The following is a 57,478-nucleotide window of genomic DNA, read 5'->3' as shown; positions in this document are numbered from 1 at the left end:
AGTTTCGGGTTGTGTTCGAGCAGGGTCTGCGGCGCAAGTCCCATGCTCTCGAGGGTGCCGGGGCGGAAGCTCTCGACGAATACCGCGGCCGTGGGCACCAGGCGCAGCAGCAGTTCCCGGGCCTCGGGCTTGCGCAGTTCCAGCCCCAGGCTTTTCTTGTTGCGCGCGTAAAGCTTCCAGTTGGTCGGCACGCCCTGGGTCTGCCAGGCGCGCAGCGTATCGCCTGCCGGCGGCTCGATCTTGATCACCTCGGCGCCGAAATCGCCCAGGATCTGGCCGCAGAACGGACCGGCGATCAGGGTGCCCATCTCGACGACCTTCAGGTCCTTCAGGGGGCCGTTGTTGGCGGGGTCGGTCATGGGGTCCTCGGCGAAAGCTCGCGCCCGTTGGACCCGGCGGACGCTTCGTCTGTCAATGGCGGCCTTCACAGAGTTCCGCGCTGGGCGTATGGCGCAGGCATGACCGACTACGTCCTGGCGCCGCCGCCCACGCCCGCTGTCCCCGTCGAAGGGCAGGCGGCCGCCTTCCCGGTTCGCCGGGTCCTCTGTGTCGGGCGCAACTACGCCGCCCACCGCCGCGAGATGGGCGGCGACGACCGCGATCCGCCGTTCTTCTTCGCCAAGCCGGCCGACGCCGTGGTCCCGCCGGGTGCGTCCGTGCCCTACCCGCCGCGTACGGCCAACCTGCACCACGAAATCGAGCTGGTGGTGGCGCTGAAGGCAGGCGGCAAGGACATTCCGGTCGAGGCGGCCCTGGGCTGCGTCTACGGCTACGCGGTCGGCGTCGATCTCACTCGCCGCGACCTGCAGAACGCCGCCAAGGACAAGGGCCAGCCCTGGGACGCGTCGAAGGGGTTCGACGCCTCGGCCCCGATCTCGGCCATCCGGCCCTGGAAGGGCCCGGCGCCGCAGGGCCGCATCTCGCTCAGCGTCAATGGCGAGGTCCGCCAGGACGCCACGGTGGCCGACATGATCTGGAACCTGGCCGAGATCATCTCCGAGGCTTCCAAGCTCTGGACCCTGGCCCCCGGCGACCTGATCTTCACCGGCACGCCCGAGGGCGTCGGCCCGGTGGCGGTGGGCGACCTCGTCACGGGCGAAGTCGAGGGTGTCGGCCAACTCCAGTTCACGGTGACCGCATGAGCCTGACCCTGCATTCCTACTGGCGGGCCACCGCCCCCTATCGCGTGCGCATCGGCCTGCAGCTCAAGGGCCTGGACTACGGCTATGTCCCAGTGAACCTGCTGGAGGGGAACCAGCACCAGGCCGCCTATCGCGCGGTCAACCCGCAGCGCCTGATCCCGGCGCTCGACATCGGCGACGGCGAAATCCTAACCCAGAGCCTGGCCATCCTCGAATGGCTGGACGAGACCCATCCGGAGCCGGCCCTGTTGCCCAAAGCCGCGCTCGACCGAGCCCGGGTGCGCGCCCTGGCCGACATCGTCGCCTGCGACATCCATCCGCTGAACAACATGCGGGTGAATCGGGCGCTGGAGGCCATGGAGGTCAGCGCACCGCGACGCGCCAAGTGGGTGGAGCGCTGGATCCTCGACGGCTTCCAGACCCTGGAGCCGATGGTCGCCAAATACGGCCAGGGCTTCGCCTTCGGGGATACGCCCACCATCGCCGACTGCTGCCTGATCCCGCAGGTCTATTCGGCCCAGCGCTACAAGGTCGACCTGGAGCCGTTCCCGGCGATCCGCGCCGTGGCCGAGCATGCCGCCCAGCACCACGCCTTCATCGCCGCCCACCCGGACAACCAGCCCGACGCCAAACCGGCCTAAGCTCGACACAGTTCCTCCCCCAGCGCGCAGCGCGGTTAGGGGGAGCAACCGTAGTTATGGATGTTCAGGACGCCAGGCTGTGTTGTCGCGGATCATGGCGTTGAGCGTGACGAGCAGTCGTCTCATGCAGGCGACGAGGGCGAGCTTTGGCGGCTTACCGGCGCTGATCAGGCGTTGGAAGATCGGGCGTGGGCCTTGCTTTGCACGGAGCGAGGCGACGGCGGCCATATAGAGGGCCTGTCGTGGCCTGGCGCGACCGCCGCTGCAGACGGCCCGACCGGTCCAGGCGCCGCTTTTCCGGAAGAAGGGGGCTAGGCCCGCCAGCTTGGCGATGGCCTTACCGGAGACCTGTCCGAGCTCGGGCATGTGGGCCACCAGTTCGGCCGCCACCAGCGGACCTATGCCGGGCGCGGTCTGCAGGCGCGCCCAGGTGTCCCTGAGCGCCCGGGTCTCTTGCAGTCGGGCCAGGGCCTCCCGGGTCAGCCGCCGGGCCTCGAGCGCCGCAGCGACGGCCAGATCCTCCAAGGCCAGGCGGGCGGGGGCGTGATCCAGCCCCTGGGCCTGAGCCTTCAGCTGCCGGGCGACCTGCCCCGCAGCCTGACGCGCCGCCAGCAGATCCTTCAACTGCTGACGAGCCTCGTCCCGCTCGATCGGACGGCCGCGGGCCTGGGCCACGAAGAGGGCGATCATCGCTGCGTCGATGGCGTCGGTCTTGGCCGGCGCGCCAAGCGCCTTGGCCAGGGCCCGCACGCGCGCCGGATCGGTCCAGCGCACCTCCACCTGCGCCTCGATCAGCGCCCGCACCAAGCCCCGCTCGTAGCCGCCCGAAGGCTCAACCCCAACCACCACCGGCCGCTCCAGGGCCTTCAACCGCGCCAGCAGGCTTCGCCAGCCCGTCGCGTCGTTGCCGACCCGCCAGACCTTAGGCCCGCCAAGCACGCAGACATCCAGCGCGGCCTTGGACACATCAACGCCCACATAGGCGATCTCTTGTGGCATCATCTTCCCGCCCATCCTCGCAAGGTTCGGGCTTTGGGCCCTGACAACCGTTCGGGTTCAGAAGACGCTCCGTCGGACCCAAGCTCCCCCACGGGCTGCTAACCTCGGTGGCGACGGCCTCGACGGCCTCGACGGCGCGGCGGCCGGCCGCTGGCGTGATAAGCGCTTCGGCCGGCCGCTCATCCAAGCTAGCCCATTCCAATTACACGAGGTGGATCGTCGCCCTTTTCGGCGACGCGACGGAGGGGGATGAAGCCCATAAGAGTCAAAGTCCCCCTCAGTCAGCTTCGCTGACAGCTCCCCCAGGAGGGGAGCAACTTCGTGTCTTGCCCGCCGGCGTCAGCCGCCCTTGACCCGCACCCGGGCCGAGGCCTTGCGGCCCTGTGCGTCGACCACGGTCAGCCGGTAGAAGCCCGGGCCTTGCGGGCGCCAGACCGTACGGCCGGAGACCGGGTCCGTGGCGAGGCGCGCGCCTTCAACATACCAGGCCAGGTCCTCCCCCCCGGCGGCGAGGACCAGTCCCCGCGAGGCCTGCCCGAAGGCCTCCACCTGCACGGTCGAGCCGTTCGGCGGGAAGATCAGGCGCGGGCCCTGGTCGGTCTGTTCCAGTTTCTCCAGCGCCCGGGGCGCGGCGCGCGGCGCGACGGGCCGCGGGGCCGAGGCGGGGGCGTCGAGCTGGTCGGCCACGTCGAACAGCAGGGGCAGGGCGGCGTCGCGCCCCGTCAGCCCGCCGCGCGCTCCACCGTCGGCCCGTCCGGTCCAGACCACGATGACGTAGCGGCCGACAATCCCGGCCGCCACGGCGTCGCGGAAGCCGTAGGAGGTGCCGGTCTTGAAGGCCATGAGCGGGCGGCCCCGGGTCAGCGCCACCGGGGTCGAGCCGGCCGGCGGCGGGGTCTCGCGCAGGATGTCCAGTACCTGGGCGGCGGCCTCGGCGCGCATCAGCCGCTCGCCGCCCAGGCCCTCACGCCGCGCGGCCTCGACCTGCGTCCAGGCGAGCGGTTTGGCCACCCCGCCGTCGCCCAGAGCCGCATAGAGCACCGCCAGGTCGCGCAAGGTGATCCCCACCCCGCCGAGCGCCATCGCCAGACCCGCCGCACGGGTCTCGGCCCGCGGCCGGACCAGGTTCACGCCGGCCGCGTCGACCCGTGCCTCGAAGGCCGCGGGGCCCAGCTTGTCCAACAGCTCAACCGCCGGGACGTTCAGGGAATTGGCCAGGGCCTCGCGGGCGGTGACCTTGCCGCGGAACACCCGGTCGAAGTTCTCCGGCTGGTAGTCGCCGAACCGCCGCGCGGCGTCTTCGATCTGGGTGTCGGGCGCGGCGATCCCGTCGTCGAAGGCGAAGCCGTAGATGAAGGGCTTGAGCGCCGAGCCGGGCGAGCGGACGGCGCGGGTCATGTCGATCCAGCCGCCCGGCCGCTGCAGCCCGCCCGAGCCCACGGCGGCGCGGACGGCGCGGCCCTCGATCTCCACCACCAGGATGGCGGCGGTGGCCTCGGGGCCCTGGGCGCGGGCGACCTGGGCGGCCAGGGGCTCGAGCTTGGACTGCAAGCGGGCGTCGATCGTCGAGACCACCGTGGCCTGGTCGACTGGTGCGGCTCGGGCCAGCTCGCCGGCGGCGTGCCAGGCCATGGCCGGGAACGAGGCGCGGCCGGGCAGCGGCTCGGTCTCCGCCTCGTGCGCCTCGGCCTCGGTGATCACTCGGGCGCGGACCATCTTGTCCAGCACCTGGCGGCGGGCGGCGCGGGCGGCCTCCGGGCGACGGTCGGGTCGGCGGGCTTCCGGCGATTGAGGCAGGGCGATCAGCAGGGCCTGTTGGCCAAGGGTCAGGGTCTCGGGCTCCTGGCCGAAATAGGAGAGACTGGCGGCGCGGACGCCCTCCAGATTGCCGCCATAGGGGGTGAGGGTCAGGTAGAGCGCCAAGATCTCGCGCTTGGAGAGCCGCGCCTCGATCTGCAGGCTGCGGACCATCTCGATCAGCTTGGAGCCGAGATTGCGCGGCCGTGGCTCCAGCAGCCGCGCCGTCTGCATGGTGAGCGTCGAGGCGCCGGAGGTGACCGCGCCGCTGGCGATGGCGTCGCCGCCCGCTCGGACCACAGCCAGGGGGTCGACCCCGCGATGCAGCCAGAAGCGCTCGTCCTCCACGGCCACCAGCCGGCGCAGGAAGCTGGGATCGGTGCGGCTGAGGTCCGTCCGGATCCGCCAGCGACCGTTCTCCACCGGCAGGGCCCGCAGCCACACTCCGCGCCGATCCAGGGCCACTGGCGACGACCGCTCGCCTCGCGACAGGTTCGGCGGCAGCAGGGCGTCGAGCGCGAAGATGGCGGCCTCGACGGCGAGGAGAGCGATCAGGGCGAGGGTGAGACGGCGGACGTGTCCCTTCTCCCCTTGCGGGAGAAGGTGGCCCTGCGGAGCAGGGTCGGATGCGGGGGCGCGCCGGACTCGCCGCGCGACAGCCATGCCGAACCTCTGAAAGGCGCCGATAGGCTGGGGGGACCCCTCATCCGACCCCCTGCGGGGGCCACCTTCTCCCGCAAGGGGAGAAGGATCGCCTCTGCCATTCATTGCCCCGGCGCGATCACCGTGCGGCCGGCCGCCGTCCGGGCGTTGAGGCCCGGACGGTACATGTCGCGGGCTTCCGCCCCCGGCAGCAGGAACTCGCCCGCCGTCACGGCGCGGGCCACATAGGCGAAGGCGAAGTTGGTGTGGCCTTCCAGGTCGAGGGCGGCGATGTAGCGATCGTCGCGCGATTCCTGGACGTCGGCGCCGGTCAGGGTTCCGAGGAACTTGAACGGCCCCCTCTGGGCGTCGTCGGGGCCGAGCACCGTCTCGATCTCGAAGCCGGCCGGGAGGGGATCGTCCACCACCAAGGCCATGGAGCGGGCCTGGCCCGAGCGGCCGGAGACCAGCACGATCACCCGGTCCCCCTGGCGCAGGGCGGCGGGATCGACCGTCCCCCCGGTGAAGCCGACCAGCCGCTTCGACAACGTGATGCCATTCTGCTCGGGGGCCGGCGGGGCGACCGGCGCGCCAGTCACCGTCACCGTCCGCCAAAGCGCGCCGGAGCCAGCGTTGACGAATTTCGCCTCGGCCAGCCGGCCCACCGCCCAGCGCGGCGCGCCGCCGGTGGCCTTGAGCGGGATGGCGCCCGTGGCGTCGATCTTCATCGTCCCGGCGGCCTTCAGCATCCAGTGGGCGGCCTGCAGCAGGCGCGCCTGTTCCTGGGTGTTGAGCGCGTCGGGGTCCCTCACCGCATTCTCCAGCCGGCCTTGTAGGCTTCTTGCGAGGTCGGTCTCGCCGGCCTCGTAGGCCAGCGCGATGACCCCGGCGATGTCGCGCAGCGGGCTCTGGTACCAGTCGCTCTCCTCGCGATAGCCCAGCGAGCGGACCGCCTGGCGGAAGGCCGAACGGGCGCGGGCCCGGTCGCCCATGAGGGCCAGGCCGGCGCCGACCTGGGCCTTGGCCAGCGGCGAGGCCTCGGTCTTCATCTGCACGTCGTGCCACCAGCGCAGGCGGGCGAGGTCGCCCTTGCCGCCCTTGGCCAGGACATAGAGGGCGTAGGCCGAGGCGCGGCTGCGCATGATCGTCGTGGCCTTCTTGGAGGCCTCCGGCGAGCCTGCCCACCAGGTCGGATATTCCAGCCGGTAGGAGACCGAGGCCCAGCCTTCGGGCCGCGAGATCTGGCGCATGGCGACCAGCGCCCGGTCCAGCGCCTGTTGCGGCACCGGGGCGCCGGCCTTCTGCGCCTCGATCAGGAAGTCGGTGGCGTAGGCGCCCAGCCAGGCGTCGGCCTCGCCGTCACCCACCCGCCAGAGGCCGAAGGCGCCGTCCAGGGTCTGGCGGTCCAGCAGCTTGCCGACCGCCTGGTTCAGGGCCGCCGAGGTCCGCTTCAGCTTCGGATCGGTGGAGACTTCCTGGGCGTAGAGCAGGGGATAGGCGCCCGACACGGTCTGCTCGGTGCAGCCATAGGGGTAGCGCGACAGGGCCTGGGCGATCGGCCCGGGGTCGAAGCCGCGGAACGGCGAATAGCTCACCTGCAGGGTGGCGTCCCCCGCCGCCAGGCCGGCCAGCAGTCCGGGAACTGGCGTGTAGGACGCGCCGGCCCGCTGCAGTTCGATGGTGGTCCGGGTGATCGGGCTCCAACCCAGCCGGGTCTGGATCGGATAGTCGCGGGCGGTGGTGAAGCCGGGTCCGGAGACCTTGAAGCCGACTTTGCCGATCCCGGCCCGGCTCGGGGCGTTGAACGGGATCCGCTCGGCGATCCTCTGGCCGAGCGCCAGCTGGAAGGCCTTGCGGAAGGGCGCGATCACACCGCCCTGGGCGGTAAGTTCCGCCACATAGGCCCCGACCTTGCCTTCCAGATTGTGCAGTTCGAGGGTGGCGAAGGCCTTGTCGCCGGGCGCGAGGAAGCGGGGCAGGGAGAGCTCCGTCACCACCGGCTCGCGCACGGTGAGCGGCTTGGACGCCGAGCCCACCGCGGTGTCGGTCCAGGCCACCGCCATCAACCGCAGCTCGCCGTTGAAGTCGGGCGCCGGCAGCTTGATCACCGCCTTGCCGTCCAGGCCGGTCTCCACCACCCCCGACCACAGGGCCACGGTCTTGATCGGGGTGACCGTCAGGCCCTCGCCGCCGATGCCGTCGGCGCCGAAGCTGACATTGGCCGGGGCGCCCAGGTTGGGGTCCAGCAGTCGGCCATAGTCGTCGCGATAGTTGAGGGTCAGCGCCCGCTTGCCGAAGTACCACTTCACTGGGTCGGGGCTCTCGAAGCGGGTCAGGCGCAGGATGCCCTCATCCACCGCCGCCAGGGTCACCCGCGCGCGGCCGCCGAAACCGGCGCCCTTGATGGTGATCGGCACCTCCAGCACGGACTTGGAGTCAACCTTGGTTGGTGTGTCGATCTCCACCGCCAGCTTGCGGCTCTTGGGATCGAGCGGGACATAGACCAGGCCGAGCGCCCGGCGCGGCTTGGGCGAGGCCACCGGATCGCGCGGCTGGATGACGCTCACCAGCACATAGGCCCCGCCGCCCCAGGCGCCGTTGGTCTTGAGCCGCACCGTCGTCCCGTTCTTGCCGACGGTGACGGTCTTGAAGTCGATCAGCCGGTCGGTGGCGACCGCGATCTGGGCCTCGCCCGCATAGGGCGGCTTCAAGGTGATCTCGACCGTGTCACCCTGGCCGTAGGCCTTGGGTCCGGCGGTGACGCGCACGAAGTCGGGCGCCTCCACGTCCTTGGCCGGGGCGCCCCAGCCGGAGGCGAAGCGGATCACGCTGGCCACGCCGCCGGGCCCGGTCAGCTCCAGCCTATAGTCCCCCCAGCCTAGGCGGCGCGAGATGCGTGCGGGCCTGGCGGCGTCGACATTGATCGTCCCGCGCGCCACCACCACGTCGCGGCTGGTCCGCCGCCACTGCCAGCGGCCGTCCTGCTGGAACCAATCATAGTCCCAGTTCTCGGCCACCAGGCTGTAGGCCGCGCCCTTGGCCGCGATCCGCCGCCCCGCCGCGTCGGCGGCGATGACGTCCAGCAGCATGGTCGGGTCGCCCCGGGCGTCGGTGTCGCCTTGCTCGATCTTGACCCCCAGATAGAGCGGCTTGGTGCGGACCTTCAGGTCCAGGCCTTCGCGCACCGGCCGCCCGCCAGGCTCGAACACGCTGGTGGTGAAGGTGGCCGACAGTGGCTGGGGCGTGTCGCCGGCCTCGGTTGAGGAGATGGCCAGCACGGCGCGGCCGTCGCCGTCGGTGACGGTCTGGCCGATTTCCAGGAACTTCTCCTCAAAGGGCGTGCGCTGGTCGCCCCACTGATAGCCCTCGAACTGCGGGAACGGGTTGGGGTCGACCCGCAGCCGGGCCTCGCCCTGGGTCTGCAGCCCGGCGCCCGCCGCGCCGTAGAGGAAGCGGGCGGTGACGTCGATATTGCGCGTCTCGCCGGCCTTCATCGGCACGGTTTCCTGGCCGACCACGGTGACGGCCAGCCGCTGGGGCGCGAAGTCCTCCACCGAGAACGACAACTCGCCGGCCGGCCTGTCCAGGCCCTCGATCTCCAGCTTGGCGGTCCAGCGACCGCGCGGCGCGCTCTTGGGCACGGCGATGTCGGTGGTCACCGCGCCGTTCGGGCTGCCGTCGAAGGGATAGCGCCGGAACTCCACGCCCGAGGGTCGCCGCACCACGATGGCGCCCTTGCGATCCTTGACCGCCTTGGCCTCGCGGTCGCGCAGCAGGGCGTTGAGATGCACCGTCTCGCCCGGCCGATAAATGCCGCGGTCGGCATAGAGATAGCCGTCGATGGCCGAGACGATGGAGCGGCCTGAGGTTCCTCCGCCCTCCTCGGTTCGCCCGCCGATCCCCTGTTTGGAGAGGTCGACCGGGGCGCGGTCGAGGTCGAGCACCGCCAGGTCGCCCTGCGGCCCATAGGCCATGACCATCTTGGCGTCGTCCGCGCCCTTGCCCTCGAGTAACGGGCGGTCGAAGCGCACGTGGCCCTGGGCGTCGGTCCGGGCCTCGGCCAGGTCCTCGCCGTTGCGCGCCACCAGGGCCACGCGGATTCCGGCCAAGGTTTTGGCGGTCTTCAGCGAGCGCACCACCACGTCCAGCGCCTCGGAACCGTCATAGCCGGCCAAGGCCATGTCGGTGAACACCACCCAGCGCCGCGCTTGGGCCGGCGGATTGGGATCGTAGCCGTCCTCGTCATCCTCGCCGGTCTTCAGGCCGCGTCCGCCCGAGGCGTCGCGGGCCTTCACCACATAGGCGCCGGCCTTCATCTCCTTGAGCACCGCGCCCAGGGGGAAGACGGTGGTCACCCGCTCGCCGGTCCCCTGGGTCTGGACGGCGACCTCGCCCTTCCAGACCACCCGGCCCTCGTCATTCGGACTGTCGGACCCGTAGTCATCGGAGTACTGCCCGTCGCCCGTAGGGTCGGGGGCGCTGATCGACTTGCGCACCAGGTTGCGGTCGACCACCCGCCAGACCTCGATCTGCAGGCGGCTGACATTGACCGTCTCGATGCCGATCCCGTCGGCGTCCTCGCGCGGCAGGATCACGCCCTCGCCGGCGAAGCCCACATAGGGCGGCTTCTCCCCGAAGGTGAAGTCGACATCGACGTTGGCGGCCAGGGTCTCGCCGCCCTTGGCCGGCAGGCCCTTCAACAGGGTCACGCGGCGGTCGGTGAAGCCCAGGCCGGCGACGCAGATCTCCGAGCCCTTGACCTGGACGGCCGGGCTGCGGCCCAGGTCCGGCGAGACCAGCACAAAGTCGGCATAGGGCTTGGAAGGGTCCAGCGGCCGGGTCAGCTCGACACAGGCCAGGGGCTCGGACTTCGAGGTGTCGATCCGGTTGCGCCAGACCGCGAAGCCCTCGGGCTTGGGAATGCCCCGGCGGGCCGCGCCCGCGCCCCGCGGCTTGCCGAACAGCGACCAGCCCTGGGCGCCGGGGGCGGTCGCCGCTGGCTTGGCCTCCGTGAGGGCCTCGATCCCCTTGGCCGCCAGGAAGCCGCCGCCGAAGGCCGCCGCCAGCAGGCCGGCGGCCACGGCGCCGGGGATGCGGCTGGCGCGGACCTTCTGCGCCCAGGCGCGCAGGCGAGGCGTCGGCGCGCTCGGCGTCTCGTCGCTCGCCATTGGGCCCCTCCCGCCTGACAGAATGTCGCAGGGCCGATGGGACGCGAAAGCCCGGGCGCCGTCAATCGACGACGGCTACCGCAGGGCGAGCGTCAGCGACTTCACCTGCAGATAGTCGTCGATCCCGTAGACCGAGCCCTCGCGGCCATAACCCGACTGCTTGATCCCGCCGAACGGGTTGGCGGCGTTGGAGATCAGGCCGGTATTGACCCCGATCAGCCCTGCCTCGATCCCGCGCCCCACCCGCATCGCGCGGTTGAGGTCGTCGGTGAACAGGAAGGCGGCCAGGCCGAACTCCGAGGCGTTGGCGCGGGCGAGCGCTTCCTCTTCGGTGTCGAACGAGAACACCGGAACCACCGGGCCGAAGGTCTCCTCGTGGCAGAAGAGCGCGTCGTCGCCGCCGACCATCACCGTGGGCTGGAAGAAGCGACCCTCCAGCCGCTGGCCCCCTGTCAGCAGCCTGCCGCCGGCCGCCAGGGTGCGGGCGATGTGATCCTCCACCTTGGCCACCCCCTTCGCGTCGATCAGCGGGCCGATCTCGACGCCGGCCGCGAAGGGATCGCCGACCTTCAGGGCCGCCACCCGGGCGGTGAGTTTCTCCAGATAGGCGCCCTTCACCCCTGCCTGAACATAGACCCGGTTGGGACAGACGCAGGTCTGGCCGCCGGCGCGGAACTTGCCGGCCACCGCGCCCTCGACGGCCACCTCCAGGTCCGCGTCGTCGAACACCAGTAGGGGCGCGGCCCCGCCCAGCTCCATGGAGAGCCGCTTGAGGGTCGGCGCGCACTGGGCGGCGAGCTTGCGGCCGACCTCGGTGGAGCCGGTGAAGGAGAGCTTGCGGATCAAAGGCGACCCGGTCAGCCGGCCGCCGACCACGTCCTGAGCGCCGGTCACCACCGAGAGGCAGCCTTCGGGCAGGCCGGCCTCCAGGGCGAGGGCCGCTAGGGCGAGCGCAGTGAACGGCGTCGCCGAGGCGGGCTTCAGCACCACCGGGCAGCCGGCGCAGAAAGCGGCGGCCAGCTTGCGGGTGACCATGGCGGCTGGGAAATTCCAGGGTGTGATCGCCGCCACCGGGCCCACGGGCTCGCGGAAGGCCAGAATCAGGTCGCCGCCGTTGGCGCTCTCGATGGCCTTGCCGTCCAGCCGCTCGGCCATGCCGGAAAACCAGCTGATGAACGAGTTGGCGTAGCGGACCTCGCCCAGGGCCTCCTTCCACGGCTTGCCGTTCTCGAGGCTGATCAGGGCGGCCAGGTCATCCTCGTTCGCCGTCACCAGCTCGGCCCAGCGAGCCAGGAATTCGCCGCGCGCCTTGCCCTTGGTTGCGGCCCAGGGGCGGAAGGCGGCCGCGGCCGCGGCGATGGCCCGGTCGACCTCGTCGCCGCCGAGTTTGGGCACGCGCCCCAGCACCCGCTCGTCGGCGGGGTTGTCGACCGCGATGGCGTCGCCGCCGGCCGGGATCCAGGTCCCGGCCACCAGGGCGGCCTCGTGGATCAGGGCGGCGCCCTTGGCGCGCAGGTCGGGCGGCGGTGCGTGGTCGTTCATGGCGGGTCCTCCGTACGCAACCTATAATCCCGCAAGGTCCCCAGGGCTCCGGCGACCGGTTCCAGGCCCGCGGTCAACATTATCGTGTTGCGGCGCGGTCTCCGGCAACGCTTGACTCATACAAGCGTTGGAGTTGCTATTGTCGGTATATGCCGCACTGCAGCATGAGTTTGGAGGCGCTTGTGACGGAAAAGCCGTTCGCCTATTCCCTGTCCCACGCCGAGGCCGGTTGGGCCTGGCGCATCTTCGACGAAGAGGGCGAGACCGTCGCCCAGGGGACGGACCTGAGCCAGTCCGGCGCCCAGGCGGCCGTGGAATCGGCGATCGCGCGCGCGGCCTCGGAGCTTCGCGCCTAGGGTTCGCCGTTCGCCCTCCCTTGACGATCCCAACGCCCGGCGGTCCAGTCCTGGTCAGAAGCGTGCTTCGCGCCCGCCCCATCCAGGAACGTCCGTCAACATGAAATCGAAGCTGCTCGCCGCCACGGCGGTCGCCCTGCTGGCCTTCGCGCCCGCCGTCGCGCAAGACGCCAAACCGACCCCCGCCGAGGCCAAGGCCTTCGTCGAGAAAGCCGAGGCCGAGCTGGCGGCGTTCAACGAATATGTCGCCAAGTCCTCCTGGGTGCGCGCCACCTACATCACCGAGGACACCCAGTGGCTGGAGGCCAAGGCCACCGGCGAGCAGAACGAGCTGGTCACCCGCTACGCCAAACAGGCGGCCAGGTATGACGGCGTCGCGGTCGATCCGGTCACCGCACGCAAGCTGAAGCTGCTGAAGCTCTATCTGGTGTCGCCGGCGCCCGACCGGCCGGGCGCGGCGGCCGAGCTCGCCACCCTCTCGACCAAGCTGGACTCCACCTATTCCAGCGGCAAGTTCCAGCATGCCGGCAAGACGCTGACGCTGAACGACGCCGAGGACATCCTGGCGGCCAGCCGCGACCCGGCCGAGCTGAAGGCGGTGTGGGAGGGCTGGCACTCTATTTCGCCGGTGATGCGTCCGGACTACGCCAAGCTGGCGGCGCTCTCCAACGAGGGCGCGCAAGGCCTGGGCTTCAAGGACACCGGCGCGCTGTGGCGCTCCAACTACGACATGGACCCCGACGCCTTCGGCGCCGAGACCGACCGGCTGTGGAAGCAGGTGGAGCCCTTCTACAAGAACCTGCACTGCTATGTGCGCGCCCGGCTGAACGACAAGTACGGCGACGCGGTCCAAAAGCGCAGCGGCCCGATCCGCGCCGATCTGTTGGGAAACATGTGGGCCCAGCAGTGGGGCAACATCTATGACGTGGTCCAGCCGAAGACCGCGACCTCCAGCTACAACCTCGACAAGCTCTTGGAGTCCCGGGGCTACGACCCGGTGAAGATGGTCAAGACCGGGGAGGGCTTCTACACCTCCATGGGCCTCGCGCCCCTGCCGGAGAGCTTCTGGAAGCGCTCGATGATCATCCGGCCGCAGGACCGCGAGGTGGTTTGCCACGCTTCGGCCTGGGACCTGGACGACCGCGAGGACATCCGCATCAAGATGTGCGCCAAGGTGAATGCCGAGGACTTCTACACCGTCCACCACGAGCTGGGTCACAACTACTACCAGCGCGCCTACAAGGATCAGCCGTTCCTGTTCAAGAACGGGGCGAACGACGGCTTCCACGAGGCGATCGGAGACTTCGTCGGCCTCTCGGCCCTGACCCCGACCTACCTCAACCAGATCGGCTTGCTGGATAAGGCGCCGGGGGTCGAGGAGGACATCCCGTTCCTGCTCAAGATGGCGCTCGACAAGATCGCCTTCCTGCCCTTCGGCCTGATGGTCGACCGCTGGCGCTGGCAGGTGTTCTCCGGCCAGACCACGCCGGAGCGCTACAACGACGACTGGCTGAAGCTGCGGCTGCAGTATCAGGGCCTGGTTCCGCCCGGACCGCGTCCTGCCGACGCTTTCGATCCCGGCGCGAAATACCACGTGCCCGGCAATGTGCCCTACACCCGCTACTTCCTGGCCCATATCTACCAGTTCCAGTTCCAGCGCGCGGCCTGCCGCCAGATGGGCTGGAAGGGCCCGCTGCACCGGTGCTCGGTCTACGGACAGAAGGAGGTGGGCGCGAAATTCAACGCCATGATGGAGATGGGCGCCTCCAAGCCCTGGCCGGAAGAACTGGCGGCCTTCACCGGCGAGACCAAGACCGACGCCAGCGCCGTGGCTGACTATTTCAAGCCGTTGAACATCTGGCTGACCGCCCAGAATAAGGGCGAGAGGTGCGGTTGGTGAGGGCTTAGCCCAGGGTCCGTTTCGCCTTCAGGGTGCTGGGCAATAGTTTTTGATTCACCTTGTCCGGCGCCCGTTTGTTTACGCTGACCTGTCAAATTCGCTCGAATCGACCAGCGGGGGTCCGGGCGTGGACACGAATTCGAAGCAGATCCGCGGGCGCTTGGCCCGCTTCGGCGGGGCCATGATCGGCTTCGCCCGGCGCCTGACGCGCGACGAAGGCGGCGCTTCGGCGGTGTTCTTCGCCGTGGCCCTGCTGATGCTCACGCCCATGACGCTCGGCCTGGTCGACGTCTACATCAGCACCACCCAGCGCGGTCAGCTGCAGGACGCCCTCGACACCGCCACCCTCTATGCGGCCCGGTCCTCGGCGACCACCACGGCCGAGATCGACTCGATCGGCGACGCGGCCCTGATCGCCAACCTGGTCCTGCCCGAGGGCGAGAGCATCGTCGAATCCAACTTCGTGCTGGACGGCGTCAAGGTGGTCAGCTCCGCGGCCGTCACCCCGCCCGGCATCTCGCCGCAGATCTGGAACCAGCAGAATCTGCGCGCCAACTCCGAGGTGGTCCGCAACTCGAACCACGTCGAGGTCGCCCTGGTGCTCGACACCACCGGCTCGATGAGCGGCCAGAAGCTGACGGACATGAAGACCGCGGCCAACGACCTGGTCGACATCGTCGTCCAGGACATCCAGACGCCCTACTATTCCAAGATGGCCATCGTCCCCTATTCGATGGCGGTCAATGTCAGCAGCACATACGCCAACTCCGTGCGCGGCACGCCCAAATCGGGCACCAATCCGACCCGTGGCACCAACACCGCGCCGCCGTACAGCAAGTTCTGGTTCCGGAACAACAATAGCCAAGACAAGACCTGGACCATCAACACCTGCGTCACCGAGCGCACCGGAACCAACGCCTATACGGACGTCGCGCCGACCACCAACGCCAACCTGATCGGGCCGAACTATCAAGCGTCGACCAGTGCTTGCACGGCCGTGTCGACGATCCAGCCGCTCAGCACGAGCAAGACGACACTTAAGAACAAGATCGCCAGCTTCACCGCCAGCGGCACGACGGCCGGTCATATCGGCCTGGCCTGGGGCTGGTACATGGTCTCCCCGGAATTCGGATATCTCTGGCCGGCCGCCAGCAAGCCCGCGGCCTACGGAACGGATGACCTCCTGAAGGTCGTGATCCTGATGACCGACGGCGAATTCAACACCGCCTACTGCAAGGGCGTTGTGTCGAATAACTATAGCGGCACGTCCAACGACAACGAGATCAATTGCAACGCCACGAACGGCAGCCCCTTCACCCAAGCCAAGACGCTCTGCACCAATATGAAGGAAAAAGGGGTGATCGTTTACACCGTCGGGTTCGCCCTGGGCGGCAATGCGAGCGCCGTCGATGTCATGAACTCCTGCGCCACCGACGCGAAGCACGTCTACCTGCCCGGCAGCGGCGCGGCCCTGAAGGACGCCTTCAAGGCCATCGGCCAGGACATCAACTCCCTGCGCCTCGCGAAATAACGGACAGACCCTCCAGTCTGAACTTCGGGGCCTCGCTCACGGAACGTGGGCGGGGCCTTCGCCTTCCCTGGCCGCCGTCGCGGCCAGACGGCTCAGGGTCTCGGCGTGGCCCGCGCGGGTGATGCGGTAGAGCGAGACGCAGGTGATCGCCGCGCCGTAGAGCGCCGCCAGGACGATCAGATAGACCACCCCCAGCTCGCGGATTACGTCGATCGACACCTGACCGGGCTTGGCGCCCTGCGGGAAGCCGACGAACACCAGGATCATACTGGAGGCGAAGATCCCGACGCCGGAGACCGCCTTGGCCACGAAGGCCGCGGCCGAGAAGAACAGGCCCTCCGACCGCCGCCCGGTGCGCAGCTCGGAGTCCTCCACCACGTCGGCGATCATCGACGAGATCAGGATCGAGGCGATGATCGAGAAGGCCGTCGAGAGAATGGTCTGCAGGAACAGGATCGGGATCACCGCCGGCGCGCCGTTGGCCGGGAAGACGTCCAGCAGCCGCAGACTGATCGGAATGAACGAGATCACGAAGGCCAGCACCTTGGTGAGCTGGGCGGCGGGCTTCTTGCCCATCCATTTGGAGAGGGGCGCGGCCAGGGCGAAGGCGAGCGCCGCCGAGACAAAGTTTCCGGCGGCCAGGAACGCGACCTGACCCGCCGACAGCTCCCAGAAATAGGTGTTGAAATAGAGGTTGAGCGACAGGACCAGGCCCTGGGCCATGGCGTTGAACAGCCCCGCTCCCATGAGCACCAGGAACGACCGGTGGGTGAGGGTGCTGAACATCTCCACGGCCAGCTTGCCGATCGTGATCTTCCGGACCGGGGGCGTCTTGAACCGGGCGATGTGTTTGTGGGTGCCCATGGCCGAGATCATGATCGCGCCGAACATGATCGCCGAGGCGACCAGGGCGTAGACCTGATAGCCCGCAGGATTGAGCTGGCCGACCGGGTGGGTGGCGTCCGGTTTGAGGAAGACCTGCAGGGCCAGGACCGTCATGGTCAGCCCGCCGAACCAGCCGAAGAAATAGCGGTAGGAGAGGACCTTGGTGCGCTCGTCGTAGTCGGTGGTCAGTTCTGGCGCGAGGGCCGCGGACGGGATCTCGTACATGGTGATGAAGCTGCGGATCACGATGGCGACCACGATCAGATAGAAGAACAGCGCCTCGTGCGACCAGTTGGGCGGGTTCCAGAGCAGCAGGTAGGAGACCGCCACCGGGATGGCGGCGGCGTACATGAAGGGATGGCGGCGGCCCCACTTGGAGCGCCAATTGTCCGACACCTGGCCCATGATCGGGTCGAGCAGCGAGTCGAACAGCAGGGCGACCATGATCGCCAGGCCCACCGTCGCCGACGGCAGCCCGACCACCTGGTTGTAGAAGATCAGCAGCAGATACGAGAACCCCTGGTCCTTCACCCCGAAGGCCACCGAGCCGAAGCCGTAGAAGAGCTTGGTGGGGATGCTGAGCTTGCCGGACGCGGTCGGGGCGGGTGGGGGCAAGGCGATCTCCTCAGAGGTCAGGCGGCCGGCTTCGACGGGTCCACGCCATTCGCGCAACTATGTTGTACGATGTAAATCATAGCAAGCGCGGCTAGGCGCGCGGCGGGATCAGGTCCGGGGCGATTTCGGACGCCTTTTCCAGATCCGCAGCGGCTTCCTTGAGGGTGGCGAGGTTCTGCTCATGGGTGCCCTGGTCGATGCCGTAGAAGACCAGCACCAGGACCGACAGCCCGTTCATGACGGCGATGACCGGCAGGTAGATCGAGACCAGCCGCAGCATGATCGCCGGGTCCACCGCGCCCTGGGCGGCGTTGGTCGGGAAGGCCACCAGGGTCAGCAACAGGCCGGCCACGAACACCCCGATGCCGGCGGTGAACTTGGGCAGCAGGCCGTTGGCGGCGAACAGCAGGCCCTCGGAGCGCACACCGGTCTTGACCGCGGCGTCCTCCACCACGTCGGCGACCATCGAGGAGATGATGATCAGGCCGGCGATCACCAGGGTGGTGTAGACAAAGCCGTCCGCCAGCAGGAACAGGAAGACGGCGGGCGAACTGTTGGGCGGCATGACCCCGGCGAGCTTGAGGGTCAGTGGCAGCAGCGATGTCGCCCAATAGGCGGAAAACAGCACCAGCATCGCCTTCTTCTTGCCGAGCGCCTTCGAGGCGGGTCCGGCGATCAGGATGGCGCTGATCGAGGCCAGGGCGCCGGCGACGGACAGGTAGGAGATCTGCGCGGCGGTGAGGCCCCAGAGTTCCAGATAGAAGTACTGGCTGAGCGCATAGCTCATGCCCGTGCCGATGCCGGAGCAGAGGCCCGAGAGCATGACGACCACCAACGAGCGGTTGCTCAGGGTGTCGAACACCTCCTTCATCGCCGCCGGGAAGCTGATCTGGCGCACCGCCGGCCTGCTCAGGCGGGGGATCTGGTTGTGGGTGCCGAGCGCCGAGACCAGGATCGAGATCCCCATCACCGTGGCGGCCAGCAGGCCGTACTGGGCGTAGGCGCCGCGGTTCAGGACCCCGCCCGCCGCGGGGCTCAGGAAGACCTGGTAGAGCACCACGTTCATGCCCAGGCCGCCGACCACGGCGAAGAAGAACCGATAGCTGAATAGGCTGGTGCGCTGGTGGTAGTCGGTGGTCAGTTCTGGGCCGAGGGCGGCGCTCGGCACCTCATAGAAGCTGACGCTGAGCCGCAGGAGCAGCAGCATGCCGATCAGATAGATTCCGGTCGCCTCCAGCGGCCAGTCGGCCGGCGAGTTCCAGAACCCGATACAGGCCATCGCCACCAGCGGGGCCGCGGCGTACATCAGCGGATGGCGCCGGCCCCAGGGGGTGCGCAGCTTGTCGGACCAGCGGCCGATGGCGGGGTCGATCACCGCGTCCAGCATCAGCGACAGCATGATCGCCGTCCCGACCCAAAGCGCCGGCAGGCCGATGACCCGGTTGAGATAGGGCTGCAGCAGGGAGGATGAGAGCCCGAGGCCCGCCACGCCGAAGGCCACCGAGCCGAAGCCGTAGAGCACCTTGGTGGGGACCCCCAACTTGGCCGGGGCGGGGACGAGATCCGTGGCGCCTGCCGCGATGTCTGTCATGGGGTTTTCCGCTTCCCTATGGCTACGGTTCACGCCGCTCGCCGTTCGAATTTTCGGTACGACATTCGCGGCAAAACGCCGGTTCGCAAAGGGAAAAATTGTGAACGCGGCGAAACCGCGCGCCGGGCTCCGGCGCGGTTCAGGGGCGTGGGGCCACGGGTGACAGGTCGCCGGCGGGGCCAGTCGCGGCTGGCGCTCCGGTCTCGATCTGGGCGTCGGTGGTGGGGGCCTCCAGCGCGCCCTGCGCCAGCTTGCGCAGGTTCTCCTCGTGGACCGATTTGTCGATCTTGTAGAGGAACAGGCAGCTGATCGCGACGGCGTAGAAGCCGCCGATGGTCGGCAGGTAGATGAGCGCCAGGTTGCGCAGCAGCTCCGGATCGACCTCGTTCGGCTTGGCGCCCTGCGGGAAGGCCACGAAGGTCAGCAACACCCCCGAGACGAAGACCCCAACGCCCGAGACGATCTTCTTGAACAGGTTGTCGGCCGAGAACAGCAGGCCCTCCGACCGGCGGCCGGTCTTGACCTCGCTGTCCTCCACCACGTCAGCGATCATCGACTGCAGCATCACCCCGGTCATGATCGCCATGATGCCGTTGGCCATGAAGTCGACGATCAGGATGCCGAACAGCAGCGGCGTGCCGTTCGGCGGCATGACCCCGAGAATGCGCAGGCCGATAGGCAGCAGCAGGGCGACCACCGCCCCGAAGAACATGGTGATGGCCGCGTAGCGCTTGCCGATCTTGCCGGCGATTATCGGCGCCAGCGTGACGCCCGCGATGCTGGCCACGACCCCGGTGACGGTCATCATCGCCAACTGGCCTTGGGTCAGGCCCCAGAAATAGAGGTTGAAATAGAGCTCCAGCGCCGTCTTCAGGCCCAGCGAGACGTTCATGAACATGCCGGAGATGGTCAGCACCACGAAGGAGCGGTTGTTCAGGGTGGCGCCCACCTCGCGCAGCATGGCGGGGATGGTGATCTTCCGGGTCGGTGGCTTGCGCAGATAGGGAATCTGGTGGTGCGTGCCGGCGCTGGAGATCAGGATGATGGTGAAGATCGTGATCGCCGCGACGATGGAATACAGCTGCCAGCCGTCGCGCTCGAGCAGGCCGCCGGTGCCGTCGGCGTTCTTCTTGAGGAAGACCTGGTAGACCAGGAGCTGCATGATCAGCCCGCCGGCCACGCCGCAAAACGAGCGGATGGCGATAATGCTGGTCCGCTCGTCATAGTCGGCGGTCAGTTCCGCCAGCAGGGCCGAGGACGGCAGCTCGAAGAAGGTGTCGAACAGCCGGATGGTCAGCAGGCAGACCAGCATGTAGCCGAACAGCGCCTCGTTCTCCCAGCCGATCGGCGGATTCCAGATCAGGTAGAAGGCGATCGAGACCGGTAAGGCCGCGGCGTACATGAACGGGTGGCGCCGGCCCCAGCGGGACCGGGTGTTGTCCGAAATCTGGCCGATGGTCGGGTCGACGAAGGCGTCGAAGATCAGGGCGATCATGATCGCCGTCGACACCATGGCGGGCGGCAGGCCCACCACTTGGTTGTAGAACAGCAGCAGGAAGGTGGTGATCCCGCGCTGCTTGATGATGTTGGCCGCGGCCCCGAGGCCGTAGAGGACCTTGGTGCGCAGGCCGATGGGCGGACGCGGCGGCAGGCCGGCGACAGTGTCGGTCATGATCGTGGCTCCGGACCTAAGCCTTGGAGCCCAGCGGCGCTATGCCGCCCGCGATGCTGGTCGACGAGGCGGCCTCCTCGACCACGCCTGCCTGTTCGGCCGTCTCGCGCAGGCGGCGCAGATTGTCCTCGTGCTTGGCCCGGTCGATGTTGAAGGCGAACAGGCAGAGGATTCCCAGGCCGTAGAGCAGGCCGACCGTCGGGATGTAGATCATGCCGAGGTTGTGGATGATGTCGGGGTCGACCGCCCCGCGCTTGGCGTTTTCCGGGAAGTTGATGAAGGTCAGGATCGCGCCGGAAATGAACACGCCGACGCCCGAGACGATCTTCTTGAACAGGTTGTCGGCCGACAGCAGCAGCCCCTCTGATCGCCTGCCGGTCTTGACCTCGGCGTCCTCAATGACGTCGGCCACCAGGGACACCAGGATCACGCCGGTTCCGGCGGCCAGCGCCGTATTGATGATGGTCTCGACCACCAGCAGGGCGAACAGCAGGTCCGTGCCGTTGGCCGGCATCAGCCCCATCAGCCGTCCGATGACGGGCGAGATCCCGACGAGCAGGGCGCTGGCGAACAGGGTGATGGCCCCGTACTTCTTGCCCAGGCGCCTGGCGACCAAGGGCGCCAGGAGAACCCCCGTGGCGGCGCCCGCCACGGTGATCATCGACAATATGGCGAGCTGGCTCTGTTTCAGTTCCCAGAAATAGAGGCCGAAATAGATCTCCAGGCCGTTCCGCGACCCGGCTGCGATGGCGATGCACATGCCGGTCAGGGTGGCGACCACGAAGGCGCGGTTGTTGAGGGTGTGGGCGACCTCCCTGGCCATGGCGGGCAAGGTGATCTTGCGGCTTGGCGCCTTCCGCAGATAGGGAATCTGGCTCTGCGTCCCGCGGGTCGAGACCAGGATGGCGGTGAACACCAGGATCGCGGCGGTGAGCGAGTAGGCGAAGTAGCCCTCGCGGGCGAGCACGCCGCCCGAGCCGTCCGGGTTCTCCTTCAGGAAGACCTGGTATGCCATGACGGTCATGCCCAGCCCGCCGATCACGGCGAACAGCATACGCATGGAAATCAGGCTGGTGCGCTCGTTGTAATCCTTGGCCAATTCGGGCGCGAGGGCGCTGTGCGGCAGCTCGAAGAAGGTGTCGAAGAACCTCAGGGTGAGCAGGCAGGTCAGCAGGTAGGCGACCAGGGCCTGGTCGGACCAGCCGACTGGCGGGTTCCAGAGCAGGAAGAAGGCCAGGGAGAACGGGATGGCGGCGGCGTACATGAAGGGATGGCGCCGGCCGAGCCTAGATTTGAAGTTGTCGGAGATCTGTCCGATCAGCGGGTCGACGACCGCGTCGAAGGTCAGGGCGATCATCAGGACGAAGGAGACCGTCGCCGGCGGCAGGCCGACCACCTGATTGTAGAAGATCATCAGGAAGGTGGAGAGGCTGCGGAGCTTGACGGCGCTGGCGACCGATCCGACGGCGTAGAGCAGCTTGGTGGCGAAGCCGAGGGGCGGGCGGTCGATGATGGTCGCCGTCGCGGTCATGCGGGTCTCCAGGCGTAATGGCTCCGGCCGCATCCCGAAAAACACGGTGGCCGGCTGCGCCGAGCGGCGGCGCGTTCAAAAGTCGTTTGGTCGAAAATCGGAGTCGGTCGGACGGCGGCCGGCCCGGCAATGGGGCCATGGACGATCGGCGCGTGGCGACCGCGATCCAATGCGCTCCTCCCGCCGCGCGGCCGACCGCACGGGCAAATTTATTGGCGGTCGCCAGACCGGCCCCTTGAAGCGCGGCGCGGCGTCCAAATTTCTATGGCGGAAGCCTGCGGGACGCGTTCCGTACCGTCAACGATTTTGATCTTACATTCCTGACACAAAGGCCTTCGCCCAGGCCCGACCCCGCAAGGCTTGGCCCGCGCGGCCCGGGATGTTGGTGGAACATTCCGGGCACAAGAAACCTGCGTCCCGCGGGCAGCAAAACGGGCGCGCCGGAGGCCGGCGCGCCCGTGGGGCCTTCGCGAACGAGGCCTAGAAGCGGTACTGGACCTCCACCCCGAAGGTGCGGGGCGGGGTGAGGCCGTAGGTGGTGTTGATCCCCTGGACCAGGGGGCCGAGAGCGGGATTGATCCCGGCGCGGCGAGTGGAGGTGGCGCCCTCATAATAGCCGAGGTCATCGAAGATGTTCTTGCCGTAGGCGATGATCGTGTAGCGGTCATCGGCGTCAGTCCAGGTCAGGCGTAGGTCGACCTGATCCCAGGACGGGGACTCGTTGTAGGAGCGGGTGAAGATCGAGCCGTACATCTTGTCCCGATAGATGTAGCTGGCCGAGGCCATCAGGGTCCCGGGCGAGAACTCCCAGGTGTAGAGGGCGTTCAGCGCGAGCTTGTTCTTCGGCGCCTGGGGCAGGGAGTTGCCGCTGAGATCCTGACCCTGTTCCTTGCGGCCCGTATAGATATCGGTCGTCGGGCTGGGCGGTCCGCTGGGCCGCGCGCCGGGCGCGACGGCGGTCGGGTCGGTGGAGTCGACGATGCCCGAGGCCTCGTCGATATAGGCGTCGTTGTAGGCGTAGGTGGCCAGCAGCCGCAGATGGTCGATCGGCGTCCAGATCGCCTCGATCTCGAAGCCTTTCGAGATGGCCTTTGGGATATTGTAGAACAGGGTCTGGGCGGTGCCGACCGCGCCGGTGTTGTTGACGATGGTCACCGGGGCCTGGAAGTTCTCGTAGTCGTAGTAGAAGGCCGAGATGTTGGCTTGGAAGGTCCGGGCGAAGTTCCACTTCAGGCCGAGCTCGAAGGCGTTGTTGCTTTCCTTGTCCGTGAAGGGGTTGGTCACCACCGGGGCGACGATGCCGGAGTTGAACCCGCCCGCCTTGTAGCCGCGGCTGTACTTGGCGTAGGCGAGGATGTCGTCGTTGGGCTTCCAGTCGACGCCGATGGTGCCGGTGGTCGCCTGCCAGGACGCGTCCAGGATCCGCTTGGCCAGGCCGGTGACCGGATCGATGACCGTGGCGACCGCCACGCCGGGCAGCAGGCTGCCATCAGGCCGCCGGCCCGAACCCACCGCCGCGGCTGTGATGTCGACAGCCGGGGTGAAGCTGCCCAGGAGCTGCGGCGAGGTCCCGCAGGCGGCGAGCGCGAAGCAGATCAGCCGCGCCTCTTCCTGACCGAATTTGTGGTCGTGCGAATAGCGCAGGCCGGCGGTCAGCTTCAGGGTTTCGGTGAACTGCCAGTCGATCTGGCCGAAGACCGCGTAGGAGCGGTCCTTGAACTCCGGCCGTGTGTCGTACCAGTAGCGCTGCAGATTGCGCGGCCCGTTCACCGGGGCGGCGAACTGCGGCTGGTTGGGAAGCTGCACCGAGACCGGCTGCTTGTAGTGCTCATAGTAGAAGTAGGCGCCGGCCAGCCACTGGAAGTCGCCGTCGTGGGTGGAGGTCAGGTTCAGCTCGTGGCTGATCCAGCGCTTGTCCTCCTGGTAGTTGGTGATCGCCTTGGGGAAGATGGTCAGCGGCGTGCAGGCGCCGATCGAGACCAGGAAGGCCGAGCAGGTCCCCGTTCCGGTGAGCGGCACGACATAGGAGTCGACCGGTCCGTTATCGTTGTCGGCGATCAGGGTGTAGTGGTACTTCGCCCCGCCGCCGATGTAGCGCAGGTCCATGCTCTCGAGGTGGTAGGTGAATTCCGTCGCCACGAAAAAGGTGTCGTCGACGCTCACCGTCGAGGGGGTGTTGGTGGCGAACTTGCGCGGATCGTTGATCGCCGGATTGACCGAGGTCCCGGACGGATTGACCACGCCTCCCACCTGGCCGCTGAACGCGTAGCCCTGGTTCAGGTAGAAGATCGACGGCGCTTCCTGGGTGGTGTTGTAGGGCGAGGGCGTATAGGCCGCGCGACCGCCCAGGCCGCCGCCGCCGTTGTTCCACTCATAGCGCGTGATCTTGAACCAGCCCTCGAGGTTCTCCCCGAAGTCCATGTCGAGCTGGAGCTCGGTATAGTTCTGGTCGATGACGTTGCCCTCGTCGGGCATCCCCGGGACGATGTTGTCGAACCAGCCATCGCGCTGCTTCTCCCAGCTCGCATTGAAACGGAAGCGCAGGCTGTCCGACAGCGGCCCCGACACCGTGCCCTGGAAGAGGGTGTAGTCGTAGTTGGCGACTGTGGCGCGGACCTCGGCCTCGAACTCCTCGGTCGGCCGCTTGGAGATGACATTGATCGCGCCACCGATGGAGTTGCGCCCGTACAGGGTGCCCTGCGGTCCGCGGAGGACCTCCACCCGATCGATGAACATCGGCGGTTTGCTGGCCTGGAACGTCGTCGACTCGTAGATGCCGTCCGAATAGATGGCCACGGCGCCGTCGGCCGATTGCACGTTGGAAATACGGCCGATGCCCCGCAGCGTGATGCGGTCCCCCGAGTTGTTGTAGGTCAACCCTGGCGTGAAATTGGTCATGTCCTGGACGGAGTTGATCCCCACCAGGTCGCGCGCTTCGGAGGTGAAGGCGGAAACTGCGACCGGCACGTCCTGAAGGCTTTGTTCGCGCTTCTCGGCCGTGATGACCAGTTCCTCGATCGTCGTCACGCCGCCGACTGTTTGCGCGTGTGCGGCACCCGTAAAGATTGTAGCCGCAAGCGCACTTGTGGCCATGAGATGAAGTCTCTGACGCATCGATTGTCCTCCCCGACAACGGCTCTCTAGGCCACGCGATCACAGCGTTTTTTCGAGGGTGGGGTATGGGCGACGGCGCGTCAATGAAGATCGTGTCGAGGCCGAAACGCCAAAAGGCCCACGCGCCTGGGGGCGAGGGAGCTCTGGGCGGCGGGGCCCGGCCTTTTCAGGCCGGCGGTCTGCAAAAGTTGGGCGCCCCGGTCGTCAGGACGCCCAAAGGTGACTTGGTGAGGAACACTTACGCGTCACTTGTAGAAGTCGTGGATCGCCGGCGGGCGGGCCCGCCGGCGATCGATCAGAAGAACTTGTACTGCAACTCGATCCCGAAGGTGCGCGGCGGGGTGAGCGGGTAGGTGCTGGCGATGCCCTGGACCACATTGATCGGCGGCTGGCCGGCCAGGATATTGCGGTTCACGACCCCGGCGCGGCGGAAGCCGGTGGCGCCGCCCTCGTAGCCCACGTCGTCGCCGAGGTTCTTGCCCCACAGGATGACCTTCAGCTTCTCGCCGGGCGCCAGCCAGGTGATCCGCGCGTCGATCTGATCCCAGGAGGGCGACAGGGTGTAGGAGCGGTTGAAGACGCTGCCGTACTGCTCGTCGCGCCAGATGTAGCTTACCGATGGGGTGATGGCGCCGCCGCCCGCCAGTTCCCAGGTGTAGTTCACATTGATCGCGAACTTGTTCTTGGCCGCGTTGGGCAGTTGCTGGCCGTCGAGGTTCTGGCCGCGCTGGAAGCCGCCGCCGGGGACGCCGGCGGTGAAGACGTCGGTGGTGGTGGTGGTCCCCACCGGCTTGGCGTCCTTGTCGAGGGCGGCCGGATCGGCGGGGTCGACCGTGCCGATGGACTCTGTAATGTGGGCGTCATTGTAGGAATAGTTGAACAGGATCTGCAGGTTGTCGATCGGCTGCCAGATCGCTTCCAGCTCGAAGCCCTGCGAGATGGCCTCCGGGATATTGTAGAAGATCGACTGGGCCTGGGCGAGACCACCCGAGGTCGAGGCCACGGTCAGCGGCACCTGGGCGTTCTGATAGGTGTAGTGGAAGATCGCCACATTGGTCTGCAGATTGGCGAAGTTCTTCTTCATGCCGATTTCAAAGGCGTCGGCGGTTTCCTCGTCGGTGAAGGGCGAGGCGCCCAGCACCGTGTCGATGCCGATGCGATAGCCGCCGGCCTTGTAGCCGCGGCTGTAGCGTCCGTAGATCATCGTGTCGTCGTCGGGCTCCCATTGCAGGCCCGCCGTGCCGGTGACCGCCGACCAGCTGTCGTCATAGCCGCGCCGCGCCAGGCCGCTGGCCGGATCGTAGCTGGTGTAGGTCGAGACGCCTCGGGGCAGCGGCGCGCCCGCCGCCGGCGAAGAAACCACCGTCGGTAGTTGCGTGAGGTCGACCACCGGGATGCCACCTGGAATCACCGGATTGAGTTCCGGCGGCGCGAAGCAGGCGGCCACCGCGTAGCAGAGAACCCGAACCTCCTCGTAGCCGTACTTCTTGTCCTTGGAGTAGCGCAGGCCGAGCGTCAGCTTCCAGTCCTCGGCGAACTCCCAGTCGATCTGGCCGAAGGCCGCGTAGGACTCGATGTCGAGGTGGGGCCGGTTGTCGTAGATGCGCTGGTTGGGGTTCGGGGCGCAGGTGTTGAAGGTCCGCGCGCAGAAGGTGGCCGGCAGGCCGAGCGGGCCCGCAACCTGGGGCTGGCTCTTCATCTCGGTGAAGACCGGCTGGTCGTAGGTTTCGTGGAAATAGTAGAGGCCGGCCAGCCACTGGAACGGCCCCATGTGAGTGGAGGCCAGGTTGAGCTCGTGGCTCCACCACTGCTCGATCTCCTGGTAGTCGAACTCGTAGCGGGGATTGATCACCAGCCCGCCCGGCAGGGTGAACGAGGTGATCGGCGCGGTCTGATCGACCGGGGTGGGACCACGCAGATAGTAGTGATAGCGCGTGCCGCCGGTGATGTACTTCAGGTCGATATTCTCGAAGTGGTAGATCCACTCGCTGGCCACTACGACGGTGTCGTTGAGCTTGACCTTATAGGGCACGGTGGAGGCGATCTTGCGCGGGTCGGTGAGCGCCGGGTTCACACATCCCATGGGCGAGGGGTTCACCACGTTGGTGGGCACGCCGCTGCAGCCATAGCCGGGATTCATGATCAGGGCCGCGGCGACCGATGAATAGGTCGGATAGGGCGCGGGGGTCCAGGTCTGGCGTGAGCCGGGTCCGCCGCCGCCGTTGTCCCACTTCAGCAGCGAGACGCTGATCCAGCCCTCGAAATTGTCGTTGAACTCGAAGCTGAGTTGGCCTTCGACGATCTTGGTGTCGATGATGTTGCCTTCGTCCGGGTAGCCCGGGACTATGTTCTCGATCCAGCCCTTGGTCTGCTTGTCCCAGTTGGCCACCAGGCGGAAGTTCACGCCCGGGATCATGGTCGGGCCGGAGACGGCGCCTTCCAGGGTGGTTCGGTTGTAGTTGGCGTAGGTCGCGCGGATCTCGCCCGACATCTCGTCGGTCGGCCGCTTGGAGACCACGTTGATCGCCCCGCCGATGGAGTTGCGCCCATAGAGGGTGCCCTGCGGACCGCGCAGCACCTCGACCCGGTCGACGAAGATCGGGCCCTTTGCGCCGGCCAGCACCGTGGACGAGGTGTAAACTGCGTCGTTGTAGATCGCCACGGCGCCGTCGGCGGCGTGGACATTGGTCAGGCGGCCGACCCCGCGCAGGCTCGTGCGGTCGAGCTGGCTGGAATACTGCAGACCGGGCGTGAAATTTGTCATGTCGGCGACAGTGTTGATGCCGATCAGATCGCGTTTTTCCGACGTGAACGCCGTGACCGCGACTGGCACATCCTGAAGACTCTGTTCGCGGCGCTCGGCCGTGACGACCAGTTCTTCGATTGTCGTCTGCGCCTGAGCCGCACTCGCTAAGAATGCGACAGACATGGCTGTGGACACCATAAGGTGAATTCTATGAGGCATCATGGTCCTCCCCGACCCTGGCTCTATTGGCCACGCGATTACTGCGTTTTCTTTTAGGCTGGGGTATGGAAGACAAGCCGTCAACGGATTTTATTACAACCCTGTAATGTATCGCCACGATTTCGCCACAACCAGACCGGTGGCGGAATCATCGAGCTTTCGGTTTGCGGAGGGCGCCCGGATGTCTGATGCTGAAAGAATCCGCGCCCGCGGGAAGCGTCCCCAAGGGCAAGGGGGCGAGGGCTTGGAGCGGCTGAAGGGCAAGATCGCCGTCATCACCGGAGGTTGTGCCGGGATCGGGACCGTCGACCGGCCGAGAGCGTGCCGCCAGGCCTGGCGTCTCTGATCAAGCAGACCATCCCGGAGCGCGCCCCAACACCCAGCCGATCGGGAAGGCCGGCGTCCCGGCCGACATCGCCGCCGCGGTCCTGTTCGTCGCCAGCGAGCGCCTTCGTCACCGGAACCCACCTGATGGTCGGCGGCGGCCTCGGCGTCGGGCCGCGCAACTCCTGGGACCGGGAGACGCGGGCCGAGCGCCGGCGCCTGATGGACGAGCGCCGCGCGGCCTTCGCCGCCGCCCAGGTCGACGACCCGCAGTCGGGCTAGGCGATTAGCATCACCTTGCCGACATGGCTTCCGCTCTCGAGGTGGGCGTGGGCGGCGGCGGCTTGCGCCAGGGGGAAGGTCTTGTCGATCTGCGGTCTAACCATGCCCGCGGCGATCCACGGCCAGACCACACGTTCAATCTCGGCGGCCAGGCGGGCTTTCTCGTCGGCGTCCCGGGGCCGCAGGGTCGAGCCGGTGACCAGGGCGCGCTTCTGCATCAAGCGCATGATGCTGAGATTGACCTCGCCCCCAGCCTGGGCGGCGATGAACACGATCCGCCCGCCGACCTTCAAGGCGTCCAAGTCCTTGGCGAAATAGTCGCCGCCGACCATGTCCAGCACCACATCGACGCCGCCGTGAGTCTTGGCGACCTCGGCGAAATCCTCGGCGCCGGCGTCGATGGCCACGTCGGCGCCGAGCGCCTTGGCCTCCTGCGCCTTGGCCGCGCCCCGGGCGGTGGCGAACACCTTTGCGCCGGCCGCCTTGCCCATCTGGATCGCCGTCGTGCCGATGCCGGATGTCGCCCCGTGCACCATCAGGGTCTCGCCGGCCTTCAGGCTTCCATGCTCGAACACATTGGCGAAGACGGTGAACACGGTCTCGGGCAGGGCCGCGGCCTCGACGAAATCGAGGCCGTCAGGGATCGGCAGGGCGTGGCGGGCGTCACAGACGGCGTATTCCGCATAGCCGCCCCCGCCCAGCAGGGCGCAGACCTTGTCGCCGGCCTTCCATCGCCCGGCTCCGACCTCGACCACGCCGGCGACCTCCAGGCCCAGGGTGGCCGGCGCGCCGGGCGGCGGCGGATAGAAGCCCAGGCGCTGGATGATGTCGGGCCGGTTGACGCCGGCGGCCACCACCTTGATCAGGATCTGTCCCGGGCCGGGAACCGGCCGGGCGACGATCACCGGCTTCAGGGTTTGCGCCGGTCCCTTGCCGTCCTCCACGGCGATGGCGGTCATGGTGTCGCTCATGGGGGACTCTCCGGATCATTGCCGCTAACTTGTTCGGTAAGTCAGATAGACGTCCAACGACGCCCGGCAAAGGGAGGCCTTTGATGGAAGAACCGGCGGAAGTCCGTATCGCGCGCGGCCAGCGGCTCACCGAGGCCATGCGCGAGGACTTGGAACTCTATGGCGTGGGCGAGCTTGAGGAGCGCATCGAGGCGCTCGAGGCTGAGATCGCCCGTTGCCGCGCCCAGATCGAGAAGAAGGGCGCCGTCCGGGCGCAGGCCGACGCGCTGTTTTCCCGTCCAGGCTGAAAACCAGGGATAACGATGCGTAAACGGGGGATCGTCGATACTCGGCGTCCGGCCTTGGCACGGGGGTTGCAGTCCTCGAGCCCAAGACCACCGTCCGTCCGTGGACGACGATTTAGAGGCGAAGTGCTTAAATGAACGAAGGAATTGTCCAGGCCGGAGCCTGGCGGACGGATGTCATCCAGGACTTCGCCCGCTCGGAGCTCTTCGACCGCACTTTCCAGGAAGGCATGGATCTGGTCGAGGAGACCGCCACCTATCTGGACGGTTCGGGCCGCCAGGAATCCAAGCTCCTGTCGCGTAACGCCGCACTCGCCTATGCCGGCGAGAGCATGCGCCTCACCACCCGGCTGATGCAGGTGGCCTCCTGGCTGCTGGTCCAGCGCGCGGTCCGCGAGGGTGACATGCCGGCGGAAAACGCCCGCGAGGACCGTTATCGCCTGGGCGCTGAGGATGTATGTCGCGGGGCCACCGAGGAAGACCTGCCCACGGGTCTGCTGGTCCTGCTCGACCGTTCGGAGCGTCTCTATGAGCGCGTCCGCCACCTCGACCGCCGCATGTATGTGGAAGAGGCCGAGGGCGAGACCCCCAATCCGGTCCAGAACCAGTTCGACCGCCTGCAGGCGGCATTCGGGGTGTAGCAACGCCGCGCCACGAGGACGCACAGCAAAAACGCCGCGCGATGAGCGCGGCGTTTTCGTGATCGCCGTGGGACGCGGCGCTCGTTCGAGCGCCAGGCGCCTACTTGCGGGTGAAGCCGGCGAACTTGGCGTTGAAGCGCGAAACGCGGCCGCCGCGGTCCAGCAGGTGCTGCGAGCCGCCGGTCCAGGCCGGGTGCGTCTTCGGATCGATGTCCAGGTTCAGGGTCGCGCCCTCTTTCTGGTACGTCGAACGGGTCTGATAGCTGGTGCCGTCCGTCATCACCACGGTGATGAAGTGGTAGTCGGGGTGGGTGTCTTGTTTCATCGCGAGGTCAACCGACGTAAAGGAGCGGCAGAAATATGCACGCCTGGCCACGGGGCCGGGCGCGAGGAAGCCGCGCCTATACAGGAAAAGGCGGGGCAAGAGCAAGGGCGCTGGTTTTCATGAGTGATTTGGCCGCCGAGGCTGTCGAAGGACGGCCCAGCGCCGGCGCCGCCCTGGCGCAGGATCTGAGCGAGGCCGCCGAGCGCCGGGCCCGCAGCCGCAACGTCAAGGTCCTGGGCCATCTGTTGCCCTTCCTGGCCATGCACAAGCTCGATGCGGCCATGGCCGGGGTCTTCCTGCTGACCGCCACGGCGGCGACCCTGGGGCTCTCAGGCGCCGTGCGCCTGCTGGTGGACCAGCTCACCGCCCCCAACCTCAGCGCCGAGTCGGTGGATCCCTGGTTCTGGCTGCTGGGCGGGGTGGCCGTCGCCTTGGCCCTGTCCTCGGCCCTGCGCTATTTCTTCGTCACCAAGCTGGGCGAGCGGATCACGGCGGACCTGCGCAAGGCCGCCTACGCCCACATCCTCACCCTCGACCCCACCTTCTTCCTGACGACGCGGACGGGGGAAGTGCTATCGCGGCTGACCACCGACATCCAGATCGTCGAAAGCCTGCTCTCCACCTCCATCTCGGTGGCCCTGCGCAACCTGCTGACCCTGATCGGCGCCCTGATCCTACTGGTGGTGGTAAGCCCGGGCCTGACCGGTCTGGTGGTGCTGACCTTCCCGGTGGTGATCCTGCCGCTGTTCCTGTTCGGTCGTCGGGTTCGCAAGCTCACCACCTCGACCCAGGACAAGTTCGCCGCCGCCGTGGGCCATGCGGGGGAGACCCTCGACGCCCTGGAGACCGTCCAGGCCTTCGGGCGGGAGGCGTCCGGCGCCCGCCGGTTCGGCGAGGCCGTGGAGGCCTCGTTCAGGACCTCCCTGCGGCGGATGACGGCGCGGGCGGTGATGACCGCCCTGGTCATCGCCACGGTGTTCGGCGGGGTGGTCTGCATCTTCTGGCTCGGGGTCCATGCGGGCCTGCGCGGCGACATGAGCTGGGGGACGCTGTTCCAATTCGCCTTCCTCTCGGTGCTGGCGGCTGGGGCGGTGGGCGCGCTCGGCGAGACCTGGGGCGACGTGCAGAAGGCGGCCGGCGCCATGGAGCGGGTCTCCGAACTGCTGGCCGCCCGGCCCAGCATCGCCCCGCCGGCCTATCCCACGCCGCTGCCGTCGCCGGCGCGCGGCGAGATCGTCTTCGAGAACGTCGACTTCGCCTATCCCTCGCGCCCCGACCTGCCCGCCTTGGTGGGCTTCGACCTGAAGGTCGCGCCGGGCGAGCGGGTGGCCCTGGTGGGCCCCTCCGGGGCGGGCAAGAGCACGGTCTTCCGCCTGCTGCTGCGGTTCTACGATCCCCAATCCGGGACGATCCGCCTGGACGGAGTGGATATCCGGGACGCCGATCCCGCCGAGGTCCGCGCCCGCATGGCTCTGGTGGCCCAGGACTCGCCGATGTTCTCCGGCTCGGCCATCGAGAACATCCGCTTCGGCCGCGAGGCCGCCGGTGATGGCGAGATCCGCCAGGCCGCCCGCGCGGCCCAGGCCGAGACCTTCCTCGACGCCCTGCCGCAGGGCTTCGACACCCCGCTGGGCGACCGGGCCAAGAGCCTGTCCGGCGGCCAGAAGCAGCGCCTGGCCATCGCCCGGGCCCTGATCCGCGAGACTCCGATCCTGTTGCTGGACGAGGCCACCAGCGCGCTGGACGCCGAGAACGAGCGGCTGGTCCAGAAGGCGCTGGAGGAGGCCATGGCCGGCCACACCACCCTGGTCATCGCCCACCGCCTGGCCACCGTGCTCAAGGCCGACCGGATAGTGGTGATGGAGGCCGGCCGGGTGGTGGATCAAGGCGCCCATGCCGAGCTCTCGGCGCGCGGCGGCCTCTATGCGCGGCTGGCGGCCCTACAGTTCGGCGACGCGGCGGCCTAGGTCCGCGCGGCGACGGCTATGGCTGGGAAGTCGCTGAACAGCCCATCGACCCCGGCGGCGTAGAGTGCGCGGCAGAGTGCCTCGGCGTCGCCAAGCTCGGCCGGCGAAGTCCCGCGCCGCAGCCTGGCCGGCAGGTAGCGGTTCTCGGCCCGAACGGTCCAGGGATGGATAGCCAGGCCAAGCGCATGGGCCTGCTCCACCAGGAGCGTCGGCGGGGCCAGCGCGCCGTCCAGGGTCGGCAGGACCAGCGACCAGTCGGGCCCGACCCCGTCGGCATAGGCGGCGATGGCCTTCAGGCCCTCGGCCGAAACCATCCCCGGCGCGTCGCCGCCGACCAGCTGCACGCGGCGGGCCCTGGACAGCTTGGCGAAGGTCTTCAGCGGTTCCGGTTCGAAGCACTGCACGAAGACCGGCGCGGTGCTGCTGTCCAGACCATTGGCCTTCAACGCGTCGGCCAGTCGCGCCTCGATCGGCAGGCCCTGGCTCGCCAGGAAGGCCGGGTGCTTCATCTCCGGATAGAGGCCGATGGTGCGCTTCACCCGGCGGCTCTCGGCCTTGGCTAGGTCGACCACCTCCTGGAAGGTGGGGATGGCCTCCCGGCCGTCGTACTTGACCCCGCGTAGCTCCGGCAGGCGTTCACGGGTCCGCAGGGTCTTCAGCTCGGCCAGGGTGAAGTCCTCGGCGAACCAGCCGTCCAGGCGCTCGCCGTCGATGACCTTGGCGGTCCGGCGCGCGGCGAACTCCGGGCGCGCGGCGACGTCGGTGGTTCCGCCGATTTCGTTCTCGTGGCGCACCACCAGCACCCCGTCCTTGGTCAGCACCAGGTCGGGCTCGATGAAGTCGCAGCCCTGCTCGATGGCCAGGCGATAGGCCATGGGGGTGTGCTCGGGCCGCTCGCCGCTGGCCCCGCGGTGGGCGATGACGATGGGGCGCGGCTTGGCGAGCGCCGGGGTGGCGGCGGCCAGGGCGGCGGCGGATGCGGCGAAGGCGCGTCGGGTCATGGCGGAGGTTTGGGGCATGGCCCCATCTAGCCCCGTCCTGCGACGGTTCCGTCAAGCTTCCCGTTAGCCGCGCGGTAACCGCGATCATGCGCTACCTTCGGTCCGTCTCGCCGCTTCCGGATGGCCGCCATCACCAGTTCTCCAAAGCCTGTAGCGCCCGGGCTCCAGCCCTTGCTGCGCAAGGCGCTCGACGCCGTCCGCGCCGGGCGGCGCGACGAGGCGGCCAAGGCGGCGCTCGCGGCCCTGGACGTCGACGAGACCAGCGCCGCAGCCTGGCACATTCTCGGTGTTTGTCGCGAGAAGTCGGGCGATTTCACCGGCGCCCTCCAAGCCTATGAGGCGGCCCTGGGCTTCTCGCCCGATGAGCCGGAGTTGGCCAGCGACCTGGCCCGGCTGGCGTTGAAGATGGGCATGCCGTCTGTCGCCGAGGGCCTGCTGCGAAGCTACCTGGCCCGCCGGCCCGGCTCGCCCGACGCGCTCAACAATCTGGGCGTCGCCCAGCGCGACCAGATGAAGTTCGCCGCCGCCATCGAGACCCTGCGCGGCGCCATCCAGGCCAATCCGGACAACGCCATGCTGTGGAACACCCTGGCCTCAGTCCTGACCCTGCAGGGTCAGACCGGGCAGGCCCTGGTCTTCTACGACGAGGCCCTGCGGCTGGATCCGGGCTTCGCGGGCGCGCTCTACAACCGCGCCATGGCCAGACTGGCCGCGGGCCTGACGGAGGGGGTCATCGCCGACTTCGACGCCGCCATCGCCGGGGCGCCGGCGAACGAGGCCGGCGCCATGCGCGTGGCCCGCGCCTGGGCCCTGCTGGCCCTCGGCGATCTCGCCGAGGGCTGGGCCGCCTACGCCGCGCGCCATGATCCTGCCTACGAGGACGCCGTCCATTTCACCATCGAGGCGCCGGCCTGGCGCGACGATCTCGACCTGGCCGGAAGGACGCTGCTGATGGTCGGTGAGCAGGGGGTCGGCGACGAGATCCTGTTCGCCCAGCCCCTGCCCGAACTGATCGGCGAGCTCGGTCCCGACGGGCGGCTGATCCTGGCCGTCGAGCCGCGCCTGGCGTCGCTGTTCGCCCGTTCGTTCCCACAGGCCGAGGTCGGCGCCCACGCCAGCTTCAAGGTCGATCACCACAACGCCCGCACCGTCCCGTTCCTCAAGGATCGCCTGGGCGAGATCGACGTCTGGGCGACCATGGGCCAGCCCCTGGCGCGGCTGCGCCGGACGCCGGAGGCGTTCAGGCCCGGTGCGTTCCTCAAGGCCGATCCGGCGCGGGTGGCGCACTGGCGCGCGATGCTCGCTGGGGCCGGCCCCGGCCGCAAGGTCGGTGTGCTCTGGCGGAGCCTGGTGATGGACGCCGAACGGGTGCGCTATTTCGCGCCCTTCGAAGCCTGGGCCCCGGTGCTGGCCACGCCCGGCGTCACCTTCGTCAACCTGCAATATGGCGTCGGCGCGGTCCCCGGCCTCTGGACGCCGCCGGGCCTCGACCTGAAGGACGACCTCGACGACGTCGCCGCCCTCTGCGGCGCGCTGGACCTGGTGATCGGGCCCTCCAACGTCACCACCAACCTGGCCGGGGCGACCGGGGCGGCGCTCTGGCTGATCACCCAGCGCGGCGCCTGGACCCAGCTCGGGACGGACGCCTATCCCTGGTATCACCAAGCCCGAGTGTTCAATCCCCCGCAGCTCGACCAATGGCCGCAAGCCATGGCCGAGATCGCCGTGGCGCTCAGGGAGTGGCTCTAGGCCGCAGCCTTCAGCCGTTCGATCATCAGGGGCTGCAGGTCGAGATTGGCCCCGCAGATGCTGCCGGCCTCGAAGATGTCGTCGCCGCCGTCGGCGGAGGTGACCTTGCCGCCCGCCTCGGTGATCAGCAGCATGCCCGCGGCCATGTCCCAGGGCTTCAGGTCGCGTTCCCAAAATCCGTCCAGACGGCCGGCGGCCACATAGGCCAGGTCGAGCGCCGCGGCGCCGAAGCGGCGGACACCCGCCACCCGCTGGCTGATCTGGTGCAGCTCCTTGAGGAACTTGGCGTGCTGGCCGTGGCCCAGCCAGGGGATGCCCGTGCCCAGGACGCTGTCGTCCAGCCGCGAGCGCTGGGCCACCCGCAGGCGCTTGTCGTTGACGAAGCAGCCCTTGCCCTTCTCGGCCCAGAACAGCTCGTTGGTCACCGGGTTGTAGGTCACCGCCGCCACGATCGCTCCGTCGCGCTGCAGGGCGATGTTGATGGCGAAGTGCGGGATGGCGTGCAGGAAGTTGGTGGTGCCGTCCAGGGGGTCGACGATCCAGGTGTGGGTCTTGTCGGTCCCTTCAATCAGGCCCCGCTCCTCGCCCAGGAATCCGTAGCCCGGGCGGGCGTGCTGCAGCACCTCGAAGATGGTCTGCTCGGCCTTCAGGTCGGCGGCGGAGACGAAGTCGGCCGGCGCCTTCTTGGCCACCTGCAGCTCGGACAGCTCGCCGAAGTCGCGATTGAGACCCCGCGCGGCCTTGCGGGCGGCGTCGGTCATGACCTTCAGGAGGGCGGTTTGCGTGGACACGGCTCAGGTTCCGATCAGTCGGCGCGGCGGACGTATTCGCCAGTCTCGGTGGAGACCAGAACGCGCTCGCCGGCTTCCATGTAGGGCGGGATGAGGATCCGCATGCCGTTGTCGGCCTTGGCGGGCTTGTAGGATGAGGACGCCGTCTGGTTCTTCACCACGGCGTCGGCCTCGACGATGGTCAGGACCACGTGGTCGGGCAGGGCGATGCTAATCGGGCGATCTTCGAAGGTCTGCAGCTTCACGGCCATGCCGTCCTGCAGGAAGCGGACCTGGTCCTCGCCGACGAAATCCTTGGAGAGCTCGGTCTGCTCGTAATTGGCCTGGTCCATGAAGACCAGGGTGTCGCCCTGCTCGTAAAGGAAGGTGCAGTCCTTCTGGTCCAGATGGACCTGCTCGACGGTGTCGGAGGTGCGCCAGCGCTCGTTCAGCTTGCGGCCGTCGAGGATGTTCTTCAGCTCCACCTGGGCAAAGGCGCCGCCCTTGCCGGGCTTCACGTGCACGGCCTTCACCGCCACCCACAGCGCGCCCTCGTGCTGCAGGATATAGCCGGGCTTGATCAGGTTGGCGGAGATCTTGGACATGGGGTCGCTTTGCGCGCGCACACGGGAAATTCGGGCGCGGAACCTAGTCGGGCGGGGGACCTAAAGCAAGGCGAGCGCCCTAGCCGCGCCGGGCGAGCCCCTCGGCGATGGCGGCGTTGATCGCCTTCACCGCGGCCTCCGGCCCCTGCGGATGGGCCCAGACCCCGGCCGAGACCGCCAGGAAGTCGGCGCCGGCGGCGGCCAGGGGCGTGGCATTGTCGGCGGTGATGCCGCCGATGGCCACGCAGGGGGTCTCCACATGCGACTGCCAGCCGGTGAGAATCTCCGGATCGGCGCGAGTGGGCGCGTCCTTGGTGGCGGTGGGATAGAAGGCCCCGAAGGCCACATAGTCGGCGCCGGCTTCGGCCGCCTCCATGGCCAGGTGCAGGCTGTCATGGCAGGTGACCCCGATCATGGCGTCGGGGCCCATGATGCGGCGGGCCTCGGCATAGGGCGTGTCCGATTGGCCCACATGCACGCCGTCGCAGCCGAGCCGGGCGGCGAGGTCGGGCCGGTCGTTGAGGATCACCGCCGCGCCGCGGGCCTGGGCGATGGGCATCAGCACGTCCACCGCCGCGGCGATGATCTCGTCGGGCTGGTCTTTCAGGCGAATCTGCAGGGCGGCCACATCGCCGGCGTCCATGGCGTGCGCCAGGCTCCGGCCGAAGGCGGCCAGGTCATCGATGCGCGGCGGGGTGATGATGTAGAGGCGGCAGTCGGCGGTCATGAGAGGTCTCTTACCATCGCTTGGCATGATGGGGAGGGACGCCGTGGTTCGGCAGCTGTTTCTCTCCTCCTCTCCACCCGCCTCCCGGGGGGAGAGGGTAGGGTGAGGGGGGCTTGTCCGCTGCACTGAGGTGGCCGAAAGGCCGGATTGCGTGCTGCGCGCCGCATCCCCTCACCCTACCCTCTCCCCTTGAAAGGGGAGAGGAAGAGCAATCACCCCAACGTCGAGTACAGCCCCCGCGCCTCTGCCGGCGGCCCTCGGCGTTCGCCAAGCCCTTCCACCGCCACGGCGATCAGCTTGCCGCCGACCGCGAACACCAGCTGGTCGCCGACCTTCAGGGCCCGCGCGCACTTGTCGATGCGGGTCTCCGCGCCGGCGCGGGTCAGGCGAACCTTGCCCTCGTCCAGGAACTTGGCGGCCAGGGAGCGGGTCTTGAAGAACCGCGCCCGCCACAGCCAGACATCGGCGCGGCAACCCGTCTCGCTCATGGGGGCGCGGCCTTGGCCTTGCGGCGGCGGCGCGGACGCCGCGCAGGCGCGGGCTTGTCCTTCAAGGCCGCCAGCGCCGAGAAGGGCGAGTGGGGGGAGGGCGCGGCGGGCCTTTCGACGGGCTTCTCACCCCGGCGGCGCCAGACCATGGCCTCGCCGGCCTTTGGCTTCGTCGTGGGCGCAAAGCCGAGGGCGCGAAGGATGTCCCGCGTTTCCGGTTCGCTCCAGCCCAGCACCTCGCGGTCGGCGTCGGTGAGCTGGCCGGGTTTTCCAGCCCGCATCAGGTCGTCCATCCGCTCCAGCATCTCGACGGGTACGGCCAGCCGGCCCACGGCCCGCAGGCCGAAGGCGGCAAGCGCCGTGGCGCGCGGCGGCGGATCCGGCAGGCGGCTGATGATGTGGGCGGGCGGGCGCCAGGCCCGGTCGGCGAAGCCCTGGACGAAGCTCAGGGCGCTGGGGGCGAGCATTGCGGGCAGATAGAGGGTGAAGTGGCCCAGGCGCACGCCGAAGCCCTTGAGCATGCGCCGCTCAACCTGGCTCAGGGCCTTGGTTTCGGCGTGGACCTGCAGGCGATCCAGCACCCCGCCGGCCTCGATCAGGCGGTAGGCGAGGCCGCGGGCCAGGCCCTTGATCTTGCCCTCCGCCATCGCGATCTCGAGCTTGCGCAAGGGCCCCAGGCGACGGACGGCCTCGGCCGCGAGGAAGGCCTCCAGCCGCCGCGTGGCGCGCTCGCGGGCCGCGGGATTGCCCAGTTCCCCCAGCAGACGCACCCGGGGCGCGAAAGGCGAGCCCCCGGAGATGGCGCCCGCCGCCTGGCCGCGCCACAGCACCATGCCGTCGGGTGTCAAGGAAAACGCGTTGTCGGGCTCGGCGGCGAGCTGGCCCAGGCGCTTGGCGATCTCGGGGCCCACGGCCAGGGTCGCCGCCGCGCGCAGAGCCTTTTCCTCCAGGATCGAGGCGCCGTGCTCGGCCTCGAAGGTCACGCCCCGCAGCTTGCCGACATAGTGCCCCTCGACGGTGACCGTGCCGTCCTCGGCGACGCCCGCCAGCATGTCCTCCCGCACCCGCAGACCGCGCATCAGGGCGCTGGTCCGCCGGTCCACGAAGCGGGCCATCAGCTTCTCGTGCAGGGTGTCGGAGAGCTTGTCCTCCAGCACCCGGGTCTTGGCCTGCCAGGCCTGGGCGTCCGCCAGCCAATCGGGGCGGTTGGCGACATAGGCCAGGGTCCGCACGCTGGCCAGCCGGGCCGACAGGGTGTCGATCTCGCCGTCGGTGCGGTCCAGGTGGCGGTACTGGCCGGCGATCCAGTCCTCGGGGATGCGACGGTTGCGGCTGGTGAGATACTCGAAGAAGTCCCGCGTCAGCCGCAGGTGCTCCTCGTGGCTGACCTTCCGGAAGTCCGGCGTCTGGCAGACGTCCCACAGCCGCATCAGCGAGGGCTTGTCGCGGGCCCGCTCAGCGATGTCGGGATCCCCCGCCAGCTGGCGCAGGGTCACCTCGTCCAGGCTCTCGGCCGAGGCCTTCAGCACATCGAAGGTCGGCGGAGCGGCCAGGGACTTCATCAGGTTGGGCAGCGACGAGAAGTCGAGCTTGGCGTTGCGCCATTCGGCGGCGGCCACCGGCTGGAACTGGTGCTCTTGGACCGCCTCGACGAGGTCGGCGTCCATGTCCTCGCACTCGCCGGTGACCCCGAAGGTGCCGTCGGTGCGGAACCGTCCGGCCCGCCCGGCGATCTGGCCCACCTCCTGCGGATGCAGGAACCGGGTGCGCTTGCCGTCGAACTTGCGCAGGCCGGCGAAGGCCACGTGGTCGACGTCCATGTTCAGGCCCATGCCGATGGCGTCGGTGGCCACCAGGAAGTCCACCTCGCCCGACTGATAGAGCGCCACCTGGGCGTTGCGGGTGCGGGGGCTGAGCGAGCCCATCACCACGGCGGCGCCGCCGCGCTGGCGGCGGATCAGTTCGGCGATGGCGTAGACCTGGTCGGCGGAGAAGGCCACGACGGCGGACCTGCGCGGCAAGCGGGTCAGCTTCTTGGGCCCCGCATAGGTCAGGCTGGAGAACCGCTCGCGGGTGACGATCTCGGCGTTGGGCAGCAGCCGGCGGATCAGCGGCGCCATGGTGCCCGCCCCCATCAGCATGGTCTCGTAGGTTCCCCGCGCATGCAGCAGGCGGTGGGTGAAGACGTGGCCGCGCTCGGGGTCGGCGCAGAGCTGGATTTCGTCCACCGCCAGGAACTCCACCTCGCGGCTTAGCGGCATGGCCTCGACGGTGCAGACGAAATAGACGGCCCGCGGCGGGACGATCTTTTCCTCGCCGGTGATCAGGGCCACTGAGCGCGCGCCGCGCGCCTTGACGATACGGTCGTAGATCTCCCGGGCCAGCAGCCTTAGCGGCAAGCCGATCATGCCCGAGGCGTGCCCCAGCATCCGCTCGACGGCGAGGTGGGTCTTGCCGGTGTTTGTCGGCCCCAGCACCGCCACGAGGCGGGGCGGCGGCGCGCCGGTCGGGCGGTGACTCATGACCTCAAGTTGGGGTGGGAATCGACGCGCGGCAAGCGGCGCTGGAGGGACTGCGACACGAAAGACGTCCTTGCCGCGATCCTTCTCCCCTTGCGGGAGAAGGTGGCCCTGCGGAGCAGGGTCGGATGAGGGGTCGAAAGGTCTATCCGGCGAATTTCCCCGGCGCAGGCCGGCTCTCATCGTACCCGCTTGGGTCAGGACCACCGTTCGTGGGGTTCGTGAGGTTCGTGGTTCCATTCCTTCAGCAGCGACGCCGCAGGGCGGGAAAAGATTGTCCACCAACCTCACGAACCACACGAACCAAGAGGGAGAGACGCGTTGAGCGGAGCGCGACCTTTCATCCGGCGCGCTCTCGCGCGCCACCTTCTCCCTTGCGGGAGAAGGCCGCGAACACCTAGTCCAGCGTCCGCCGATACCGCGCCATCGCCAGCGCCGTGACCACGCACACGAAGGCCAGCAACGCCGCCAGCTCGCGCCACATGTCCTCGAGCCCCTGGCCCTTCAGCAGGGCGCCGCGCACCACCCGCAGAAAATGGGTGACCGGGATGATCTCGCCCAGCGCCTGGGCCCAGCCCGGCATGCCCCGGAAGGGGAACATGAAGCCCGAGAGCAGGATCGACGGCAGGATGTAGAAGAAACTCATCTGCATGGCCTGCAGCTGCGATCGCGCCACCGTGGAGATCAGGAAACCCAGGGCGAGCGACCCCACGATGAACAGGCTGACGCCGACGCCGAGGCCGAGCCAGCCTCCCAGCATCGGGACCTGGAACAGCAGCTTGGCGATGGTCAGGATGATGAGGGTCTGGGCGACGCCCACCAGGACATAGGGCGCCAGCTTGCCGATCATCACCTCGATCGGTTCGACGGGCGTGGCCAGCAGGCTCTCCATGGTGCCGCGGTCGGTCTCGCGGGTGACGCTGAGCGAGGTCATCATCACCAGGGTCATGGACAGGATCACCCCCAGCAGGCCCGGCACGATGTTGTAGGCGGTGACGGCTTCGGGATTGTAGCGGCGGTGGACCACCACCTCGAACGCGGGCCTGGCCTGGATCCGCGGAGCCAGCGCGCCCTTCAGATCGCCCACCAGCGCCTGGGTCGGCAAAGCCGCCAGGGCGGCGAGGGCGGGGCCGGTGGCCGAGGGATCGGAGGCGTCGGCCTCCACCAGAATCTGGGCCTTGTCGCCCCGCGCCACGCGACGGGTGAAGTCGCCGGGGATGGTGATGGCGAACTGCACCTCGCCCCGGCGGATCAATTCGTCCAGTTCGGCGGGACTGCGCGCCTGGGCCACCAGGTCGAAATAGGCGCTGTTGTGGAGGGCCGAAAGGATCGAGCGGGCGAAGACGCTGTCCTCCTGCACCAGGACAGCGGTGGGCAGGTGGCGGGGCTCGGAATTGATCGCGTAGCCGAACAACAGCAGCTGCACCACCGGCAGGGCCAGGATCATGGCGTAGGTCAGGCGGTCGCGGGTGAGCTGCTTGAACTCCTTGATCAGCACCGCCCAGACCCGCGTCGCGGAGAAGGCGCTCATCGGAAGTTGTCCTCCGCGCCGTCCATCAGCTGGATGAAGACGTCCTCCAGGGTCGGCTCGACCTCGGTCCAGCGGAAGGGTTCGCGGCGATAGGGGGCGATGGCGGCTTCGACGGCGGCGCGGTCGGTGCCGCTGACGTGCAGGGCCGCGCCGAAGGGGGCGGCCATCTCGACGCCGGGCCGCCGGCCGATCTCGCCGGCCAGCCGGTCGATCCCGGCGCCCTCGCCGTTGAAGGTGACCAGGTGGGAGCCCGCGATCACCTGGTCGGCCGTGCCCCGGGCGATCAGCTGGCCATAGGCGATGTAAGCGATCTCATGGCAGCGCTCGGCCTCGTCCATGTAGTGGGTGGAGACCAGCACGGTCAGCCCCTCTGCCGACAGCGCGTGGATCTCGTCCCAGAAGGTGCGGCGCGCCTTGGGGTCGACCCCGGCGGTGGGCTCGTCCAGCAGCAGCAGCTTGGGTTCGTGCAGGGTCGCTGTCGCCAGGGCCAGCCGCTGCTTCCAGCCGCCCGACAGCGTGCCGGCCAGCTGGCTGCGCCGCGCGATCAGACCCAGGCGTTCCAGCGCATGGGCCACCCGGTCCTTGCGGCGATCCAGGTCGTGGACGCGGGCGGAGAACATCAGGTTCTCCTCCAGGGTCAGGTCCTCATAGAGCGAGAACTTCTGGGTCATGTAGCCGGCCTGGCGCTTGATGGCGCCCGCCTGGCTGATGATGTCCAGGCCCAGGCAGGTCCCTTCACCGCTGTCGGGGGTCAGCAGGCCGCACAGCATCCGCAGGGTCGTTGTCTTGCCCGAGCCGTTGGGGCCGAGGAAACCGCAGATGCGCCCCTCCGCCACCTGCAGGGAGACGTCCTGGACGACATGCTTGTCGCCGAAGCTCTTGTTCAGGCCGTGGACGTCGATGGCCAGCGTCACCGGACCGGCTCCAGGGGCGTGACGTCCACCGGCTGGCCCGGGTTCAGCCGGGCGCTGGGCCTGGCCTCCACCATATAGACCAGCCGGTCGCGCGCCTCTCGGCTGTAGATGATCGGCGGAGTGAACTCGGGGCGCGGGCTGACGAAGGTGATCTTGGCGGTCAGCCCCTTGGCGCAGCCATCGCAGGCGAAGCGCACGACGGAGCCGGGGCGATAGGCCGAAAGGCTCTGTTCCGGCACAAAGAACCGCAGCTTGATGCGGTCGTCAGGGAGCAGGGAGACAACCGGCTGGTTGGCCACCGACCATTCCCCCTGCTGGAAGAACACCTCCTCCACCCGCGCGTCGGAGGGCGCGACGGGGGCGAGGTCGGAGAGGCGGGCGTCCACCGCCGAGAGGCCCGCCTCAGCCTGTGCGACGCGGCTGTCGGCGGCCTGGACCTGGCCGTCACGGGCGCCCAGGGCGGCGGCGTCGCGCTGCCGCCGGGCGGCCGCCAGCTGGGCGTTGGCGGTCTGCAGGGCGGCGCGGACGTCGTCCAGGCGGGCCGGCGCATAGACGCCCTTGCGCACCAGGGGCTCGATCCGGCGCATGTCGGCCGCGGCGTCCCGGACTCTGGCCTCGGCGGCGGCGATGTTGGCGTCATAGACAGCCAGTTCGACCGGCCGCAGGCCTTTGCGCGCGTCCTGCGCCTGGGCCTGAGCGGCGCCCACCTCGGCCTGGGCCTGCTGGCGCTGGGCGGCCAGCTGCTTGGGGTCAACGACGAACAGCCGGTCACCGGCCTTCACCCGGTCGCCACGCTGGACATGGACCTGGGCCACCGCCCCTGAGACCGGCGCGGCCAGATAGAGCGGCTGGCCCTCCACATAGCCGGTCAGCACGTTGGATCGGTTTAGCCTGGGGGTCAGCACCAGCGCGGCGATCAGGCCGGCGGCCGCCAGCAGCAGGGCGATGACGAGCAGGCGTTGTTTCATGGGACCATTCCCCGCAGCTGGGTCTCGACGTGTTGCGCCATCAGGGCCGGCAGGTCGAAGGGCTCGGCGCCGACGGGGGTGAAGGTCTCGCGCCAGATCACCCCCACCAGCAGGGGCGAGATCAGGCCCGCCGCATAGTGGCGGGGGTCGCCGGGGCGGATCTCCCCGCGCGCCTGGGCCGCGGCGATGGCGCCTGTCAGGGCGCCGAGGGCCGGGACGATCAGCCGGTCGTGCCAGACCCGCGCCAGCTCCGGGAAGTTGCGCGCCTCTCCGATCACCATCTTTATGATCCCCCCGATCGGCGTGGTGGAAGCGACGTGGGCCATGACCTTGGCGAAGGCGCGGATCAGGTCGGGAAAGGTCTGCGGATTGGCGGCGGCCAGGGCGGCCAGATTGTGCAGGTTGGGGGCGACCCCCTGTTCCACCACGGCCTGGAAGATGTCCTCCTTGGTGGCGAAGTAGAGGTAGATCGCCCCCTTCGACACCCCGGCCCGGGCGGCGATGTCGTCCAGCCGCGCGGCGGCGAAGCCCTTCTCCGCGAACACCTCGAAGGCCGCCGCCACGATCTCGTCGGGACGATCGGCCTTGCGGCGTCGGAACTTCGGCTGGCCGGCGGGGAGGGACATGGGCGCTCTAAATAACTGACTGGTCAGTTATCAATACGCCCCAAGCCTGGGCGTGGCAAGCCGACTCTATTCCATCAATCAGCCAAGCTTGTTGGTGCTCGCCGCCCGCCATGCGACCGTGAGGTGAGTTGGGGAGGAACCATCATGTTCGCCGGGGAAACTGATCACGGTCAGGCGTCACGACCGATCGCCATCGCCCGCGTCGCCATCGGGTTCGCCCAGGGCCTGGCGCTGTACGGCCTGAACGAGTGGGAGAAGCACGGCCTGATCGACGGCGTCTCCTCGCCGCTGTTCTGCGCCTGCGCGATGCTGATCCTGTTCCTGCCCGTGGTGCTGCTGGGCGGCCTGCACACCCTGCGGACCCGGACCCTGGTCATCTGGGGCGCCGCCGTCGCCGTCGTGGTGGCCGCGCTGGGCGCCTATCACGGGACCATCGCGGTTCCCGACTTGGGCGCCGAGCACTGGCCGGGCCCGCCCCTGGTGATCTTCACCGCCGTGGGCCTGTTCATCGCCCATCACCTGGTGACCGGCGCCGACGCTGATCGCCGCTGGATCGCCAGCTACGATCGCTACTTCGAGCAGACCTGGAAGGACGGCGTGCGCCTGGCCCTGGCCGTGCTGTTCGTCGGGGCCCTGTGGCTGCTGCTCTGGCTGGGCGGGGCGCTGTTCGACCTGATCGGTATCAAGTGGGTCGGCGAGACCATCCAGAAGCCCTGGTTCGCCTTCCCGGCCACCACCACATTCTTCGCCCTGGCCATCCACCTGACCGACGTCCGCGCCAGCCTGGTGCGCGGCATCCGCACCGTGGCCCTGACCCTGCTGTCGTGGCTGCTGCCGGTGATGGCGGTGATCGGGGCGGGCTTCCTCATCGCCCTGCCGTTCACCGGCCTGACCCTGCTGTGGGACACCAAGAGCGCGGCGGGCATCCTGCTCTCGGCCGCCGCGGCCCTCATCGTCCTGCTCAACGCCGCCTATCAGGAAGGCGAGGCCGAGGACCATCCGCCCGTCGCGCTGAAGTGGGCCGGCCGGATCACCGGTGTGATCATCGCGCCCCTGGTGGCCATCGCCGCCTATGGCCTGATCCTGCGCATCGGTCAGTACGGCCTGACACCGGACCGCATCTACGGTGTCGCCTGCACCATCGTGGCCGTTGTCTATTCCGTGGGATACGCGGCCAGCGTCTTCTGGCCTGGGCCCTGGCTGAAGCGCCTGGAGGTCACCAACGTCATCGCCGCCCACCTGGTGGTGGCCATCCTGCTGGCCCTGTTCTCGCCCCTGGCCAATCCCAGCCGGCTGTCGGTGAACGACCAGCTTGCGCGCCTCGATCGTGGCGCGGTGACGCCAGACAAGTTCGACTACCTGTTCCTGCGTTTCGAGGCCGGCAAGCCGGGGATGGACGCCCTCAAGGCGCTCGCCGCCCGCAAGACCGGTGCGAACGCCGCCGAGATCGCCCGGCGCGCCGCCTCGGCCCTGGCCCGCAAGGCCCGCTACGGCGAGGCTACGACCTCGGTGGTGGAGCGCAAGGAACTGGTCCGTGTCGCCGGCGGCGGCGCCTTCCCGGTCGGGTTCCTCGAACAGACCTGGAAGAGCTTCGAGGACCCGCTGCAGAACTGCGAACCCGGCCGTCTGTGCGACGCCGTGGTGGCCGACCTTGACGGCGACGCCTCGCCCGAAGTGGTGGTGTTCGCCATGGGCGACCGCCGCGTCTACCGGCAGGCCGGCGGCGTCTGGACCCGGATCGGGACGCTCTCCGGATCTTATTGCGACAAGGACGGCGAGGCCTTGAAGGCGGGCCAGTTCGCGGTGAACGCCGATCCGAATCCCTTGGCGGACGTGGTGGTGGCCGGCCGCCGCCTGCGGGTCGTGCCCGAAAGCGACAAGTGCCCCGATGGTACGGCGGGCGACGTCGCCATCGTGTCCGAGATCAAGCCCCCGCCGCCGGAGACCAAATGAGCGACCAGGTCCGCAACCTCGTCTTCCACACCCTCTCCGACGAGTGGGCGACGCTGAAGCGGGTGACCTTCGACTACCGCCGCCACGACGGGACCTGGGAGACCCAGGTCCGCCAGACCTATGATCGCGGCGATGGGGCGGTAATCCTGCCCTACGACCCTGATCGCGGGACCGTGCTGCTCACCCGCCAGTTCCGCATCCCGGCCTATGTCACCGGCCATATCGAGCCGCTGATCGAGGCCGCCGCCGGTCTGCTGGACGCCGACGATCCGGAGACCGCCATCAAGCGCGAGGCCGAGGAGGAGCTGGGCTACCGGTTCTCGTCGGTCACCTCGGTCTTCAAGGTCTATATGAGCCCTGGCAGCGTCACCGAGCAGCTCAGCTTCTTCACCGCCCGCTACTCGCCCGCCGACAAGGTCAGCGCCGGGGGCGGCCACGCGGGCGAAGGCGAGGACATCGAGGTGCTGGAGGTCAAACTCACCGACGCCCTGCGGATGGTCACCGACGGCGTCATCGTCGACGCCAAGACCATCATGCTGATCCAGCATCTGCTGCTGACCCAGCGCACCTAGAACTTCGCGTTGATCCCCACGAAGAACCGCCGGCCCAGGATGTCGAAGGTCGAGGGATCGGTGTTGGAGTTGGGGTAGCTGGTGAAGTAGGGCGGATCCTTGTCGGCGAGGTTGTTCACTCCAGCGCGCAGGGTGACCCGGTCGTCGACCTTCCAGGAGCCCGACAGGTCAAAGACGTCGTAGTCGGGCGTGTTCACCGCCGTGGGGCTGAAGGTCGGCACGCTGCGGGCGTCGGTCATGGCGGCGATATGGCGCCAGCGCAGGGTGGTCCGCACCGGCCCGACGGCCCAGGTGGCCGACAGCACCGACTTCCACTCCGGCAGGGCGCCGCCCGAGAGGTCGGCGCCGATGGTTCCGGCATAGTCCATGAAGGCCGCGTTCGGCCGCGCCTGGCGCTCGAAGCTGTCGAGCTTGGAGATCACCAGGTTGAAGGCCAGGGCGCCCGCGCTCTCCGGCAGGCCGAGGTCGGCGAGATCAAAGCCCCAGTCCACCTGGGCGTCGATCCCGGAAGTCTTCACCGAGGCCAGGTTCACCTGGGTCTGGGCGACGCCGGTGATCTGGCCCGAGCTCAGGCGCGAGAACCGGCTGCAATAGAAGTTGGCGTTGGAGAGGCCGGGGTTGGATCCATCGGCGTTGAAGCACGAGGCCAGGATCGTCGGGACCCCGATGGTCCCCACCACATCGGCCACCTCGATCTTGTAGTAGTCCAGGCTGACGCTGAACCGGCGCAGGAAGGGGGCGTCCACCGCGGGCGTCCAGACAGCCCCGGCCGTGAAGCTGTCAGCGGTCTCCTCGGTGAGGCTGGGATTGCCGCCGCCCACGATCTCCACCTGGGTCGAGGCCTGGTTGAAGGTGTCGATGATCGCGGCGGGCACGCCCTGCGACAGGCACAGGCCGCGCACCGCCGCCGCGCTCGCGCCGTTGCGGAACGAGGAGCGCACGTCGCAGGGATCGCCCGCCGTGGTGCCGGTCCCGGGCGAGCCGATGCCGAGGAAGCCCACGGACTGGGGCGAGAACAGCTCGGCGATGTTGGGGGCGCGGACCGCTCTCTGATAGCCGCCGCGGATCAGCAGGCCTGACACCGGTTTCCAGGTGAGGTCGGCCTTGTAGGCGCTGACCTGGCCGGTGGTGGAATAGTCCGCCACCCGGCCGCCCAGCGCCACCTCCAGGCTCTGGATCAGGGGCAGGTCGGCCAGCACCGGGACCAGCAGCTCGGCGTAGAGCTCCCTGGAGGTGATGTCGCCGCTGACCGGGACCGCCGGGTTGAAGCCGACGATATCGGGCCCCTGCAACTGGAGGTCGGGTGAATAATCGAAGTCGTCCTTGCGATGCTGGGCGCCGGCCGAGAACTTCAGCGGCCCGGCCGGGAGGTCGATGAGGCTGCCGGTCACATAGCCCTCGACGACCGTCTGCTTGATGGTCGTCGAGTTGGCGACGTCGCGGGCGATATAGGCCGCGCAGCCCGGGCTGACCTTGCCGGCCCCGAAGATGTTGAATCCGCCGCAGATGGCGGCACCGCCGTCGGGAGCGAAGGTCAGGGTGCGCATGGCCGACCGGCTGACGTTGCCGACCTGGCTTTCGGTGTGATCCATCTGGCCGTGGCTGGCGTAGAGGTCCCACTTCCAGTCCTTGATCGGCAGGGCTCCACGGAGGCCCGCCACCAGCTGCATCGTCTCATAGGTATTGTTGGAGAGCCGGCCGCCCACCTCATTGAAGGCTCGGCGGGGATAGAAGGCCGCCGTCGGATCGGCGCGCGACGCCAGCAGGGTGCGCAGGTCGGTGGGGATGAAGGGGTTGGTCACCGGGACCACGATGTCGGGGCCGGGGAAGGCGCCGTCGCTGGCCGAGGCGGGGCCCAGCTGCCGCGAGACATCATAGGTGGTGTAGCTGGCCGTGCCGTAGGCCTCGAGGCTGTCGGTCAGGTCGTAGCGGCTCGAGGCGTAGAGGCTCCACCGTTCCAAGGGCAGGTTCAGGTAGCGATAGGCGGCGCTGTTGAAGGTGTAGCTGGCGGCCGAGAAGCCCGCATCGCGCACGCCCGTATAGTTGTTCACCGGGGCGGTGGAGAACAGGCTGCCGTCGGCGTTGAAAGAGAGGCTGGCGCCGCGGGCCACCGTGCCGGGTGCGAAGCCATAGGCGCCGAACACGGTGTTCATGGCCGCCTGGCTGGGCAGGTTGGCTGCGCCGCCGGCGTTCGACGCCGGATCGAAGCGCCCGTCGGGGATCGTCGCCGCGCCTGAGGGCGTCAGGCCGGTGGTGAGGATCGAATAGCCCACGGCCGACCAGTCGCGGTCCGCCGCCAGCAGGCCCTCGCGCTTGTCATAGGTGGCGGCGACGGCGAGGGCGCCGCGCTCGAAATTGCGGCCCCAGCCCACGGACGCCGTGAGCTGGCCGGCGTCGTTCTGCTCCGTGACGCCGAACTGGGCGTCGACCTGCAGGCCCTCGAAATTGCGCTTGAGCTTGAAGTTCACAACGCCCGCGATGGCGTCAGAGCCATAGACCGCCGAGGCGCCGCCGGTGATGGTCTCCACCGTGTCCACCAGGAAGGTCGGCACGGTGTTGAGATCGACCACCGCATTGGGGTTTCCCGCCACCACCCGGCGCCCGTCGATCAGCACCAGGGTGCGGGTGGGCCCCAGGCCGCGCAGGTTGGCGTAGGCCTGGCCGGGCGTGGTCACGAAGTTGGTGGTGTTGGTGCCCGAGCCATTGGACGGCGTGAACTGGGGAAGCTGGTTCAGGGTGTTCTCGATCGTCACCATGCCGACGGCGGCGATCTGCTCCTGGCCCACCGTGACGATGGGGCTCTCGGAGACATAGTCCTTGCGGGCGATCCGGCTGCCGGTGACCACGATCTCGGAGACCTCGGCGTCCTGGGCCAGGACCGGAGCGGCAGGCAAGCTCAGCAACCCCGCCAGGGCGCCGGCGCACATCAGGTCCGCTGTCTTCATGTTGAACGCCCGTCCCCTGGATCCACCCATGCGGGTGATTTGCAGCCCAAGCTAGGGGAAGGCGAGCCTTCTCGCTACTGACGGAAAAGGAGTGGGTTAAGGTTCAGGCGGCGGCGCCGGAACGTGGCCGCAACGAATCAGGACCGAATCGCTGACTCGGCCGGATTCGGGATTTGTTCCCTACAAGGTATTGTATCCAAAGGGCTTGGGGACACAAGACGGTCGGTCCGCGGGTGGTTTGGCGTGGCGACAGGAAAGTGCGATGAAGCGGTGTGAAAGGCGGCTCCGCCTTGACGCCGCCGCTTACCTTCGACTATATCGCCCGCTCTCGCGCGGGTCCGCCCGCCGTCACTCTTTCTCGCTTAGGTCTTAAGCCATGTCGCGTCGCTGCGAACTCACCGGTATCGGCCCCATGGTCGGCAACAATGTGAGCCACTCGAATATCAAGACCAAGCGCCGCTTCCTGCCGGCGTTGGCCCCTGCCAGCCTGCAGTCCGATGCGCTCGGGCAAACCTTCAAGCTGCGCATCTCCAATGCGGCCCGCCGCACCCTGGACTTCCGCGGCGGCCTGGACATCTTCCTGGTCAAGGCCAAGGACGAGCAGCTCTCGCCCCGCGCCCTCAAGATCAAGCGCCAGCTGAAGGCCAAGCTCGCCGCGCAAGCGCCGGCCGCCGCCGCCTAGGCGCAAGCGACAAGCAGATTTGGAAAAGGCCGGCGGTGACGCCGGCCTTTTTCTTTTATACCCGCTCGTCCCGGCGAAGGCCGGGATCCAGGTCGTAGGTCGCGACCTGCGCCAAGCATCCTCAGAGCGGTGGATGTATCTGGGTCCCGGCCTTCGCCGGGATGAGCGGATGAGGGGGTTCTATTTCAGCGTCTCATCGAACAGGGCGATCAATTCGCGCCAGTGGCGCTCGGCGCCGTCGGGATTGTGCACCGGCATGTCGGTGGGCACCCAGCCGTGCTTGCAGCCTTCCCAGATCGACACCTCGGCGTCCACGCCCGCCTCGCTCAGGGACTTGATGAGCCGGGTGTTCTGGGCCTCGTCATAACTGCGGTCCTCTATGGCCCCGGCCACCAGCACCTTGGCCTTGATCGCAGGCGCCAGCAGATGCGGGCTGCGCTCGTCGTCGGTGGCCATGTTGCCGCCGTGGAAGGAGGCCGCCGCCCCGATGCGGTCCGGGTAGGTTCCCGCCGCGCGCAGGGCGATGGAGCCGCCCATGCAATAGCCCGTGATTCCCACCTTGCCCGGCTTGGCGGCCGGATCGGCCGCGATGAAGTCGAGGCAGGCCTTCACGTCGGTCATCTGCCGGCCCGCGCCCGTGCTGGCCCGCAGTTTGGCGAACAGCTCGCCGGCCTCCTTGTCGCCCGCGCGGGCCGCGGCGATGTCCAGGGGCGGGTAGGGGCCGGCGCGCCAGAACAGGTCGGGCAGCAGCACGTAGTAGCCGGCGGCGGCCAGGCGCTCGCCCATCTCGAACAGGGCCGGCCGAATGGCCGGGGCGTCCATGGCGATGATCGCGGCGGGCCAGGGGCCAACGCCTGAGTCGGGCTTGAAGATGAAGGCGCGCGCCTCGCCCTCCGGGGTGGGAAGGGCGATCTCGGTCTGGCTCATAATGGCGGCCTCGCTAAGCGGGATGAGGAAAAGTGGGAACCGGTTTTCCGCCCGCATCCCGCGCTCTGAAAATCTACTTCGCGGGCTTCCAGTCGAAAGCCAGCAGGATGGTCTTCTGGGAATTGGAGAAATTGTCGTCGGAGAGCAGGTAGAACCGGATCGCGCCGTCCTTGCCGGGCACCGCCGATACGCCTTCGAGATTGTCGACGGTCAGGGGCTTGGCCATGTCCATGCGCGCCACCTCGCCGGCGGGGCCAAGGATCTTCAGGGTGATGCGGCTGCCGCGCACGGGGTCCCAGGCGCGGAACAGCCAGGCGGTCTTCCCGTCGGCCAGCCTGTCGACCGCAACCACCCCGAACTCAGGCGGCTTCTCCAGGGTTGGACCCTTCACGCAGGCCGCGGTGACGCGGCAGGTCCAGGTCTCGCCGGAGTCCTCACCGGCGGTGATGTAGCCGTCGGGGCCGACAGCGGGATCGAAGGCCAGGGCCTCCATGCCGCCGTTGGGGGGGAAGCCGGCGTCCACCGGCGAGGGAACAACCCGGGCGGCGCCGCCCTTTGCCGGATAGAGCAGAATGCGGTCGATGGCCTCGAAGCTGACCAGCCGGTCGCCATTGGGCATGAAGGCCAAGCCCTCAGAATCAGCCTCCTTCTTGCCCTGAAGCGGCTTTCCGTCCGGCCCGGTGAGGACCGTCAGCTTGCCGGGACCGACGCCGACCAAGCGGCCGGTCTTGTCCAGCAGGACGCGGCTTTCCAGCAGGTCGCCCTCGTCGCTCATCGAGACCAGCTTGCGATCCTGGGTCACCCGAAGGTCCGACAGTCCATGGAAGCGCGAGGTCTGGTCCGACGAGAGCACCAGGCCGCCCGCATAGACGAAGTCGCCGATGCGATCCTGGGACGGGTCCTGCGGATTGAGCGCGACCGGCGTGGCGGTGATGGTGATCCCGGAGCCTGCGGCCATCGGCCCCTTGGGCAGGGTGGACGGTTGCGCGCAGGCGGTGAGCGCGGCGAGCGCGGCTCCCAGGATCAGTCGTTTCACGCCACGGCTCTCCGGACTTCCTTGAAGGTGGACCGCCGGGTCGCGCCGCCCTGGGGGCCTTGCGTATTGGGCGGTGGGGCCAGCAGGCCCGCGGTCTTGCGGGTCTGCCTGCGCGGCTCTTCATTGAACAGCTCAGCCAGCTGGTCGACGATGGCGCCGGCCAGTTGCTCGACATCCACGATGGTGACAGCCCGACGATAGTAGCGCGTCACGTCGTGGCCGATGCCGATGGCGATCAGCTGCACGGGGCTCTTGTCCTGGATCTCGGCGATCACCTCGCGCAGGTGGCGCTCGAGGTAGTGGCCGGAGTTCACCGACAGGGTCGAGTCGTCCACCGGCGCGCCGTCGGAGATCACCATCAGGATGCGGCGGGCCTCGGTGCGGTCGATCAGCCGCTGGTGCGCCCACATCAGGGCCTCGCCGTCGATGTTCTCCTTCAACAGGCCTTCGCGCATCATCAGGCCAAGGTTGCGCTTGGCGCGGCGCCACGGGGCGTCGGCGGCCTTGTAGATGATGTGGCGCAGGTCGTTCAGGCGGCCCGGCTGGGCGGGCTTGCCGGCCTTCAACCAGTCCTCGCGGCTCGTGCCGCCCTTCCAGGCCCGAGTGGTGAAGCCGAGGATCTCGGTCTTCACGCCGCAGCGTTCCAGGGTGCGGGCCAGGATGTCGGCGCAGACGGCGGCCACCATGATCGGGCGGCCGCGCATGGAGCCGGAATTGTCGATCAGGATGGTGACCACCGTGTCGCGGAACTCGGTGTCTTCCTCTTCCTTGAAGGCCAGCGAGGCGGTGGGATCGGTGATCACCCGGGTCAGGCGGGCCACATCCAGGAGCCCTTCCTCCAGGTCGAAGGTCCAGGAGCGGTTCTGCTGGGCCATCAGCTTGCGCTGCAGCTTGTTGGCCAGGCGCGAGACCACGCTGGAGAGGCTGGCGAGCTGCTGGTCGAGATAGGCGCGCAGCCGGGTCAGCTCCTCGAGGTCGCAAAGCTCCTCGGCCGCCACGATCTCGTCGTTGGCGGTGGTGAAGACCTTGTAGGTGGGGGTCTTGGCGTCGCCCTTCGGGTCCGGCCGCGCGGGCTGCTCGCCCTCGCCCAGCTCCGGCGGCTCGTCAGAATCCTCGGCGTTGGGATCATCCTCGGCCTGCATCATCTGGCTGTCGGCGTCCTCGCTTTCGCTGTGGGTCGCCTCGCTGTCGTCCATGGAGGCCTGCTGCGGGGACTGCCCCTCGCCATCGCCCTCATCGCCGTCCTCGGCGGCTTCAGCCTCGCCCTCGTCGCCATCCTCGTCGTCCTGGTCGGCCTGGTCGGGGGCGTCCGAGAGGTCGTCGCCCATCGACAGGTCGCGCAGGATGGTGCGCGCCATCTTGGCGTAGGCCTTCTGGTCGTCGATCTTGTCGATCAGCTTGTCGAGATCCTGGCCCGCTCGGGCCTCGATCTCGTCGCGGAACATGTCCACCAGCAGCTTGGCGTTCGGCGGCGGCTCCACCCCGGTCAGCCGCTCGCGGGCCATCAGGGCGACGATCTCGGCCATCGGAGGATTGGCCTGGGCGTCGACGGGATTGAAGGGGCGCTTGAGCCAGGCCTGCTCGTGCACGACCTTCAGGTTCTCCCGCACGCCGCCGAGCGCATTGGAGCCGATGGCCTCGATGCGCACCTGCTCCAGGGCGTCATAGGCCGGCGCGCCCAGGGCCGAGCCGGGGCGGGTGCGGGCATGGACCTGGGCGTCGTGGTGCGAGATGCGCAGGGCCATCTGGTCGGCCAGGCCACGGATGCGCGCGGCGTCTGTCGGCGTGAGGTCGCGGGGCGGGTGCGGCAAGACCGCGCGATTGCCCGACAGCACGGGACCTTCCCCGGAGTAGACGATCTCCAGGTCGGGCGACTCGGCGAGCGAGCGCGCAGCGTTCGCAAGGGCGCGTTTGAAGGGCTCGAGCGGGCTTTCCGGGTTCTTGGCCATGGCCAACTTCCATAGCGCGTCGGAGTGAACCGAGGAAAGTCCTGTTGGTGGTGCGGCTGAGTCCCGCAGGCCGGTCGTAGGATGTGTTTACACTTTCACGCGCCACGATGATCGAGGAACAGGTGGAGTGAGTGCGGTGACGGCGGTTGCGTGTCTGAGAGTGGCGGTGGATGCGGAGAAGACGGGCCTGAAGCCGGCCGTCCTCGGGCCATTGGTCGCCAAGTTCTCAGGGATCTATCTTGAGGGAAAATGGCAGTGGCCGCGCCAGTTCACGCCCCTGACCCACTACTCCTTCCTGCTGACCGATCCGCGCGCCGATGAGCTGGACGTCCAGGAACTCGCGCGGCTGGGCGACGACCTGCAGATCAAGCTGTTCGGCGAGGGTGACGACGAGGCCGGCAAGGTCGGCCTGCTGCTGTTCGAGGGCTCCGCTGAAGCGGTCCAGGCCTTCGCGGCCCTCGACGACGCTGCCGTAAGCGCGGCCCTGCTGGATCCGTCCCTGCTACCACCCGGCGGCCGGCTGAGCCGCGTCGAAGCCGCCCCCACCCGAACCGGCGACGAACCTGCCCTGTCGCCCGGAGCTCCCGTCGGACCGATCTGGGTGACCCAGCAAGCAGCCCTGGCGGATATCGCCGAGGCGGCCGCCAAGCACCCCATGCCGTCCCTGGACGGAGTGCAGGGGATCTACTTCACCCTGCGCAGCGTCTTTGTCGGCGACGTGGTCAGCTCAACTCCAGGATCCCTGAGGACCCACCTCAGCCTGGTGGAAGGCGACGAGCACATGCCCGCCGATCCCCAGGCTTTCGACGCCGATTGCCTGGCCGTGGCGGCACGGATGCTGGCGGGCCCTGGGCCCCATTCGATGCTCTACCTGCCCATCTGCTACTCCAACATCGTCCGCGCCTCCCAGCGCGCGGCCTATGAGGAGATGCTCGCCACCCTGCCTCCAGAGGCGAAGGGCCAGTTGGCGGCGGCGGTCTATGATGTACCCCGCGACCCGGCGTTCACGGCCCTGGCCACCGTCCGGGCCTCCCTGTTGAAGTACGTGACCAATATCGACCTGCGCACGCAAGATCCCGGCTTCGAGGTGGAGAAGCTGGCGCCCAACGCGGTCACGAGCGTGACCCTTGTCCTGCCCAGCGGCGACCAGCGGGCTCGGCTCGCGGTGTTGCGCCGGTTCGCCGAACGGCTGGGGCTCTATCGCAAGAAGCAGATCTGGGCGGCGGTCACCAACGTCCGAAACCGCGTGGAGCTGGAAGCCTGCATCGCAGCTCACGTGCCGTTCGTGACGGGCTCGGGCGTCTGTCGCCTGCAGACGGCGCCGGTCGGCGGCCGCATGCAGCCGCCGGAGGCTCTGCCTCTGCTGGCGGCCTGATCGCCACAGGAACGCGACGGCGTTGCCCCGCGTTTAGCCAGCAAGACCCCTGATGTCTTTGGCTGGAGTTCAACATGTTGAAATGGGCCCTGATTTTCGCCGTGGTCGCGCTGATCGCGGGCGCGCTCGGCTTCACCGGCATGGCCGGCGCGGCGGCGGGTATCGCCAAGCTGCTGTTCTTTGTGGCCGTAATCGGCTTCGTGCTGTTCCTGGCGCTGGGCGCCTTCGTCGGCAAGAAGATCAGCGGCGGCTGAGCCGCCTCTGAAATCTGAGACGGACAAGGGCGCGGAGTCACCTCCGCGCCCTTTCTGTTTCGAGCCTGTCGCGTGAGCGAGTCGGCCTCGTCGGCTGCGGGGTTGGCTCTAGGCCACCCGCACCCGCGCCGTGGATTCCGGCAGGTCCTGACCGAAGGCGCGCTGGAAGAACTCGGCGACGGTGCCGCGCTCCAGCTCATCGCACTTGTTCAGGAAGGTCATCCGGAAGCCGAGCGCAATATCGCCGCCGAAAATCTCGGTGTTCTGGGCCCAGGTGATGACGGTCCGCGGGCTCATGACCGTGGAGATGTCGCCGTTCATGAAGGCGTTACGGGTCATGTCGGCGACCCGGACCATGGCGCTGATCGTGCGCTTGCCCTCGGTGTTGTTGTAGTGCGGCGCCTTGGACAGCACGATCTCGGCTTCCACGTCGTGGGCCAGATAGTTCAGCGTGGTCACGATCGACCAGCGGTCCATCTGGCCTTGGTTGATCTGCTGAGTGCCGTGATAGAGCCCCGTCGTGTCGCCCAGGCCGATGGTGTTGGTGGTGGAGAACAGGCGGAAGAACGGGTTGGGCCGGATCACGCGGTTCTGGTCCACCAGGGTCAGCTTGCCCTGGGCTTCCAGATTGCGCTGGATAACGAACATCACGTCCGGGCGGCCGGCGTCGTATTCGTCGAACACCAGGGCCACGGGCCGCTGGATGGCCCAGGGCAGGATGCCCTCGCGGAATTCGGTGATCTGCTTGCCGTCCTTCAGGACGATGGCGTCCTTGCCCACCAGGTCGATGCGGCTGACGTGGCTGTCCAGGTTCACCCGGATCAGCGGCCAGTTGAGGCGCGCGGCCACCTGCTCGATGTGGGTCGACTTGCCCGTGCCGTGATAGCCCTGGACCATGACGCGGCGGTCGAAGGCGAAGCCGGCGCAGATGGCGATCGTCGTCTGCGGATCAAAGCGATAGGCCTCGTCGATCTCGGGCACATGGCTGTCGCGCTCGGCGAA

The 57,478-nt window shown here is 68.5% G+C and carries 43 protein-coding genes; 15 read left to right on the top strand and 28 right to left on the bottom strand.

The features are described from left to right. A partial coding sequence (locus tag Q8Q77_RS12320; protein ID WP_305583873.1) for a CoA transferase occupies window positions 1-359 on the bottom strand: 359 nt, incomplete at its 3' end. 99 nt (window positions 360-458) lie between these two features. Here Q8Q77_RS12320 and Q8Q77_RS12315 point away from each other — a divergent pair. Together Q8Q77_RS12315 and maiA are read left to right on the top strand one after the other, a co-directional pair. Continuing rightward, window positions 459-1,142, top strand: a complete 684-nt coding sequence (locus Q8Q77_RS12315; protein WP_305583872.1) for a fumarylacetoacetate hydrolase family protein — start codon at window positions 459-461, stop codon at window positions 1,140-1,142. After that, window positions 1,139-1,783 (top strand): maleylacetoacetate isomerase, encoded by a 645-nt coding sequence (gene maiA, locus Q8Q77_RS12310; RefSeq protein ID WP_305583871.1) that lies wholly within the window; start codon window positions 1,139-1,141, stop codon window positions 1,781-1,783. The genes Q8Q77_RS12315 and maiA overlap by 4 nt, the downstream gene beginning before the upstream one ends. A gap of 54 nt (window positions 1,784-1,837) precedes the next feature. Here maiA and Q8Q77_RS12305 read toward each other — a convergent pair whose 3' ends face one another. The 4 genes from Q8Q77_RS12305 to Q8Q77_RS12290 all read right to left on the bottom strand — a co-directional run bounded on the left by Q8Q77_RS12305 (window position 1,838) and on the right by Q8Q77_RS12290 (window position 11,931). Next, window positions 1,838-2,785, bottom strand: a complete 948-nt coding sequence (locus tag Q8Q77_RS12305) for an IS110 family transposase (RefSeq protein WP_305583870.1) — start codon at window positions 2,783-2,785, stop codon at window positions 1,838-1,840. A 336-nt stretch (window positions 2,786-3,121) separates the two neighbouring features. Beyond that, window positions 3,122-5,242, bottom strand: coding sequence for a penicillin-binding protein 1C (pbpC, locus tag Q8Q77_RS12300; RefSeq protein ID WP_305583869.1), 2,121 nt, complete (start codon window positions 5,240-5,242; stop codon window positions 3,122-3,124). A 101-nt stretch (window positions 5,243-5,343) separates the two neighbouring features. Beyond that, on the bottom strand, window positions 5,344-10,389 hold the full coding sequence (locus tag Q8Q77_RS12295; RefSeq protein WP_305583868.1) for an alpha-2-macroglobulin: 5,046 nt from the start codon (window positions 10,387-10,389) through the stop codon (window positions 5,344-5,346). A 75-nt stretch (window positions 10,390-10,464) separates the two neighbouring features. Next, the gene (locus Q8Q77_RS12290) at window positions 10,465-11,931 is read right to left on the bottom strand and encodes an NAD-dependent succinate-semialdehyde dehydrogenase (protein ID WP_305583867.1); all 1,467 of its coding nucleotides are present in this window, start codon (window positions 11,929-11,931) and stop codon (window positions 10,465-10,467) included. Between the two features lie 182 nt (window positions 11,932-12,113). Between Q8Q77_RS12290 and Q8Q77_RS12285 the strand changes: the two genes are divergently transcribed. The 3 genes from Q8Q77_RS12285 to Q8Q77_RS12275 all read left to right on the top strand — a co-directional run bounded on the left by Q8Q77_RS12285 (window position 12,114) and on the right by Q8Q77_RS12275 (window position 15,718). Next, window positions 12,114-12,287 carry a hypothetical protein gene (locus tag Q8Q77_RS12285; RefSeq protein WP_305583866.1) on the top strand — a complete coding sequence of 58 codons (174 nt, stop codon included), beginning with the start codon at window positions 12,114-12,116 and terminating at the stop codon, window positions 12,285-12,287. Between the two features lie 100 nt (window positions 12,288-12,387). Continuing rightward, entirely contained in the window at window positions 12,388-14,187 is a 1,800-nt protein-coding gene (locus Q8Q77_RS12280) for a M2 family metallopeptidase (RefSeq protein WP_305583865.1), read from the top strand. A 127-nt stretch (window positions 14,188-14,314) separates the two neighbouring features. Beyond that, the gene (locus Q8Q77_RS12275; protein WP_305583864.1) at window positions 14,315-15,718 is read left to right on the top strand and encodes a TadE/TadG family type IV pilus assembly protein; all 1,404 of its coding nucleotides are present in this window, start codon (window positions 14,315-14,317) and stop codon (window positions 15,716-15,718) included. Between the two features lie 36 nt (window positions 15,719-15,754). On the opposite strand, the gene Q8Q77_RS12270 is transcribed toward Q8Q77_RS12275, so the two are convergent. From Q8Q77_RS12270 to Q8Q77_RS12245, 6 genes are all read right to left on the bottom strand, one after another. Next, complete coding sequence (locus Q8Q77_RS12270; RefSeq protein ID WP_305583863.1) at window positions 15,755-17,218, bottom strand: MFS transporter; 1,464 nt, start codon at window positions 17,216-17,218, stop codon at window positions 15,755-15,757. 91 nt (window positions 17,219-17,309) lie between these two features. After that, the gene (locus Q8Q77_RS12265) at window positions 17,310-18,809 is read right to left on the bottom strand and encodes an MFS transporter (RefSeq protein WP_305583862.1); all 1,500 of its coding nucleotides are present in this window, start codon (window positions 18,807-18,809) and stop codon (window positions 17,310-17,312) included. A 139-nt stretch (window positions 18,810-18,948) separates the two neighbouring features. Further along, the gene (locus Q8Q77_RS12260; protein ID WP_305583861.1) at window positions 18,949-20,481 is read right to left on the bottom strand and encodes an MFS transporter; all 1,533 of its coding nucleotides are present in this window, start codon (window positions 20,479-20,481) and stop codon (window positions 18,949-18,951) included. 16 nt (window positions 20,482-20,497) lie between these two features. Beyond that, window positions 20,498-22,012: an MFS transporter gene (locus Q8Q77_RS12255; RefSeq protein WP_305583860.1), complete on the bottom strand. Its 1,515-nt coding sequence runs from the start codon at window positions 22,010-22,012 to the stop codon at window positions 20,498-20,500. Between the two features lie 480 nt (window positions 22,013-22,492). After that, window positions 22,493-25,039, bottom strand: a complete 2,547-nt coding sequence (locus tag Q8Q77_RS12250; protein ID WP_305583859.1) for a TonB-dependent receptor — start codon at window positions 25,037-25,039, stop codon at window positions 22,493-22,495. Window positions 25,040-25,421: 382 nt separating this feature from the next. Beyond that, the gene (locus Q8Q77_RS12245; RefSeq protein WP_305583858.1) at window positions 25,422-28,055 is read right to left on the bottom strand and encodes a TonB-dependent receptor; all 2,634 of its coding nucleotides are present in this window, start codon (window positions 28,053-28,055) and stop codon (window positions 25,422-25,424) included. A 507-nt stretch (window positions 28,056-28,562) separates the two neighbouring features. Between Q8Q77_RS12245 and Q8Q77_RS12240 the strand changes: the two genes are divergently transcribed. After that, the gene (locus tag Q8Q77_RS12240) at window positions 28,563-28,697 is read left to right on the top strand and encodes a hypothetical protein (protein WP_305583857.1); all 135 of its coding nucleotides are present in this window, start codon (window positions 28,563-28,565) and stop codon (window positions 28,695-28,697) included. Here Q8Q77_RS12240 and Q8Q77_RS12235 read toward each other — a convergent pair. Then, window positions 28,694-29,668, bottom strand: coding sequence for an NAD(P)H-quinone oxidoreductase (locus tag Q8Q77_RS12235; protein WP_305583856.1), 975 nt, complete (start codon window positions 29,666-29,668; stop codon window positions 28,694-28,696). The two genes, Q8Q77_RS12240 and Q8Q77_RS12235, sit on opposite strands and share 4 nt — an antisense overlap. A gap of 83 nt (window positions 29,669-29,751) precedes the next feature. On the opposite strand from Q8Q77_RS12235, the gene Q8Q77_RS12230 reads away from it, so the two are divergent. After that, complete coding sequence (locus tag Q8Q77_RS12230; protein WP_305582550.1) at window positions 29,752-29,955, top strand: DUF1192 domain-containing protein; 204 nt, start codon at window positions 29,752-29,754, stop codon at window positions 29,953-29,955. Window positions 29,956-30,086: 131 nt separating this feature from the next. Further along, window positions 30,087-30,593 carry a DUF1465 family protein gene (locus tag Q8Q77_RS12225; RefSeq protein ID WP_305583855.1) on the top strand — a complete coding sequence of 169 codons (507 nt, stop codon included), beginning with the start codon at window positions 30,087-30,089 and terminating at the stop codon, window positions 30,591-30,593. Between the two features lie 100 nt (window positions 30,594-30,693). Here Q8Q77_RS12225 and rpmE read toward each other — a convergent pair whose 3' ends face one another. Further along, window positions 30,694-30,918, bottom strand: coding sequence for a 50S ribosomal protein L31 (rpmE, locus tag Q8Q77_RS12220; protein WP_305583854.1), 225 nt, complete (start codon window positions 30,916-30,918; stop codon window positions 30,694-30,696). A gap of 119 nt (window positions 30,919-31,037) precedes the next feature. Between rpmE and Q8Q77_RS12215 the strand changes: the two genes are divergently transcribed. Further along, on the top strand, window positions 31,038-32,885 hold the full coding sequence (locus Q8Q77_RS12215) for an ABC transporter transmembrane domain-containing protein (protein ID WP_305583852.1): 1,848 nt from the start codon (window positions 31,038-31,040) through the stop codon (window positions 32,883-32,885). Here Q8Q77_RS12215 and Q8Q77_RS12210 read toward each other — a convergent pair. Further along, entirely contained in the window at window positions 32,882-33,904 is a 1,023-nt protein-coding gene (locus Q8Q77_RS12210) for a glycerophosphodiester phosphodiesterase (protein WP_305583850.1), read from the bottom strand. The genes Q8Q77_RS12215 and Q8Q77_RS12210 overlap by 4 nt on opposite strands. Before the next feature lie 153 nt (window positions 33,905-34,057). Between Q8Q77_RS12210 and Q8Q77_RS12205 the strand changes: the two genes are divergently transcribed. Beyond that, window positions 34,058-35,635 (top strand): tetratricopeptide repeat protein, encoded by a 1,578-nt coding sequence (locus Q8Q77_RS12205; protein ID WP_305583849.1) that lies wholly within the window; start codon window positions 34,058-34,060, stop codon window positions 35,633-35,635. Here the strand turns inward: Q8Q77_RS12205 and Q8Q77_RS12200 are convergent. The 9 genes from Q8Q77_RS12200 to Q8Q77_RS12160 all read right to left on the bottom strand — a co-directional run bounded on the left by Q8Q77_RS12200 (window position 35,632) and on the right by Q8Q77_RS12160 (window position 44,783). Beyond that, window positions 35,632-36,426, bottom strand: coding sequence for an inositol monophosphatase family protein (locus Q8Q77_RS12200; protein ID WP_305583848.1), 795 nt, complete (start codon window positions 36,424-36,426; stop codon window positions 35,632-35,634). The genes Q8Q77_RS12205 and Q8Q77_RS12200 overlap by 4 nt on opposite strands. Window positions 36,427-36,440: 14 nt before the next feature. Continuing rightward, a complete protein-coding gene (gene efp / locus Q8Q77_RS12195) occupies window positions 36,441-37,010 on the bottom strand; it encodes an elongation factor P (protein WP_305583847.1) in 570 nt (189 codons plus the stop codon). Window positions 37,011-37,089: 79 nt separating this feature from the next. Continuing rightward, a complete protein-coding gene (gene thiE / locus Q8Q77_RS12190; protein WP_305583846.1) occupies window positions 37,090-37,737 on the bottom strand; it encodes a thiamine phosphate synthase in 648 nt (215 codons plus the stop codon). 212 nt (window positions 37,738-37,949) lie between these two features. Then, window positions 37,950-38,225 carry an RNA-binding S4 domain-containing protein gene (locus tag Q8Q77_RS12185; protein WP_305337776.1) on the bottom strand — a complete coding sequence of 92 codons (276 nt, stop codon included), beginning with the start codon at window positions 38,223-38,225 and terminating at the stop codon, window positions 37,950-37,952. Then, entirely contained in the window at window positions 38,222-40,747 is a 2,526-nt protein-coding gene (locus tag Q8Q77_RS12180) for a helicase-related protein (RefSeq protein ID WP_304776318.1), read from the bottom strand. The genes Q8Q77_RS12185 and Q8Q77_RS12180 overlap by 4 nt, the downstream gene beginning before the upstream one ends. A gap of 394 nt (window positions 40,748-41,141) precedes the next feature. Then, window positions 41,142-42,275 (bottom strand): ABC transporter permease, encoded by a 1,134-nt coding sequence (locus Q8Q77_RS12175; RefSeq protein ID WP_305583845.1) that lies wholly within the window; start codon window positions 42,273-42,275, stop codon window positions 41,142-41,144. Beyond that, the gene (locus Q8Q77_RS12170; protein ID WP_305583844.1) at window positions 42,272-43,189 is read right to left on the bottom strand and encodes an ABC transporter ATP-binding protein; all 918 of its coding nucleotides are present in this window, start codon (window positions 43,187-43,189) and stop codon (window positions 42,272-42,274) included. The genes Q8Q77_RS12175 and Q8Q77_RS12170 overlap by 4 nt, the downstream gene beginning before the upstream one ends. Further along, window positions 43,186-44,157 (bottom strand): HlyD family secretion protein, encoded by a 972-nt coding sequence (locus Q8Q77_RS12165; protein WP_305583843.1) that lies wholly within the window; start codon window positions 44,155-44,157, stop codon window positions 43,186-43,188. Before Q8Q77_RS12165 ends, Q8Q77_RS12170 begins: the two co-directional genes overlap by 4 nt. Then, the gene (locus Q8Q77_RS12160) at window positions 44,154-44,783 is read right to left on the bottom strand and encodes a TetR/AcrR family transcriptional regulator (protein WP_305337781.1); all 630 of its coding nucleotides are present in this window, start codon (window positions 44,781-44,783) and stop codon (window positions 44,154-44,156) included. Before Q8Q77_RS12160 ends, Q8Q77_RS12165 begins: the two co-directional genes overlap by 4 nt. A gap of 144 nt (window positions 44,784-44,927) precedes the next feature. Here Q8Q77_RS12160 and Q8Q77_RS12155 point away from each other — a divergent pair, with 144 nt between their 5' ends. Together Q8Q77_RS12155 and Q8Q77_RS12150 are read left to right on the top strand one after the other, a co-directional pair. Next, on the top strand, window positions 44,928-46,736 hold the full coding sequence (locus Q8Q77_RS12155) for a DUF4153 domain-containing protein (RefSeq protein ID WP_305583842.1): 1,809 nt from the start codon (window positions 44,928-44,930) through the stop codon (window positions 46,734-46,736). Beyond that, a complete protein-coding gene (locus Q8Q77_RS12150) occupies window positions 46,733-47,308 on the top strand; it encodes an NUDIX domain-containing protein (RefSeq protein WP_305583841.1) in 576 nt (191 codons plus the stop codon). Before Q8Q77_RS12155 ends, Q8Q77_RS12150 begins: the two co-directional genes overlap by 4 nt. Here Q8Q77_RS12150 and Q8Q77_RS12145 read toward each other — a convergent pair. After that, window positions 47,305-50,253, bottom strand: a complete 2,949-nt coding sequence (locus tag Q8Q77_RS12145) for a TonB-dependent receptor domain-containing protein (RefSeq protein ID WP_305583840.1) — start codon at window positions 50,251-50,253, stop codon at window positions 47,305-47,307. The genes Q8Q77_RS12150 and Q8Q77_RS12145 overlap by 4 nt on opposite strands. Before the next feature lie 376 nt (window positions 50,254-50,629). On the opposite strand from Q8Q77_RS12145, the gene rpmB reads away from it, so the two are divergent. After that, a complete protein-coding gene (gene rpmB, locus Q8Q77_RS12140; protein ID WP_304774464.1) occupies window positions 50,630-50,935 on the top strand; it encodes a 50S ribosomal protein L28 in 306 nt (101 codons plus the stop codon). Window positions 50,936-51,115: 180 nt separating this feature from the next. Here rpmB and Q8Q77_RS12135 read toward each other — a convergent pair whose 3' ends face one another. The 3 genes from Q8Q77_RS12135 to cobT form a co-directional block, all read right to left on the bottom strand. Then, complete coding sequence (locus Q8Q77_RS12135) at window positions 51,116-51,862, bottom strand: dienelactone hydrolase family protein (protein ID WP_305583839.1); 747 nt, start codon at window positions 51,860-51,862, stop codon at window positions 51,116-51,118. Between the two features lie 73 nt (window positions 51,863-51,935). Further along, window positions 51,936-52,898, bottom strand: coding sequence for an esterase-like activity of phytase family protein (locus Q8Q77_RS12130; protein WP_305583838.1), 963 nt, complete (start codon window positions 52,896-52,898; stop codon window positions 51,936-51,938). After that, window positions 52,895-54,847: a cobaltochelatase subunit CobT gene (gene cobT / locus Q8Q77_RS12125; RefSeq protein ID WP_305583837.1), complete on the bottom strand. Its 1,953-nt coding sequence runs from the start codon at window positions 54,845-54,847 to the stop codon at window positions 52,895-52,897. The genes Q8Q77_RS12130 and cobT overlap by 4 nt, the downstream gene beginning before the upstream one ends. A 166-nt stretch (window positions 54,848-55,013) precedes the next feature. Here cobT and Q8Q77_RS12120 point away from each other — a divergent pair, with 166 nt between their 5' ends. Together Q8Q77_RS12120 and Q8Q77_RS12115 are read left to right on the top strand one after the other, a co-directional pair. Continuing rightward, window positions 55,014-56,222, top strand: coding sequence for a hypothetical protein (locus Q8Q77_RS12120; protein WP_305583836.1), 1,209 nt, complete (start codon window positions 55,014-55,016; stop codon window positions 56,220-56,222). 74 nt (window positions 56,223-56,296) lie between these two features. After that, on the top strand, window positions 56,297-56,476 hold the full coding sequence (locus Q8Q77_RS12115) for a DUF1328 domain-containing protein (protein ID WP_215338773.1): 180 nt from the start codon (window positions 56,297-56,299) through the stop codon (window positions 56,474-56,476). A 108-nt stretch (window positions 56,477-56,584) separates the two neighbouring features. On the opposite strand, the gene cobS is transcribed toward Q8Q77_RS12115, so the two are convergent. Then, window positions 56,585-57,478 (bottom strand): cobaltochelatase subunit CobS (cobS, locus tag Q8Q77_RS12110; protein ID WP_305583835.1); only part of this gene is annotated, 894 nt, incomplete at its 5' end.

It is taken from the genome of Phenylobacterium sp. (genome assembly GCF_030698145.1).
In the GTDB taxonomy this organism is placed as follows: Bacteria; Pseudomonadota; Alphaproteobacteria; order Caulobacterales; family Caulobacteraceae; genus Phenylobacterium.
This window is presented reverse-complemented; position numbering and strand designations above follow the sequence as displayed.

Excerpts from the sequence above, each read along its gene's own strand:
- Q8Q77_RS12115 (WP_215338773.1), top strand. The coding sequence starts at position 56,297 with ATGTTGAAATGGGCCCTGATTTTCGCCGTGGTCGCGCTGATCGCGGGC.
- Q8Q77_RS12210 (WP_305583850.1), bottom strand. The coding sequence starts at position 33,904 with ATGCCCCAAACCTCCGCCATGACCCGACGCGCCTTCGCCGCATCCGCC.
- Q8Q77_RS12165 (WP_305583843.1), bottom strand. The coding sequence starts at position 44,157 with ATGAAACAACGCCTGCTCGTCATCGCCCTGCTGCTGGCGGCCGCCGGC.
- cobT (WP_305583837.1), bottom strand. The coding sequence starts at position 54,847 with ATGGCCAAGAACCCGGAAAGCCCGCTCGAGCCCTTCAAACGCGCCCTT.
- Q8Q77_RS12290 (WP_305583867.1), bottom strand. The coding sequence starts at position 11,931 with ATGAACGACCACGCACCGCCGCCCGACCTGCGCGCCAAGGGCGCCGCC.
- Q8Q77_RS12160 (WP_305337781.1), bottom strand. The coding sequence starts at position 44,783 with ATGTCCCTCCCCGCCGGCCAGCCGAAGTTCCGACGCCGCAAGGCCGAT.
- Q8Q77_RS12180 (WP_304776318.1), bottom strand. The coding sequence starts at position 40,747 with ATGAGTCACCGCCCGACCGGCGCGCCGCCGCCCCGCCTCGTGGCGGTG.
- pbpC (WP_305583869.1), bottom strand. The coding sequence starts at position 5,242 with ATGGCTGTCGCGCGGCGAGTCCGGCGCGCCCCCGCATCCGACCCTGCT.
- Q8Q77_RS12175 (WP_305583845.1), bottom strand. The coding sequence starts at position 42,275 with ATGAGCGCCTTCTCCGCGACGCGGGTCTGGGCGGTGCTGATCAAGGAG.
- Q8Q77_RS12225 (WP_305583855.1), top strand. The coding sequence starts at position 30,087 with ATGAACGAAGGAATTGTCCAGGCCGGAGCCTGGCGGACGGATGTCATC.
- Q8Q77_RS12265 (WP_305583862.1), bottom strand. The coding sequence starts at position 18,809 with ATGACAGACATCGCGGCAGGCGCCACGGATCTCGTCCCCGCCCCGGCC.
- Q8Q77_RS12280 (WP_305583865.1), top strand. The coding sequence starts at position 12,388 with ATGAAATCGAAGCTGCTCGCCGCCACGGCGGTCGCCCTGCTGGCCTTC.
- rpmB (WP_304774464.1), top strand. The coding sequence starts at position 50,630 with ATGTCGCGTCGCTGCGAACTCACCGGTATCGGCCCCATGGTCGGCAAC.
- Q8Q77_RS12185 (WP_305337776.1), bottom strand. The coding sequence starts at position 38,225 with ATGAGCGAGACGGGTTGCCGCGCCGATGTCTGGCTGTGGCGGGCGCGG.
- Q8Q77_RS12135 (WP_305583839.1), bottom strand. The coding sequence starts at position 51,862 with ATGAGCCAGACCGAGATCGCCCTTCCCACCCCGGAGGGCGAGGCGCGC.
- Q8Q77_RS12215 (WP_305583852.1), top strand. The coding sequence starts at position 31,038 with ATGAGTGATTTGGCCGCCGAGGCTGTCGAAGGACGGCCCAGCGCCGGC.
- Q8Q77_RS12305 (WP_305583870.1), bottom strand. The coding sequence starts at position 2,785 with ATGATGCCACAAGAGATCGCCTATGTGGGCGTTGATGTGTCCAAGGCC.
- Q8Q77_RS12245 (WP_305583858.1), bottom strand. The coding sequence starts at position 28,055 with ATGTCTGTCGCATTCTTAGCGAGTGCGGCTCAGGCGCAGACGACAATC.
- Q8Q77_RS12315 (WP_305583872.1), top strand. The coding sequence starts at position 459 with ATGACCGACTACGTCCTGGCGCCGCCGCCCACGCCCGCTGTCCCCGTC.
- maiA (WP_305583871.1), top strand. The coding sequence starts at position 1,139 with ATGAGCCTGACCCTGCATTCCTACTGGCGGGCCACCGCCCCCTATCGC.
- Q8Q77_RS12155 (WP_305583842.1), top strand. The coding sequence starts at position 44,928 with ATGTTCGCCGGGGAAACTGATCACGGTCAGGCGTCACGACCGATCGCC.
- Q8Q77_RS12235 (WP_305583856.1), bottom strand. The coding sequence starts at position 29,668 with ATGAGCGACACCATGACCGCCATCGCCGTGGAGGACGGCAAGGGACCG.
- Q8Q77_RS12260 (WP_305583861.1), bottom strand. The coding sequence starts at position 20,481 with ATGACCGACACTGTCGCCGGCCTGCCGCCGCGTCCGCCCATCGGCCTG.
- Q8Q77_RS12145 (WP_305583840.1), bottom strand. The coding sequence starts at position 50,253 with ATGAAGACAGCGGACCTGATGTGCGCCGGCGCCCTGGCGGGGTTGCTG.
- rpmE (WP_305583854.1), bottom strand. The coding sequence starts at position 30,918 with ATGAAACAAGACACCCACCCCGACTACCACTTCATCACCGTGGTGATG.
- Q8Q77_RS12255 (WP_305583860.1), bottom strand. The coding sequence starts at position 22,012 with ATGACCGCGACGGCGACCATCATCGACCGCCCGCCCCTCGGCTTCGCC.
- efp (WP_305583847.1), bottom strand. The coding sequence starts at position 37,010 with ATGTCCAAGATCTCCGCCAACCTGATCAAGCCCGGCTATATCCTGCAG.
- thiE (WP_305583846.1), bottom strand. The coding sequence starts at position 37,737 with ATGACCGCCGACTGCCGCCTCTACATCATCACCCCGCCGCGCATCGAT.
- Q8Q77_RS12150 (WP_305583841.1), top strand. The coding sequence starts at position 46,733 with ATGAGCGACCAGGTCCGCAACCTCGTCTTCCACACCCTCTCCGACGAG.
- Q8Q77_RS12295 (WP_305583868.1), bottom strand. The coding sequence starts at position 10,389 with ATGGCGAGCGACGAGACGCCGAGCGCGCCGACGCCTCGCCTGCGCGCC.
- Q8Q77_RS12240 (WP_305583857.1), top strand. The coding sequence starts at position 28,563 with ATGGTCGGCGGCGGCCTCGGCGTCGGGCCGCGCAACTCCTGGGACCGG.
- Q8Q77_RS12230 (WP_305582550.1), top strand. The coding sequence starts at position 29,752 with ATGGAAGAACCGGCGGAAGTCCGTATCGCGCGCGGCCAGCGGCTCACC.